Raw genomic sequence first — 57,671 nt, 5'->3', positions numbered from 1 at the left:
AATGTGCGGCCTATATTCGGTAAAACATTCATTTTTTTTCAGCAGCTCCTACATAAATACGATTACGCGTACGGGTTATCAGTGTTAGTAGTTCTGTCGTAATTGAGCCGCCGTTTTTTGCCAGCTGACGCAAAGGTACATGCTGGCCCGCAAGTTCAACCCAACTATGAGCACTTAAGGCATTCTCTGGAATGTCTGTAACATCAACAGTACATAGATCCATGCTAATGGGACCTACCACGCGCGCCTTCCTCCCTGCAATATACACTTCGGTATGATTGCTTAAACTTCGTATCCACCCATGGTAATACCCTGCGGCCAAAACTGCAACACGTCCGTTGCGTTGGAAACGATATGAGCCTCCATATCCCACAGAGTCTCCTTTTTGCACAGCATGGATATGGATCACACGCGCCCAGAAACGCAACGCAGGAACCATATCAACATTTGACGAGTTAAACCCATAAAGCCCCCCACCAGGGCGTGCACAATCAAAATGAAACTCCTGTGGAAGAAAAATACCCTCTGAGTTCACCAAACTTGCAGGAACGCCAGGAAATAGACGGCATCCCTCACGAAAACAACCAAGCTGGCTATAATTAAGGTTGTGATCTGGGCTCGGACTGCATGCCAAGTGACTCATAAGCATTTTTACATCGAGACCATCAAGAGCCCCAGAATCTGCTGCAATGCGCTGTAGGTCACACAGCGCAAACCCTGTTCTGTTCATGCCTGTATCCACATGAATGACAGCCGGCAGTTGCCTCCCCACCTGATGAGAAAACTGTTGCCAACGCAACAATCCGTCACGGTTAATCAACACAGGAATAAGGTTATGACGAACCAGTATATCCTCTGTATTGGGAAGAACCCCACTGAAGATAAATATATCAACATCGTGGGGAATACAAGAACGCAACTCTACCCCCTCATCCACATTAGCAACAAAAAAGTGCCTGCAGCCTACCGCATAAAGCTTTTGGGCCACACCCACCGCACCGACGCCATAGGCATCAGATTTCACAACAGCTGCACACACGCTCCCTGTGAATTGCTCCTTCAATCGCAAGTAATTGTAGGCAATAGCATTAAAGTTCACTTCGAGGACGCAAAGCGTTTGTGGGCTCACTCCCGATAACGCTGGAGGGGACTGGCGATAGTCTTGAATCAACTGTGCATACATCTTATCAAGGTATGATGGGATTGCATTTAAGGTATTCACATAATTCACAGTCATTTTTTGTATGCACCTTGTTCCTACAATATACATCGAATGAGATCAAAAAAACTACGTTTTTTTCCTTTTTTTCTTGAGGTAAAGCGCACACGGTGTCATCAATAATGTGAGGGGTGAAGCAAAGACAATCCCAAATACAATTGCCGTAGACAACTGCACCCACCAGTGACTCGAGGGAGCATTAAAGGTAATTTCCCTTCCCAGAAAATCAATATTAATACGCAGCATTATTGGCAAAAGACCCAAAGCCGTTGTAATCTGGGTCAAGAGTACAGGCCTCAAGCGCTGCGCACCTGTCAATAAAAGTGTCTTGCGAAGATCTTTTCCAGGTGCATACAACCCATCAAATGTATCTATCAACAGGATATTATTACTCACAATAATACCAGCAAGGGCAATAAGACCAATTCCACACATCACCACACTAAACGGCAAATTCATTACAAGAAGCCCCACAAAAACACCAACACTGGACATCATAATTGCACTAAGAATTAGTCCTGCACTAAAAAAGCTATTGAATTGGGTCACTAACACAAGCATCATTGCAAAAAGAGCTATTACAAAAGCCTTAACAAGAAAAGCTCCCGTTTCAGCTTGGTCTTCCTGATCTCCCTTAAAAGTAATTTGAACGGCCTTATGAAATGGCTGCTGAGCAATCCACACACGCAACTCATGAATCACATCACTGGCAAGAACACCAAAACGAACGTCTGCCTCGAGAGTGACAGCACGTTTGCCATCTACTCGCCGAAGCGTTGTTACTTTTGGGATGGGATTAGATGTCGTAAAATAACTGATTGGCACCAGTCCTTGGTCTGTTTTGACACGCAACCGCTCAAGCTGATCAAGATTGCGATAGATCCGAGGATAGCGAACAACAATATCAATCTCATCACGGGCACTATCAGGCCTATAACTGCTTACTTTGACGCCATTTGTGACTAACCGCACAGCACTTCCCACGGTTTGGACATCAGCCCCGTATTTGAGGGCCTCCTCACGATCAACACGTATACCCCAATCATAACCAGGAAGAGGTAAGTCATCACTATGGCTTAGCAACGAGCGCATCTCTCTCAGATGGGCTTTCACGGCATGCACAACTCCCTCCATAGCCTGAGGAATCTCGCTGGATATTTGGATTTGGACCGATTTTCCTGTTGGGGGTCCCTTTTTTTCTTTTTCAATTTCAATATCAAGCCCAGCAAAACTCTTCAAATCTCTCGCTAATGACTTGATAATATCTTCCGCTGAACGGCGATGACGCCAATCAGCAAGCTCAAGCGTAATGAGCCCAATAGTATCTTCTGTAATTTGTTGCGGTTTCCGGGAGCCTCTTTTTTTACCAGCACGTGTAAGACACGTGTTCGTGTAGATAGTATCAATATCAGGCTTATAGGCAAAAATTTTCTGCTCAACGCCGCGCACCAGTTTGTCTTTTTCACGCACAGAATAATTCCCGCGCGCTTTTACTTTCACCAGCACTTGATCGGGCTCAATCGTGGGAAAAAATTCAATCCCCTTACCAAAGCGTCCATAGAGCATCAAAACAACCACCAAACTCAGCATTCCCCATCCCAACGTTTGCCAGGGACGATCCAAGGCTTTATCTAAAACCCTGACATACCACGCTGTAAGTGTGTCAGCTTGGCTCAGGTCTCCGGCCTCTAAGGCTTTAATAGATTCAGCATTTTTGAGCCCGGGGTGAAAGCCAATTTTGTGCATTAGCGATCCAATCGTTGGCACAAAAATAATTGCCATCAGAAGCGATGCACTCAATACTGCAATCAAGGTAATTGGGAGAAATTTCATAAACTGACCCACAAACCCCGGCCAAAACATCAGGGGAAAAAAAACAATCAGCACGGTTATTGTTGAGCTTAGAACAGGCACAAACATGCGTTGTGCTGCTGCTAAGTATGCATCAGCATAACTAAGACCTTCTGATATTTTTCTATCCGCATACTCAACCACAATAATAGCTCCATCGACCAGGATGCCCACCGATAAAATGAGACTGAATAGCACAACAATGTTAAGCGTGTATCCCATCAAATAAATAACGAAAACACCCATTAAAAAAGAGCCAGGAACAGCGATACCAACCAGCAGGGAGGATTGGGGTCCCAAGGTGACAACCATGACCGCAATCACAAGAATGAGGGCAGCAATGACATTATTTTGTAAATCACTGAGAAGATTTTTTACCTGCACAGATCCATCCTGCGTAAAGCTTACACGCAGATTATCCGGCCACTTTGCGGTAACTTGCGTAACAAGAGACTTGACCTGCGCAACCGTCTCAAGAATATTTTCCCCCGTACGCTTAGAAACCTCCAGCGTTACCGCATCCTTTCCATTGCTACGGGCATAGCCGTCCAGATCTTTAAAAGAATCCCGTATTTCCGCCACATCTTTGATTCGCACAACACCTTTCGTATCATGAAGAATAGGCATATTAAGCAACTGGTCTACGCTTTCAATCAACCCTGGGACCTTGATACCAATACGCCCCTTGCCTGTGTCCATAAATCCAGCAGGAACCAGTTTATTGTTGCGCGCCAAAACATTATAGACATCAACGGGGGATATTTTGTATCCCTCCAGCGCCAGGGGATCTACCAGAATTTCAGCAACTCTTTCTTGGTCACCGCGAATGCTTGCCTCCAAGACAGCCGGAATCTCACTCTCGATTGCATCTTGAAGTTCTCTGGCCTTCTCATACAATGTCCGACGAGGAACTTCACCAAAAAGATTGACTACCAAAACAGGAAAGAGACTTATATTGATTTCACTCACTGTTGGCCTATCCGAATCCTGGGGTAAATCAGGGATGACATCCTCACTTTTATCCCGTGCCTCCCGTAATGCTTTATCAGCATCAAAGCCTGCTTTAAATTTTATAAGCACACGTCCTCCACCCTCAAAGGCGTAGCTTTTCAACTCTTGTACCCCCTCAAGACCTCGTAATTTTTGCTCAAGAGGCCGTAGCAACAATCTCTCGCTATCTTGCGGCGAAATCCCTTCATAATTTACATCCACAGAAATAAGGGGGATTTTTACATCAGGCGCTGATTCCTTAGGCATTGTCATAAAAGCATAAAAACCAAACACGATAAAAAGCGCTAACATAGATAGCACTGTGCGATAGTAGGTAAAACATGCTTTTATTACTGAACCCATGACAATTATTCCCCCTCCACCGGAATGACTTCGCTTCCTGTTTGGGCATACTCATGACCATCGGTGATGAGACGGACTTCATCCGGTAGACCTGTAACAACAGCTCCCCTATGTGTATGGCTCAAAATGGTTATTTTTTGAAAATATACCCGATTGTCCGCCCGTAAGATTTTGACACCAAGCTCACCCGCATCACTGAAAGAAAGATGGGCAGGAGATAGACGATAGGATTTCTGAGGAATTCCTTTGATATAAACCCCCACGGGCGTACCAATACGCACACAGTTATCAGCATTATTAACACCAACTTCTACACGAAATAGGCGGGTTGTTGGCTCTGCAGCACTGGCAATAAACGTAACACTGCCTGGATATTTCTTTCCATCGCGCATTCCAACGCGAACAGAATTGCCCACGTGAATTGCCTGAAGGTCCTTTTCCGTCGCATACGCCGTCACCTTAATAGGATTTGTCTCAAGAACAACTCCCAGGATTTCTCCCGGCCGCACGGAAGCCCCTACTTCAACAGAACTTTCTTCAAAAACGCAATCAAAAGGAGCAAAAATCTCCATATCTTTAATGCGATCCCGGGCTTGTTCTCGTTTGGTATTGGCTGTTTTAAGGGCTGATTTGGCTCGCGCAACATCCGTTTTAGAGCGAAACTTTTTTTTCGCAAGCTTTACTGCAGCCTGGTATTCAATTTCACACTGCAGCACTAGTGACTCTGCCTCCGCAAGCTCTTGTGCGCGCGTTTCAAGACTAAGCCGAATCAGCTTTGTTCCTTTCTCATGTCGCGTGCCTGTTTTGGCTATAATATCACGTACCTTACCTTCTATATCTGCACGAAGAGAAACTTTCCGATTCTCACCTGTCAGGCCTCGCAACGAAATGATAGGATGTATCACTTGAGCACGCATCGCATGAACCTTGACGCGCACAGGCTTTATAGGGGTTTCATTCGGACCTCCCAAACGTATCGCCCCAGACGCAAACCATACAATGACACCCGTGCAAACCCCAAAAACCGTTAGATGTCTCCGCACCCATGCACGTAAATTCGTCTGATTGTGAACGCCCGGAAAATCACGCACCAATGATATAGTCAAAAAATATTTCTGAAGCATATGCATGAATTTTTGAGAAACTGTGGATATTTTTTTTATGAATATCTTGAACAATGTAGAAGAGTCCCAACTATTTTTTTTTCAATCAACAGAGGCTACATTAGCACATTATACTTACTTAAAAGTTTAATTAAATGCGCCTCATCACACTCGCAAAAAAACCATCACGCCCTTGCTGTAGGGGAAGCAACCGCAAGTACCTATCTGAATATGTTTGCCATGGACCTGGCAGAAGGTGACGTAACCGTACGTCAACACACCTAAATTCAGGGTGTGTGTCAAGAAACCACTCCACGTTCTGGGTGTTTTCAGCTTCAAACAACGAGCAGGTTGCATAAACTAAAAGGCCACCCCGCCGAACCCGTGATGCCCCAGCGGCCAGTACTTCGCGCTGACAAATTTGGTATTTCTGAAGATCTTCAACAGTGATAAACCAGCGCATATCAGGGTTTCTATGCCAGGTTCCCGAACCTGAGCACGGTGCATCAACTAATACCCAGTCAAAATTCGTAAATGTTGTATTGGACGAAAGTTCGTGCTGATCCGCAAAGTATATATTTTTTGCTCCGGCACGCTGGGCACGCTGACGCCCTCGCATGAGGCGTTTGCGATCAATATCCGAGGCAACAATTTTACCCTTATTCTTCTGAAGAGCTCCTAGAGCAAGAGTTTTCCCCCCTGCCCCCGCACAAAAATCCAAACCATAATCATCTGGTGTAGGGTTAATAAGCGCACACAGGATTTGCGATGATAAATCCTGGACTTCAAAGTGTCCTCTCAGATATCCTGGACTTTGAGTAAAGTTCCCTCGAACCACATGAATAGCCGTTGCTACCTCATGGGACGGTTTAGCGACAACACCACAGCGCTCCATTTCTTTCATAACTCTTTCAACCGATGAGATCAGTGTGTTCACCCGCACTGTTTGCGAGGAAGGCGCCTCAAAACTACGCATCACCTCTTGACCTAGGGGATGATTAGCTAGCTTATCCTCAATCCAGAAGGGAACGTTGCACCCGGGGTATCCGCCCTTTTGCCCGTGGATGATATCACTATAAGCGGTGCATATTTTTGAGCAGTGATCTTTATATGCATTATCAGGATACATGTCACAAAACAGCTGCGTACGATCTGCACCCGTACAGGTACAAACAACAAAACAAAGGAGTTGCTGGATATCTGCATGCATCAAAAGAGCCTCATAGGAATGGCCCGGATGGAATGACACAGCTGTGATAATGTCCATGCAGCGGCGAAAATTCCGAAAAACTTGATAAACATTCTCCTTACTCGCGCGGCGTGTTTTTGATCCTATGTGACGGTTCTTAATGAAATACAAACGGCATACTTCGTCCAAGGGCATACGCCCCTGGCAGCGTTGTGCCACAATCTGACAGGAATGGAAAAGAATATCCCTAACGTTCAACATGCTCTTTACGATCACGGGCAATGACATACAACTCTGATGACTCTTTGCGACTGGCTTGTGGTTTCATGCAGCTCACATGACGAAAGTGAGATTTTAGCAAGGCAATAAAATCTCCATCACCCGCACCCATAAAAAACTTTGCTGCAAAGTGACCCCCAGGACGCAGAATTTTAAGAGCAAAATCCAAGGCTAATTCAGCAAGACCCATGATGCGCATATGATCGGTCTGCCTGTGCCCCATCGTAGGCGTAGCCATATCACTGAGAACAACATCAATACCCTTATGCAAAAGATTCTGCGCCGCCAATACATTCTCAAGATTGCCCAAGGTTTCATCTGTTGTAAAATCACCCTCTAGGACCGTCACCCCAGGAAAGCCGTCCATCGGTAAGATGTCCAATGCCACAATGGATCCTTTTTTAGGATTAACCAAAGACACTAAGACCTGTGTCCATCCACCAGGGGCTGCGCCCAAATCCACGACAACGGAACGTGACGAAAAAAGTTTATATTTCTCTTGAATTTCCAGGAGTTTGTAAGCCGCACGGGAGCGATAACCATCTACTTTTGCTTTTTTCACAAAAACATCGTCCAGCTGGCGCTGCAACCATTTTTGGGATGATGGCTTGAATCGTCTCGCATGCTTAAGCTGGACATGTGAATTGCGTATCCCCTTACTCACAGAATTCTTTCTCAACAGCAGTGACATTTATTGAATATATAGTGGTATTTTATTTAAATTACCACCCCATCCTCAAAACACCCTTAACCTGCCAAGGACTCTTTATCTATGAGCTGATTATCTTTTTGATCGGAACGAATAATTTCGTAAGGAAGTTGCAAAAGCTTGTGCTTTAGAGCAAGATCAACAATGACTCCATCGCGCACTCCCTGATCCACAACTCGTACAGATGGAACAGGGCAAGCATCACAAATCCCCAGAAGAATGGCAAGACCTGGTGGAACAAGCGTAAGATTTGATCCCTTCATTAAGGATCCTAATAAAAGCTTCCCACTGTCTAAGAGGTAATTTTCTAAACCTAATAATTGTGTGCGCCGCAAGATAGCCCCATTAACCTGTTCCCTGTCATAGACAGGTAAACCAAGAGCAAGCCCTGCCGCCGTTGTTGCCGTCCCCGAACACCCCACCAGCTGGAGCTTATGATTACGACTAATGTTTTTAAGGAAGTGCTGGCCAAAGCATGTGAGAACCTGATCCCGAACATGATGACGAATATTCTCCAAAACCCGGGGGATGTGCTGACCATAGTCATCAGTCAGGCGGACAACACCAAAAGGGAGAGAAAGTGTTTTGCATACTGTCATACGCTTGCGCTCTGTATCGTTCTCCACCAAGACTACCTCGGTGCTCCCACCACCAATATCAAAGACTATCGCATAGGATTTTCGGGGATTTATGTAAGAAAAACACCCACAAAATGACAAGTATGCCTCTTCTTCGGCTGTAATAATATCCAAATGAACATTGTGTTCCTTGCGAATAGTTTCACACAAGCGATGGCTATTATCAGCTACTCGACAAGCCTCCGTTGCGACTGCGCGCATGTGGTGTGGGTGATAGAGATTTACTATTTTCATGTACTTAGCAAAAACATGAACTGTTCGCCGCAAGGCGCTATCATCAAAAGCATTGCCCTTGGTAAGGTCTGTTCCTAAGCGTGTCGCAAAAGAATAGGCGTGCAGCACCTTCCAGATCCCGTTGCGCAAAGACTTCACAGAAAGCCGACAGGTATTAGACCCCAGGTCAATGGCCGCAAAAATTGTTTGATCACCCATAGCACAAGAGCCTCCCAACTCCCTACACTCAGTAAACCAAACTTTTCAGGGAAGCGGAAATGAAATATTTCAAGAATCACCGTCGCAAAAAAGAAAGCAACAGGATCAAAGACAAATACTCCGTCGCTGGGCGGCACCCATGATGATACAAGCGTAGATGATAAAGAGGACAATACTGGGAATGAAAACAAATAAATGCTGTGTATAAGGCAAAAAGGACATGATCCATGCGGCTCCAATTTGATGAACCATGAAAAAATAATATATGAGCACAACTTTTATGTGCGAAAAACCTATCTTAGTTAATATATGGAAAAGATAGTCACGGTGAGAATCCTGAATACGACGACGCATCACAAGACGACGTATAAACGTATTGATCACATCATTAATGCATGGCCACAACAACAAAGGAACTGTTAGGAGAGGAACCTCTCCCCCGGTCGACGAGGGAATAAGCAGGGCTAATCCACTGATGAAAAACCCCAACATTTGGCTACCGGCATCTCCCATAAACACACGGGCCTGGGGGAAGTTGAATATGTAAAACCCTCCAATACTCCCCATGAGAATAAATAATATAGGGGAGTATACGTATGATTTATCCCCTAACAGAATCAGTATACCAAATAAAAGTATAAGCATAACGCCCGAAGATAAACCATTGAGTCCGTCGATAAAATTAAAGCCATTTGTGCTACACACAATCCAAAGAACACCAAGGATGCTGCGCATATTATGTGTTTCCAGAAGACCCAAACCGGGAATATAGAGATTTTCCATAAACGGAACAGGGTTGTGGTAAATAAAAAAGGATGCCATGCAAAACTGAAAAACAAGACGCATCTTCCAGCTTAAACTGTAACAGTCATCCAACCATCCCATAACGCAAATGCCTGCGCTTAAAATTAAAAGTTCAATAAGGTTATTCACGTGAGGAATGCCAATTGCCAAGATGCGCACATCATTCGCAACCGTCAGAAAAATCAAAAGACCTACTGTCATTCCAACAAGGATAGCTAAGCCTCCACCAAGTGGAGTGGGGTAACTATGGGATGAACGCGCTTCAGGATAGGCATATACGCCACAGAAAGGAACAACAAGACAGCCCAGGAAGCTAGCACCAAACGCACCAATCAATGACACCCAACTTAGAGCGCAATAGACAGAAGGGTTCACAAGATAAGCACCCACAAGAACGATGCTCATCAGCATCAATGATGCTATCACATTTGACAAAGGAGGAAACGCACGCACACAAATACCATGTCTTTGAATGGCTGGGAGACCAGGATTCGAACCTGGGTCGCTCGGTCCAGAGCCGAGAGTTCTACCGCTAAACTATCTCCCATTCTATGCTTTTTTCTAGCACTTCTTGATAGTTTTGCAATAAAAAACGACACACTCTCCTTACATTTAAATTTAGGGATGGGCATGGATACTCCCTCACACGAAAGAGTATCGAAGAAAACTCAGAAAAATATAATCTCCGTTTACGCAGGAACATGAAGACAATAGAAAGAAGAAGCGATATTGCTCTTAGAACAAATGAGGGTTAGTGGACAAAGCACATGGCCTATCCAAGTGATTTGATTGATACACAATGGGATTTAATAAAATCTCATTGTGATACAAGAAACTATGATAAAAAGGGGCAGACATACAAAGAGAGCTTACTAATGCTGTTTTTCCATTATTAAAAACGGCTTTCATTAGCGCCTTTTGCCACATGAATATACTCGACGGAAGAGTGTTTCTAGTTTTTATATGAGAGCAAAGTAAAACGAAATTTGGCAGAAAATCATGAATCAAGGGATTGATAGGGAAAAAGGTTAAAGGGCGTAAACGCCATATGTTCAAGGACACCTAGGGACATATTTTGCATGTGAAAGTTCACGCAGCAAATACACATGATACTGTTCCAGGATACGGAGTTTTTGATGAGGCCGCCATAAAATACCCACCGCATCAACAGACACAACCCGACATCGGCATAAACTTCGCCATACCACCCTCAGTACCCGAGTATCATGGATTGGCGTGAAGCTCACAAGAAGCAGAGGAATAGAATTACCCACACCAGCCGCCGCAGCCCTGCGAAGTACTTTTCATCAAGCCAACGGAGAGGGGGTGTAATGGCACGAAACCCTGAGCAATTATCTAAGAAATTTTATGTTCCCTAGGAACTGCCCCCCGTATTTTGGATAATAAAATAAGTGAAGTAAAAGAGCCATATTCACTGGTCAATCATGAAATACACTATAGATGATGATTGTTGTTGGAATTGGAAAATTGCGTGTAACCCGATACGTTTTCCACACCCCTTCCCTTTTTATACTCTTTTAAAACCTAGACGGGGTTGGGTAATCCAAAATTTGATGCGGTCTATCCTCTGTAAGAATTGAATGATCTGTTGCCTTAGCGTGGATACCACTTCAAAGCCATGAATCATAAGCCACTCATATTTAAATGTCCGCCATAAAATACCTTGTAAAAAGCAATCCAGTTTCTCTAGAAGATCAAAGAATGAGAGACAATACCAAACATATCGATGTTTTTAGGAGCCTTACAAAACATATACTCAAAAATATGATTACTTGTTTAACTTAAATATTTTATATGGGCCTTCCTTACAAAACCTTCCACCAGTCTGTAGAGGGCATTGACTCTTTCAGTATCGTTATTAATCAATATTTCCAAATTCTTTAGACTATCATTATTTTCTTCCTACATCCGATAGTGCATGCTTCATGGTATCTATACGAAAAAGTCAGATATTGATTTAGTGATCATTCTTAAACCTACTCAGGCCATGCTGGTTGTTTGATTAGAAAAATCCGTACGCTCTATCTTCAAAGTATTATCCTAAAAAATGTGAAAACCTTTTCGAAATATTAAATTACGCTATTGATCCTACTTCGGAAAAAGAAGTTATTCTAAAAATTGTCAGCAATCATGACCAATGGTTAGAACATGCCTGGGCCAAATTTCTTGTTCTTCATGTTTAAGAGACAATATAAAAAGAAGGGGTAGCCTGGTGATCAAAAAGGGGACATCCAGCAGCACCTCAGCCCGCCTATCATGAACTAGCGCCCGATAATCAACCACAGGATCATGGCAGAAATTCCCATCATTACGGATCAGAAATCCTCCGCACCCCACTCCCAGAGATACTATGTGAGCGCCTCGTGAATGCCTTGATCGTTTATATATTGATTCACTTCTTTGCGCAAAGACTGCAGCGTCATATCATCTTTCGCCTCAATTCGAGCCACAATTTTGTCGGATGTATTCGAAGCGCGCAACAACCACCATCCATCGGGATATACAGCGCGCACACCATCAATATCAATAATCCGGGCTGTTCCCTGTTTCATGTACTGAGCAACCCTGCGTACAATTTCGTACTTCCGTTCGTAAGAACAAGCAACGGAAAGCTCCGGAGTATTGTATATTTTTGGAAGGCCATCATACCAGTGCGAAAGGGGTGTTGAAAGATTGGCGACACACCCCATGCAGCGCAATGCCGCGTAGAGAGCGTCATCAAATCCATAATAATCATCCGCAAAAAACATGTGACCACTCATTTCACCTGCGAGCAGTGCCCCACTTTCCTTGATCATTTGTTTGACAAAAGCATGACCCGTACGACACATACGTGCCTTTCCCCCAGCTGCCTCAATGGAATCAAAACACATTTGACTGGCTTTTACATCCGCCACAATAAGAGCTCCAGGGTTATTTTTGAGCACTTCTTGAGCGAGAAGCTGGAGCAACTGATCCCCATAAAACATGCGCCCCTTATCATCAACAATACCGATGCGATCACCGTCGCCATCAAAGGCTACGCCCAAATCTGCCGCCCGTGCAAGCACCTCCTCTTGAAGCTGCACCATGTTTTCCGGTCGTACAGGATCTGGGTGATGTGCTGGGAACGTGCCATCAATCACCGCATTCAGCACCGTGTGGGTTCCAGGAAGCTTGGCAACCAGGGCCTGCACAACGTCACCAGCAGCACCATTACCACAATCCCAAACGACCGTTAGGGGGCGTACATCAGCGTAACGGCTTGTATATTTCTCATACAATTGCTGCACATAGGGGTCAAAGATGGGCATAGTCGTGACCGTTCCCGCACCAACCGCAAACATTCCTGTTTTTGCTAATTGTGCAAATCGTTGAATATCGTCACCATAGAATGAGCGTTGGCCCAAGGTCATCTTAAAACCATTGTGATCAGCAGGATTATGGGAGGCAGTAATCATAATTGCTCCCCCTGCTGCGAAATGCTGTTCCGAAAAATATACAGCCGGAGTGGGAACCAAACCTACATTAAGCACATCAAGCCCGCAGGCCACTAGGCCTTGAATCAGATTCTTCTCAAGGGTTGGGGAACTTTCTCTTCCATCACGCCCCACACAGACGCGGGCCTCTCCCCTATCACGCAGGATTGTTCCAAAACACTGCCCCACAGCATAAGCATCCGCTTCACCTAAATTCTCACCGTATATCCCACGAATATCATAGGGCTTTAAAATGCGTGTATCAAAAGCATGACTCATGCAGGGGTCTTTCTGAAGGCTTTACGCCCAATGGAAATATAGTGTGCACCTGCTGCTTCCATTTCTGCCAGCGAATAAACATTACGCAAGTCAACAATGGTGGGAGAACGCATCAAGCCAACAAAGCGCTTCATATCGAGGGCACGAAACTCATTCCACTCCGTAAGAATGACAACGACATCTGCGTCTACAGCCACATCATAGGGGTTGGAACACCAAGTAACACCAGGCAAAAGTGCCTGGCCTTCTTTACGTCCTTTTGGATCAGAAACAGCTACCTCTGCTCCTTGATTGAGAAGAGCCGGAATAATAACCAAGCTCGGGCTATCCCGCATATCATCGGTGTTTGGTTTAAACGTCACCCCAAGAACGCCAATTTTTTTACCCTTTGCACCCTCGCCACAAGCATCTATCACGCGCTGAGCCATCATGGTTTTTCGTTCAGTGTTAGCGCGCGCAACGGTCTCTACAATGGACATTTCCACCCCTCTGTCTTTGGCTGTCTGTAGCAAAGCAAGAGTATCTTTAGGAAAACACGACCCCCCATAACCAGGGCCCGCATGCAAAAAATACCGGCCAATACGCTTATCAAGACCAATCCCGTGTGAGACAACCTGCACATCAGCGTCTGTGTGTTCACAAAGGTTTGCAATCTGATTAATAAAGCTAATTTTCGTGGCTAGAAATGCATTAGCAGCATACTTAATCATTTCTGATGACTCAAGTGTTGTCACCACGATGGGTGTCTCATTCAAAAACAACGGTCGATACAACTGGCGCAACAGCGTTTCTCCATGGGTTGACTCAACGCCCACAACAACGCGATCAGGGTGCATAAAATCAGTAATTGCAGCACCTTCACGCAGAAACTCTGGATTTGAAGCAATCTCAACATCTGCGTTGGGGAAACGCGCATCAATAAACCTTCGAATGTTCTGTCCTGTTCCCACCGGTACCGTGGATTTGGTCACAAGCAGGGTCTTAGGACCCACTAAAGGGACAATTTCTTCAATGGCCTGAAAGAGATAGCTTAAGTCTGCGTGACCATCGCCGCGACGCGTGGGCGTGCCCACAGCAATCAGCACCACCTGAGCCGAACGCACAGCTGTCTTCACATCTGTTACAAAGGAAAGTCTCCCACATCGCATATTTTCTGTGACCATAGTGTCAAGACCTGGCTCGTAAATAGGAATAATTCCCTTATTCAAGTCAGCAATTTTTTCTGTATTTTTATCAAGACACGTAACGTGAAATCCAAATTCAGCAAAACAGGCACCTGAAACCAGTCCCACATACCCTGTGCCAACGACCGCAATATTCATCAAAAACCTCGCTCAAAACGCTTTTGTTTTATAGTAAAAACCCCGTTCAAACACAAGCATTAGTTTGCATATACCCATCCTCATTAGGGAACAAGCTCTATTAATAGGGCACCTCTATTCGCTCTTCTGCAAAATAAAGGGCATCGATGGCGGCCATCCCAATGCCAAAAGCTCTGGCGCTATTATTTCCGGCAACGAATGAAGCCTACGGTATTGGTGTATTCTTTTTGGCTAAGACCTTTTGCATTAACCGTGAAAGAGCATAATTTTTAATGTCCTCTGCAAACACCCATACACCCTCACTTACAGTGAGCGGCGAAAGAGATTTAGGGACACTCACCACATGCAAAGTAAGACGCAAATGACTAAAGGTGTGCTCTACAGAGCCAAAGCCAGTGCCATATGTAAGAGGGGACACAAGAGAACGGACCTCTTCTTGTGAGGAAACCCAAGAATTATGGAGATCTTTTGTGTTTTTTTCTGCTTGATCCCAGCGGGGAATCGTGGGGACCTCATACAGCCCCCCAAGAAGACCCCTTGCTGGGCGTTTTTGTAAAAATATTCGCCCTTGTTCATCCGTCACAATAAGAGCTGTGCAGATGCGTCGTGGCACATTTTTTTTTAACGCGCGTTGCGGATATAACGTCACTGTTTCTGATACAAATGATGCGCACTGATCACTTACAGGGCATCGGTCACAATCAGGGTTGCGGGGGGTACAAATCATTTGGGACATATCCATCAGTGCTTGAGCAAAATCTCCTGGACGCCTGAGATCAAAGCGCTTTTCGTAAGCAGTAACAATAGCTGCACGATTTTTAGGAAAAACCCCAGGAATACTGGCCACTCGGGCCATCACCCGGACAATATTTCCATCAACAACCGCCACAGGCTCACCAAAGGCAATGGCTGCAATCGCTGCGGAAGCATAGGATCCGATTCCAGGGAGCTTCGTTAGCTCATGAGATGTACAGGGGAAAACGCCCCCGTATTGAGACACAATAATGCGGGCACATGCATGTAAGTTTCGCGCACGCGCATAATATCCCAAGCCCTGCCACATATGCAGCACATCGTCCTGAGTCGCCTGTGCTAACTCTTGCACTGTCGGCCACTTATCAATGAATCGCTCAAAGTACGATCGCACAGTCGACACCGTTGTTTGCTGCAACATAATTTCGCTTAGCCAAACGTGATAAGGATCAGGAGAACCATAGCGCCAGGGCATTGTTCGCTTATAGGCGTCATACCACCGCAATAACGTGTGGGAAAATATGTTGTTTATCATGACAGGTCATTTCGAGTAAGGTAAATGTTACAATGTACATAACAGATATTAATAAGTAAGTCCCGTGAGCAAATCTCTCGCACAACTTGTGCCCAAAATTGCACGATCATCCCTTAAAGGAAGTGACTCTAAGCAAGTCCTGATATGGCAAAATTGGGATCATATCTTAGGTCCATTTGCGGGAAAAGTGACACCACACACCATCACTAAAACGCCTGGGGGCACTCTTATCGTGCATGCTGATAGCAACACCGCTCTCCATATTCAGTATCACGAACCGCAAATTCTTGAGCGCATCACAGCTCTTGCCGGTGCTGATCAAATCGTGCGCATCAAGGTCATCAAAACGTTTATGGCTCCCGTTAGTGCCTCTGCCGTCCCGAAAGCCACAAAAACTGCCCCGCGCGCTAAAACTCTTGAGGATGCCTTAGCAAGCTTGGAGAAACATCTCGTGATAAAAAAATAGGTGAAAATTTGATCGTGATTTTTTGATCATAAACAAAAAAATTAACTTTATTTTTATAAGTACTTGAAACAATTACTAATAAAATTAAAAACTTAGAAATCAAAATATGCGAAAAATATTTTTTTATGTTCTTGTTTTTACACTGCTGCATGAGCCAGTCAACGCTCTTACCCTTCCACAAAGTACCAAAGAGCAAATTCTCAAGGATTACAAAGGAACTAGCGATAAAAAAACAGAGGAACGAGAAAGAAACCTTCCCAAGTCTCTGGTTGCGACAATCAAGCAAAAAATTATCCAGGAAACAGGAGCAAGAAGAATAGAAAAACTGAGCCATGAAAGCTTTAAAGAACTTGTGAATCCTTACCCCACATATGCACAGCCAACAACCAGCTTCCCAGTGCTTTCACACAATCAAGAAATTTCAGTTGCTGTTGCCAATCTACCTGGCAATCGATTAGCTTCTCTGGAGAAGTATGTTGCTGATAACCACGATTCTTCACAAAAGATCGATGAAGAAACACTCCGACGCTTGGTTGTTCAGTACCTACAATCCATCGACTTAGATAAGGCAGTTGTTGCCACAACAGCGACACCGCAGGGATTTTCGGTTGATATAAAGCATCTTCATGTTGAAAAAATTTTTATTACCGGCGAGCAAGAAATGTTTACTCGTGAAGCCCAGGAAATTCTGGAGAACATATTTTCACAAAATCCCCTCACGCGCGGCGATTTTGAAGAAGTCATGATTCGTTTGCGTGAATTACCCGCTTACAACAAATGTCACATAAACTTCGTGCCCCTCACAAATGAAACGAATCTTGGCGTTCTCGTCAAGCTCGTCAAAAATAAGGTAAATGTTGTTCACGCGGATGTAAGCAACAATTTGAACAAAAGAATGGGGCCATGGAACACCCGTCTTTCTTACACCCATAGCAATACATTCGTGGCACACGATAATCTCACATTGTTTGGGGGAATTGCGCGGAAAGCCCAGCAATTTTCCTACGGCGGTTTTGATTATAATCGTTTTTGGGGGGTAACCGATACGCGCGCGGGGGTTGCACTCAATATCTCAGAGATCAATCCCGGCGGTGATGCGGAGCTCAGCAATCACAACATCGACAGCCGCAATATTTCCACCTACCTTATCAAGCCGCTTATTACGACCGTCAAAGAGCGTCTTTTTATAATGCCAAAAATTTCATTTTTTGAAAATAAAAACTCCTATCACAACAACCAAGTAAAGAACAACACCTATCGCACGGAACTTCAAGTACTTACACGCTATGTGCGTCGTGATGAATGGAGTGGTACAAATATTATTAACCTTACCTACACACAAGGCTTGCATATGGGGCAGGACAAAACAAGTCTTTCTTCAGACAATAATTTAAGTGCGCGGGCGGTGAATATTGATATTTCACGCATCCATGAGCTTACAAAAGAATTTAAAGTTATCCCCGCCTTTGAAATGCAATTTGCCAATGGTCGCCCAGGCCCAGCACAAAACTACTCTTTTGGATCAAACAACACCGAAAATGCTTATAAAAACTCACCAATAAATGGCCAAAGTGGTTATAAAACATGTATTCGAGGTGTGTATCGTGACATGCTCTACGCTTACTACGCATACGGAAACATTAAGGATAAATCCGGGAAAATCCATCACAAGGAGGGCATCAGTGCAACAGGTTTTGGTATAACCTATCCAATCTTGAAAGACATTACTTTGGACATGGAGTATGCTATTCCCCTCAAACGCAAAACATTAAACGATACACATAAGAAAAAGCTGTTTGTTGCCTTAAAGGGTAAGTGGTCCTTTTAGGTAGTTACGCCCCTTTCATTTTTTAGAAAGGGGAAGCGTTTCTGGTACTTTCGTGGCCCAAATGGAAATTTTCATTCAAACGATAATTGTATCCTTGTACAAGTTGTGTGAAAGCAAATGACAGAGTCACACGCATACCTCCCGTTCTGTTTTCTTTCGCTTACGCACTTGTATTCTTGGGAGGAAAGTGTATATCAATACTCATGAAACACTACACATATGCCCCTTCCAACCGTATACTTATGGCGGAGACAGTCTCTCTTGCCAAAACATTGCCGATACTCGGTGTTGTTAATACGCTTATTCTTCCTTATGGGACTGTGTCTTTGATGCTTTATACTGATCGGGATATGCGAGTCTTTAATCGGGCACTGCGCACACGCAGCAAGCTTATAGGCATCGTACAAGAACGTTCTTCAGTCACAAGGCAGGGGTTGCGCATACACGCCACAGTACGTGGGCAAGTACGGATACCCATTTTTCAGACAGGGTGTGTAGCAACAATCCAGGGCTTTCATGATTCTGATGAAGGAGTGCTTGTGATTCTCCAAGGCGTTTGTCGTTTTCAAATTAGCACACCCTACCTTACACCCAACCGTCATTTGTATCATGTGTGCTACGATGCATTTGAAGCAGATACGTTTCATCCGAATGATCCACCATCAAGTCATGGAAACCTCCTATCAACACTAACAAAGCACCCAGAGCTTTATAATGACGACCATGAAGTTCTGGATGATTTGTTTCACGCGCCATCAAATAAAATTATCACTAGCCTTGTTCAGTCATCAAACTTTAATGCAGGGGAAAAACAGGCCTTGCTGGAGTCAAAAAGCACTGATGAGCGCTGTTCATTAGTCACCACACTGCTCGAGGTTAACCAACCAGGCACACACATTACGCGCCACTAAAAGGAACTTCCATGCCTGATCTTCACCCCTCAGAACTAACCCGGGTACTTGTTTGCCCCGTGACGCGCAAAGCTCTTGTGTATGATCCTGAAACTAACGAACTCATTAGTCAGTCGGCTAATCTTGCCTACCCCATCCGTGATGGAATTCCAGTTATGCTTCCTGAAGAAGCGCGAAAGTTGGAAACCCATCCAGAGCGCAGGAAACAAAATACCTAGAACGCATAGGATTCTTAAGAAAAACGGGAAAAAGTTTAGAAAAATTGGGATACGTGGTGCCCCCGGGGAGACTCGAACTCCCACATCCGAAGATAACAGATTTTGAGTCTGCCGCGTCTACCGATTCCGCCACAGGGGCACGTATCCAGTGCATATTAGTCGGATCTTCTTTTTCGTCAAGAAAAAAGACAAGCTGCAGACACACACCTTACAGCGTAAGGGCTATTTTCTCTGGATCATTAGCGCGTAATCCTTCGTTGTGTGTGCAGACAAAAATATCCCGCGCAAGAGCCCTATAGCCAGGATGCCACGCATATTCTTGTATGCTATCAATCCACGCATAAATCGTATGTTCGCAAGTGAGTATTATCGGCAACGTGGGAAACACAACATTCGTCAGGATGGGTAAACTGACATAATGGTGTACGGTTTTTGCATTGGTTATGGGGAGACGCTTCGCACGCATAAGAAAAAACCCCCAACAGCTCTATCAAGGAGCACTCTTTTCTTTCTTGGTAAGGAACAAATAAGATGCTACCAATCACTATTCACAAAAAAAGTGTGCATGAAACTAAGCCATACCAAAAATACACCCCAGCATACCCTTCTTCATCGGGGATACCACTGGATGATGTCCAAGGCAAACCATCCGCATGCGGTATGGTACTTGGGTGTAATATCATTTGTTGAAAGTTCGTTTTTTCCCTTTCCTCCTGATCCTCTTCTCATAGTCATGACCCTCCAGCGCCCCAACTGTGCTTGGTGGTATGCTTGTGTATGCACAGTCACTTCCGTACTTGGTGGGTTCCTGGGATACCTGATTGGATATCTTCTTTACACCTCTGTAGGGGAATCAATTATCACCTTTTATGGACTCGAAGAATCATTCACCAATGCCACAGACAAACTTAATGAGTGGGCCTTTTGGGCAATTGCTGTCAAAGGTATAACCCCCATTCCCTATAAACTTGTAACCATCGCCAGTGGTGTTGCAAAGGTAGACTTACTCACGTTTACGGTGGCGTCAGTTATCGCGCGAGGGGTGCGATTCACTTATGTCACCGTAGGGCTATACTACTTTGGTGACTATGTACGAACAATTCTCGATAGACACCTTGTTGCAATCACGACTATAATGGTTGCGAGTTTATTTCTTGGTTTTGTTATTATCAAATGGCTATTTTAGGAAAAATCCGCACGTACATCCCCTTGTGGATGCGACAAAATTCTTTGAGTGTGGCTGTTCTTACAGGGTTTGCATGGATCATGTTTGTAGGATCAATGCTATCAGAATACCTGTTTAATCTTTTGCCCTGTGAGCTATGTCTCTATCAACGCTATGTGCACTTTGGGATTGGAATTGCAGGGCTACTGTTGGTTCGTCGCAAGGATGCAGGGGCTTTGCTGTTGCTATGTCTTTTGTATATTACGAGCGGGGCTTTGGCAGGCTATCACGTTGGTGTGCAAGAAAAAATATTTTCTATGCCAGCACAGTGTTCGCGCCCCTTACGTGCCCCATCACTAGAAGTCTTGCGCACAAAAATTCTCGATCGCCCCGCTGTGCGCTGTGACCGGCCATCGGTTCTGATTTTTGGGCTTTCATTTGCAGCATACAATGCACTGATCAGTATTGGTTTGGCTTTTTTTGCAGGGATACGATACAGATTTAATGGCTCTTGATTGCATTACCACAGCTCTACAAGAAAAAGAGATGTTGACCCTCATAACACAGTCCCTGGGTATTGTTTTATCCTTTGGATACACTAACGTGCAGACGCAAACACTAGGGAGAAAAATCCATGATGCATAAGAACATTAGACATGCTTATCTTCGAGTGAATCATGCAGGAGAACTTGGTGCTATTCATATCTACAAAGGGCAGCTGGCTGTTCTAAAAGATACGCCTCTACGTGCAATACTTGATGAAATGCATGACCACGAACAAGCACACCTTGACGCTTTCAATGTAATTTTACCTGACGAAGCCGTGCGGCCTTCGGCTCTCACGCCACTATGGAAGTGGGGCGGCTTTGCCTTAGGGATTTGCACTGGTTTTCTGGGAGAAAAAGCAGCGATGGCCTGCACCGTGGCAGTTGAGGAGGTTATCGTGGAGCACTATCAAGAACAGATCGCTCAATTGGATGAATGCGATCCTCTGAGGGAAAAAATTACTGCATTTTGCGCTGAAGAAGAGCAACACCGCCAGGAGGGTATCACGTATGGTGCAGAAACATGGATGGGATTTTACCCCCTCACAGCAATTATCAAAACAGTAACAAGAACGTGCGTCGGAATAGCAAAGCGCCTTTAGCACCCTTCATTTTTTGCATATATAGTACCATTTGATTGCAAGGAACACTCTTGATATTCACTTATATAGTGACAAAATAACACAGGAGAAACTGTTTTTTAAGTAAAAATTCTTAAAATTTAAATTACAATTGACTGAATTTTTTCTAAAAATCACTATAGGTGGATATTATTATGTGTCTAAAAAATGAAAAGTACTATAATCAATAACTTAATCAAAAAGAACAAAGGATTGCTCATGTGTGCCTTGTTTTTATCCGCGGCTTCTGGGGTATTTTCTTCTGATGCTTCTGAAACAAAAATTTTTTACGATGAAACACTTCCTGTACGCCTTAGTTCGGGGCTTGGCGAAAAGGATTGCATATTGCCAGCTGTTGATGGCACATATGAACAAGTGCGAACACTTCGCCTATCAGAAATTATCAAAGATGAGGTCTCCTATAAAGTTGGACGGGCATTTATCATTCCCTATCGCGGAAAATCTGAAGAAATCCATGAACTACGCGTGTCAGATTCAACAATTAACATACTCTATGTTTTGGGTACGAAACCTCTCGTAGCGGAGGATTTTTGCCTTTCTCTTTGGCTTCCAGAAGCAGAGAAAAGCACATCGATATACAACAATCATCGCATTGTTTTTGGGTGGTGTGGCGATAAGGATGCAACGGGAAAGCAAAGAATTCACACCGCTGCTCAGTCGCCTGAAGTGGCTGATTCTGCTCTGGGAAATTTAGTTACCCTCACTGCAATCATTCCTGACTAAGCTGTGTACTTTTCATGTGTGCATAAGAGGAGAGCGCCTGCAAGCGTCCTTGATGCAAATCAATCACCGGTAAGGGGTAGTTATCTCCTAAAGTTACCCCTTTTTTGCGGAGCATTTCAGGAGAAATCTGATGAGGCGTGTGAATTTCTGTGGCACTCAACGATGCTAATTCTGGAACAAATTCCCGAATATAATCCCCCTGGGGATCAAATTTCTGGCTTTGCAGAACAGGATTAAAAACCCGAAAATACGGCGCGGCATCTGCTCCGGATCCTGCCACCCACTGCCATCCTGAGGCGTTACTGGCAGGATCAGCATCCACAAGTGTATCCCAAAACCATTCTTCGCCACACCGCCAATGAATTCTCATGTGCTTTGTCAAGAATGAGGCAACAACCATACGCACCCTGTTGTGCATCCATCCCGTTTGCCACAGTTGCCGCATGCCGGCATCGATGAAAGGTATTCCCGTACGTCCTTGTTGCCAGCACGCAAGCTGTGGGTCTGATGTTTTCCAAGGGAAGTGATCGAAGTGTGGATTGACATTTTTCCAGGAAAGATCAGGCATATGATACAGCAAATGATAGCTAAATTCCCGCCAACCAAGCTCTGCTAAAAATCGCTCCAATGATAAACCACGGCCCTGCTGTGATGCCATCCACCAGCACTGTCGAGGGCTGATAAGCCCAAACCTTAAGTACGGAGAAAGACGCGATGTTCCACGTGGAACATGCGGGAAATTCCGCGCCTGTGCATAATCATTGAGCCCTTGCAAACAAAACTGTTCAAGTTTTGTTTGGGCCGCCTTTTCGCTAACATCCCAGTTTTTAGCGAGTGTGTGAGTCCACGTAGCCTTCATCGGAACGAGACTCAGGTCATCTACAGAGCCTGTGGGAATTTCCCCAAGCCCATCCTGATTGCCCCCCCTTTCACAATCAAAAGGCTGCACACAGGAATCCACGCTTGATAAGCAGGTGCGCCAAAAAGGAGTAAATACTTTAAAGGGACCTGAGGACTTGTTTTTTATTGCCCACGGCTCATACAGCAAAAACCCAGAACGACTGGCAACAGTTATTCCACGCTTGTTGAGTTGCGCTTTAATGGCAATATCCTGTTGAATATCTTTCGGACTATAGCGTCTCCCCCAGAACACTGATGAGATCTGATAATCTTCACATATCTCCGCTAATACCATCTCAGGATTCCCACGTTTGCAAATCAGAGGAATGCGCCGAGTCTGCAACTCATCTTTGAAACTCCGCAGGGCCTTATCGAGAAACCAGGACGCCGCCCCCCCAAGCTTACGCGGAGAAAGACTCTGCGGGCAACTATCATGCGTATCATGGATATAAATACCAATAACTGGCTTTCCTGAGAGAATTGCATCATTCAACGCTTTATTGTCGTTGATACGCAAGTCATTACGAAACCAAACAAGTGCGCGCATGGGACTATCACATAGGTAAAGATACCAACCTTAGTAACGCAAGATCTAGACGTTCTCAATAGATATATCTAGAATATACTGCAAAGAGTGATATAAAAAACCCCCATGGATCAACGCAAACACCCTCTTTCCTATCACCTGATAGAACTTCGTCAGCGATTATTGCGCGTAGGCGGTGTTTTTTGTGTGTCAGCAGCCACTGGATGGTATTTTGCTCCTCAGTTTTTTTATATCTTGCTGTTACCTTTTGCACACACTGTACACCCCAATCAGCTTATCTATACCCACATTACTGAAGCCTTTACAACCTACATGCGTATCGGGATAAACATCGGCGCACTGATTACAACACCCTATGCACTGAATAGTTTATGGGGATTTATGGCCCCAGGATTGCGAATCCATGAGGCACGAACCTTGAAGCCACTGTTCTGGCTTACACCTCTTTTGTTCACTATCGGCATGTGTTCTGCCTATTTTATTGTTCTTCCCCAAGCCTTTTCTTTTTTTGCAGGGTTCCAAGAAACACTGCAGATTAGTCAAAGCCCTATTCGTCTTGAACTCATCGCCCGCATGGAAAGCTATCTTGATATTACACTTCAAATTATGTTTGCTTTTGGTTTGGCGTTTCAAATTCCAGTAGTAATGTATGTAGTGGTAATATTAGGAATTATAACCCCTCAACACTTTCGTATATACCGGCGTTTGGCTGCTCTTATAATTTTGATTCTTTCAGCAGCACTCACACCACCTGATGTAATGAGTATGGTTGTCCTTGCCATTCCTGTCTACGCCCTGTACGAAGGAACTATTATTATCATTGCACGTCAAATAAAACGGAAACAGAAACATGCATGACATTCGCACCATTCGTGAAAACCCAGGAACTTTCGACGCGGAAATGGAACGCAGGGGGATAGCACCCGTCGCAGCGGATATTCTTTCCCACGATCAAAAACATCGGGCATTATTAACGCATGCCCAAGATCTTCAAGCCGAGCGTAATACTATCGCCAAAGAAATTGGCCGGCGTAAAGCTGCCGGAGATGAGGCTGATGCGCTCGTTGCCCGCGCCAATGTCATCAAGGACACATTGCCTGCCATCCAACAAGAGAGTGAAAAACAAGCAGCAGTACTCCACGACATGCTTGCCCGCCTACCAAATGTCCTGAGCGATACCGTGCCCGCTGGAAACTCTGATACGGATAATGTCTGTATCCGCACATGGGGAGAGCCCAAGAAATTTACTTTTACTCCTCGGTCACATGTCGTCCTGGGTGAGGCAAGCGGCGCAATAGATTTCTCTTCTGCGCGCGCAATGTCTGGAGCACGCTTTGTGATACTGCGGGGTGACCTCGCCCTTCTCGAGCGTGCTTTGATCAATTTTATGATTGATCACCATATTTATGAATATGGGTATACAGAAATTAGCCCTCCTTATCTGGTCCGCCCAGAGGCCTTGTTCGGCACCGGACAGTTACCCAAATTTGCTGATGATCAGTTTCTAACGACAACAGGCCATTACCTGATTCCCACAGGAGAAGTTCCTTTGACAAACTTACTGAGAGACCAAATCGTTGACGAGAGCACATTACCCCAGCGGTATGTTGCTCATACGCCCTGTTTTCGTCAGGAGGCAGGCTCTGCGGGAAAAGACACCCATGGCATGATTCGTCAGCACCAGTTTCATAAAGTTGAGCTTGTTTCCCTTGTAACCCCGGAAGAAAGCATCAATGAACACGAACGCATGACCCAATCGGCGGAAACACTGTTGCAGCAACTTGGTCTTTCCTACCGCGTGATGATTCTTTGTGCGGGGGATACAGGAGGCACCGCACACAAAACGTATGACCTTGAGGTATGGCTTCCAAGTGAAAACCGCTACCGAGAGATATCAAGTTGTTCCATATGCACGGACTATCAAGCCCGTCGGATGAACGCACGCTACAAAACCTTTGAAGGAAAGAATGCTTTTGTACACACACTCAATGGCTCAGGCTTGGCGGTAGGCCGTACGCTTGTCGCCATTCTTGAGAACTTTCAAGACGAGGAGGGCAATATCCACCTCCCAGAAATTTTACACCCCTACACACGGAAGCCTATTTTATATGCGAAAAAGAATCATGCCGATCGTTAGAATCTTTTCTTTTTGTTTGTATTTTTTTTGTATACCCATGTTCTGTGGGGGGTGTGCCCGTGACGATGGAGGGGCTCCGGTAGAAATCTGCCCTGGGCGGGCCAAACACCAAATGACCCACTCCGTGAATGAGCCCACACACAACGAAGATGCACAGATGAGAGTATCTTCAGATATTTCTAAGAGTACCACATCTCCTGCGGACGCATTAAAATCACACACAGAAACCCCTGTAATATCTGCAAAATTTGCCTATCCTCTTGAAAAATCCATCTACGCAGGAGCGTCCAAAGTTTTTACTACTGATGGTGTTCTGATTACTATACCTAAAGGAACACCTTTTATCGCCATTGAAAGTGGGGCTGTCATTTACGCAGGATCAGATCCCGAGCTTGGGAATACTGTTATTATTCGACACGCCAATGAATGGATCAGTGTCTATTCTCATGCATCCACAGTCAGTGTATCAACTGGGAGTCTTGTGAAAAAAGGACAGATTCTTGGAAAATCAGGGCAAACAGGGAAAGCCAAACGCCCGCAACTACATTTGGAGATTCGCCATAACAATCACATTATTTCGCCTAAAAACATTTATAGAGAATGAGTATATTTATACTGTATTATAAATTTATTATTTATATTTACTTATAATTATATATGTGGTATATTATTCTGAGGTATTTTGGAAAAATGTCAATATGGAATGGGATAAGCTTAAAACATTTTATCATGTCACGCGATCAAACAGCTTCACAAAAGCTGCAGAGCTGATCAACCTCACGCAATCTGCCGTCAGCCGTCAAATAATTACGCTTGAAGAGCAGGCCGGCGTCAGTCTTTTTGTTCGCACAAAACGTGGACTAGTATTGACAAAAGAAGGAGAGATACTCTTTGGCTGTGTACAGCGCATGTATAACCAAGCAGAGCGTGCCCGATCAACTATTCACCAAAGCAATGAACCAAAAGGTCAGTTGCGCGTAGCTATTACAACAGGATTTTTCACTGGGTACTTTGCTCCGCTTCTGGATGGATTCTTAAAGCAATATCCTGATATTCACCTTTCAATTGAGTCGCGTAACAATTCTCCCGATTGGAATATCCTTGAATTTGATCTGTCAATTAGCCCACTTGTTCAGGATCGTTACAATTTGGTCCACCACCATCTTTTGGCTAATGAAGTTACACTGTATGCATCCCCAGAATATCTTCAAAAGAAAGGAACACCCCGCACCATTCAGGAGTTAGATGGCCATAGTCTGATTTCTTTTGGTATCGAAGGAAATCATCCCTTTCACAAGATGAATTGGCATTTGTATGCAGGTCTGCGCGAAGGAGACAAACGTCAGCCCTACTTTGAGGCAAATAACCCCGAAATTCGAGTGATGATGGCACGCCAACACCATGGTATTGCAACAATATCAGAAGAGCACCCCGATTTACACAACGGAACGCTTGTGCGCGTTCTGCCTGATGTGCAAATGCCCATCGTGCAAACCTATATGATGTACCCTCTTCACATGCAGACATCTGCTTGTGTTCGGGTGTTTCGCGATTACTTTATTGGCAAATTTCGTGAAAAATATGGCAGAAAGTGCTACTCAAATATCGTTAATGAAAAAATTGTTCAAACACAAGAGGAATAGACATTGATTTTTTCCACTGTGCTTTATACAAGTAGAATATAGATTTTATCCTTTTTCATACAGTTGATACTCCAACAAGATTGTTCTGATCTACCTATTGATTCAAATGGAATGATTCCTACGCTGAATGCCATGGGTCACATGTTTGCTCACACTGATCCATTTACCCAGGATTTCATTACTTATGCTATTGCCCACTGCCAGCGCGTTGCTGATATCGGCCCCGCTTTTGGTATCGCAAGCCTGCCTGTTGTAAATGCTGGTGTAGAAACGACCGTGATCGATCTCGATCAGGGACACCTTGATTACATCCAATCACACACAGCCCCTGACATGCGCAAGTTTCTACACAGCTATGTTGGTCATTTCCCACAAACCGTTACTCTGCCACTCAATACATTTGGAGCAATCATTGTTTCTCGTATTCTGCATTTTTTTGACGTGGATAGTATGGTCTTTGCGCTTGCACATCTTTATGATGCGCTTTTACCGGGGGGGCGGCTATATTTTATTTCCACGACCCCCTTTATTAAAATCTATGAAAGCTTTATCCCTGTTTATCTAGCGCGACGCTCAAACCAAGTACAATGGCCTGGGGTGATGAATAATATTCACGAATATGCCCCCCACAGAGCCCATCAGCTTCCTTCATATATTAATCTCATGGACCTTCCTGAAGCAAAATCACTGCTTACACGGCTTGATTTTAAGATTATTCGCTCTGGATACATCCCCTCACCTCACGGGCAATTTGATATTAGCCTTGATGGGCGCGAACATATTGGGATCGTTGCTGAAAAACCTCGTATACAACAGAAAAATAACTTTTAGTAACGCATAAAATACCCTGATGAGGTTGCAATTTTTGGGGTATCTTTATGACGTATTCAAGGAGGAAGCCTCACAGTGATTTTTTTTATACTTTTCTTGACTGACGCGCTTTTATTCTCCCTCTGTGCATCAGCACTTAGTTATGATGACAAAAAAACAGAGGAGGTTGCACAGCTTTTTCAAAAGCGCTCACCCGATTACATCTTGAGAACTGTTCTCCACAGCACCACAAATGCTACACTTGCAAAACGGTACAATCGCTATGCACGCATTTTGCGAGGGACAAGCTATGAAACACTTCTTGATGCGGTGGCGATAAATATTTTCATAGACAAAACACAAGACCCCCAACCACTTGCGTATCAATTAGCCAGCCTTTGCACCTGGGGAGGTTTTTCATTCACTCGTGTTCCAAAGCATAAGGAGAACCCAGATCTCCAAACACTTACGCTATCTGGGATTATGTCGCGCTTAGAAGAAAAAAAAGAACATTATACGGAGATAATACGGCGACTAAAGCCTAAAACAGTCCCCAGAAACAACCTTCTGCGATTTTCTCCGCGTCGCAAAGGAATCGCAAGTGGGGACTTTGCTACAAAATTTTGTGGGGAATTGGCAAACGAAAAACGGTTACCTAAGCGCCTCCGCGATGGAGGGGTAAAACCCCCCAAAAGCGTACACTCTCGTTACGCCGGGAGAAAATTTGATGTTGCACTGGATCGTTATGTGGGCATCCTTGCCCAAGCGCATATGTCGCCCTTCGATGAGTAGAACACCTTATTCATCAAAAGAATCTGCTTCTTGATCTAATGAAGGACGCATACCAAGCGCTGCTTTATAAAGCTCAAGCAGGTGTTCCTGCTCATCGCGCTCATCTTTGTCCATTTTGCGGAGCTTTAAAATCTGACGCAAGGTTTTGACATCAAAACCGTTGTGTTTTGCCTCTGCAAAAACTTCTCGGATGTGCTCAGCCAGCTGGGCTTTTTCCTGTTCAAGTGTTTCAACACGGGCAATCAATTGATTTAAATGATCAGCCGCAATACCGCCGACTTTTGTCATGTACATAATCCTTTTCTTGTGGATAACAACCTAGTAACAAACCACTGTGAGCACAAGAAAAATCTAAGCCTATTTATATTTTACCGCCAAGGATATGGACATGGAAATGCGCAACTTCTTGTCCACCATCGTCGCCATGGTTCATTACTAAACGGTACCCAGACTCCTGCAGCCCCAAGTGATGGGCAACGGTGCGTACAGCGGTAAAAAAGGCAATCACATCAGATGGTGGTTTCGTTACAAAATCATCAAAGGAAATGGCCTCACATTTAGGAATTACCAAAACATGCACGGGGGCTTGGGGGGCAATATCTAGAAAAGCCAGTACATGTTCATCCTCATACACGGGCGTACAAGGGATTTCTCCACGTAAAATTTTTCCAAAAACGTTCTGGGTATCATAGGGCATGCGGTCGCCTATGCCGCATGATCGCGGTCAATGATCTTCTTGTAAAGAATACTCAAACGCTTCACGGCCCACATCCATATAAAAATGCTTCCAATGATCATAATCGCCATAAAGGGCGCGATGATCATTAGGTCTGTGATTGCGAAGATTGCAAGCATAATCCCCGTTAAATATCCTGCAAAAGCCTTGCTAAAACTCATACCGAACACATCGACAGCTGCTTTTCCTTTCGATTTAAGCTCGTCATCCAAGGGAATATAAGCCATTTCTTTCGTCGGGTCAAAAAGCGCGTATTTACAACTTTTACTAAGAAGTTGTTGAATGGCACCAATAATAACAGCTACATATACAGGTGTTAAACCAAAATCATCAATCATATCAGCAACTAAATGCCCCTGAAAAACAAAGAAAAAGAATAAAATCCCCGTACCTAAGAGCACTAGAGGTGTCATAATTGCAGCAACATACCAACTCATGCGCTCCACGATACTTTTCACAAAAGGGATGGTCAGTACTGTTACCAGACCCACAACCGACTGATATTGGCCCATAAAATTGTTGAGGGCTAGAACATCAGGAAACTGGAGCTTCAACTGCGTTTTCCACACCAGCCCAATCAGATTCATCGAAAAGTTATATGAAAAGACCAACACACCAATAAGGCCCAAATATTTAGAGCGCATAATTTCTTTTAAACTTTGACGCACCGAAAGCTTAGGACGCTTTTTGACGACCACTACACTGTCTGCATAAACACGCTCGTGCACAACAAAATGATTGAGAAACCAATATAAAGCATTCGCAGCCAATGCAAAAAAGATAACTGCTGTAAAAATGAAGGTGAAGTGCGCATCACAATCCGCCCCCACCTGCGCTTGCACAGCATAACCGCCAATAATAAGGGCAAAATGTCCTAGAAAAGCAAACATCGCATAAAAACGTTTGGCCTCCTCAATATGCGTCACCTCATTAGCAAACTGCCAAAAAAGGAGTCCAAGAGATACAGATCCCCATAGCTCCGCAAAAACATAGAAAGCCGTATATGTCCAGTTTTCATACAAACTCCATACGTGCTGCAGGTGGGGATACGCCAACTTGAGAGCGTCAATAGTGGCAGCATCTGGCTGAACAAGATTTCTGTTCGGATAAAGGTACGTACTGTAGAGAAAGAAAAAAACAATAAAAACACCCGTAAAAGTATGGAAAAGAGCACCACGCGAAAGGGTATTACAAAGCTTTGAGTAAAGAACTACAAATAACATCGAGACAGGAAGAACAACAAATCCCTTAATGAAGGGAATTACAGACGTCCCCATCGAAGAAATCACTAATGAGTCCTTTGTGTTGCGTAAAACGGTATAATTAAACAGTATGCAAAACATCATTCCAGCCATAGGCAGAAACTTTATAAGCTCATGCCGGCGAATTGGCCATAAAAACTGCCTAATACGGGAAAAAACCTGCTGCAGATCGCGCACGTAATTTACTCTATCGTTATGTTTCACAAAAGCGTGCTTTCGCTTGGAGTGAACATGCAGGATTGCGCCACACTGGTCAAGGAAAAACAGAGCTTCACAAGGATTTTGTCAAATCAGACACGCATACGGGAAACAACATATTTGCCATTGCTTCATTATGTTGTATGTTTCAGCACAGTATGACACACACGCAAGGAAATACTATGGAGTGGCACGGCACAACTATCTTATCCGTACGCAAGGGCAATCAGGTTGTTTTAGCCAGTGATGGTCAGGTTTCGATGGGTAATATGAAAGTCAAATCCAATGCATGCAAGGTACGGCTTCTTTCTGATGGTCACGTAATTGCTGGTTTCGCAGGGGCAACAGCTGATGCTCTGGCTCTTTTTGAAAAGTTAGAAGCAAAGCTTGAGCAGTATCCTCATCAACTCCAACGTGCCTGTGTGGAAATGACCAAAGATTGGCGCACGGATAAATACCTGCGAAAACTTGAGGCCATGATGGCTGTTGCAAACAAAGATGTGTCTCTGATTCTTACTGGAAATGGCGATGTTTTAGAGCCAGATGATGACATAATAGGTATTGGATCAGGAGGACCTTATGCCCTTGCTGCCGCTCGCGCCCTCTATCCCATTGAATCATTGACAGCCGAAGATATCGTTACCCGAGCCATGAAAATAGCTGCTGATATTTGTGTTTTCACAAACAATAACCTTAGCCTTGAAAAGATTTAAACCATGAAAACTGCTCTTACTCCTCAAGAAATTGTTCGTGAGCTTGATCGCCACATTGTTGCTCAAAAAGAAGCAAAGCGGGCAGTGGCTGTTGCCCTCAGAAATCGCTGGCGCCGACAACATGTCGAAACAAGCCTCCAAGAAGAAATTGTTCCTAAAAATATTCTCATGTTGGGCCCTACAGGTGTAGGAAAAACAGAAATTGCGCGGCGCCTTGCAAAACTTGTTAACGCCCCTTTTATTAAGGTTGAAGCCACAAAGTTTACCGAAGTTGGTTACGTTGGCCGTGATGTTGAGCAGATTATTCGTGATCTTTTAGAAACGGCAATTACTATGGTACGCGCTGAGCGCATGGCTGCGGTATCACAGGTAGCCAAAGAAAAAGCCGAGAGTGAGATCCTGAAGGCACTTGTTGGGGTAACGAGTGCTGAAATCACACAAGACGCCTTCCGTAAGGGGCTGGCGGATGGTGGCTTTGAAGATAAAGAGATTGATATTCAGGTCAGTGAAACTCCTAAAAGCCCCCTGGGTATGATGGACCTTCCAGGCGTGCCAGGAGCCCAGATGGGAATGATGAACCTAGGGGATATTCTCAAAGGAATGGGCACACCGCCGAAGAAAAAACGACGCGTAACCGTTGCGCAAGGACGGCGCATTTTGATCGATCAAATCACCGAGGAAATGCTTGATGGGGATGCCATTATCCATGATGCACGCATCCGCGTTGAACAACATGGGATTGTTTTTATCGACGAAATAGACAAAATAACAACGCGCGCTGAGCGTTCCGGCGGAGATGTCAGTCGCGAAGGAGTTCAGCGCGATTTGTTGCCTCTAATTGAGGGAACAGCTGTATCAACAAAACATGGCGTTGTGCGCACAGATCATGTTTTATTTATTACCTCCGGGGCTTTTCACCTCACAAAACCTTCAGATCTTCTTCCTGAATTACAAGGAAGGCTTCCCATTCGCGTAGAATTATCACCATTAAGTGTCGATGACTTTGTTCGCATTTTAACAGAAACGGAGTCCAGTCTTATTGAGCAGTATACAGCCCTCTTGAAAACCGAAAATGTTGCTCTGGAGTTTTCCAAGGATGCTATTCATGAAATTGCAATGATTTCCGTTGAGCTGAACCAACACGTTGAAAATATTGGCGCACGACGTCTCCACACAGTATTGGAGAAACTTCTTGAAGAAATTAATTTCACCGCCAGTGACGTGCAGGGATCAACATACACCATTGATGCAGCATTGGTGCGCACACGGGTAGGTTCTCTAGTCAAGCAAATTGATTTGTCAAAGTTCATTCTCTAAGGGGTCATTTCTTAATGGCATTGCGCATTACTACAGGAAAATGGCGTAACCGTTCGTTGATCATACCTCCTGCAACAATCACACGACCAGCATCCAACCGGGTGCGTGAAGCAATCATCAATATATTGAAGCATACTCCTCGTGTATGTTTTGAAACTCTTGAGGGACTTTTTGTTCTTGATGCCTATGCAGGGTCAGGAGCCGTGGGTTTTGAAATGTTATCTAATGGGGCCTCTCACGTTACATTTTGTGAGAATCATCCCGAGGTTGTGACAATCTTACAGCAGAACACTAAGAACCTTCGCGTAGAAAATAGCACAACTATCTTGGCTGTTGCGTGTCAAATGCTTTGTGTCACACAAACACCTATGGATGTTGTTTTTATTGACCCACCCTACCATCAGGATCAACTTACATCCGCATTGACTCATCTTGTCGCACACGGTTGGATTGGGACGCATACGCGCGTAGTCATTGAACACACGCACGATGAAGAGATCACCTGGACAGACGGGATGCATACCGTATTTAAGCGTTCTTATGGAAAACCCGTGATTCATATCGGGCGGTATCTCGGTTAATAGTCCTGATTGATATACTTTTTATGCATAAGAAAGTTTTGGGAAACAGAGGATTTTTTTCAGAACTACGTGCATAAAAAAAGGGATCCAAAGATCCCTTTTTTACACGCCTTTGTCCGGATTAGAAGTAGATTCCAATACCCACAAGGAACGTATGTGCCTGATTTTTGCGCACAGCCGTAGCGTAATTTTGCTCTTGAGCAAGGTGGAAGTTTTCCTCACTTGTCCGTGAACGGAAATTACCATACTCAAAGAATGTAGCCAAACCATCAGTAATCACATGCTGAAACTGTGCTGTAACGGTATCAGCATGGGATTTCCCAAGATATTGATTATTGCGCAGAGCCGCTGGGCGCCCACCTGGGATCTTTACTGCCGGCGTATACCGTAACGGAGTTGTTCCATTCTTACGTACAAAATGGTGGTAGCCAACGCCAATTTTGTTAGCACCAAAGTTATACCCTAAACCACCAGCATATCCACGCCCGGCGTTACGTCCAGTGAATTCTTTGGCTTCGCCTGATTTACCATTTTCGATGTACTGAACACCTGCCTCAATACCCTTATAGTCAAAACCCGCAGCAAAAACATAAGATTGTATCTTGTGACGGTTAATTAAACCAGGGTTGTATTGGTATGTCCCGGTCTTTATTTGGTTTACTTTCGAGTAGTATGTTCGTGCGGCCCCATTAATCACCGTCGCACCAAGACTAACCTTAGCCCCACTGCTAAGGGTTCTACCCCATGTCAATGATGTTGCCAGGACACTTTTGGACATATTGTTATGATCGGGGTGAATAGGGTCTCTGTGAATATTAGCTGTTGAACTAGAAGTGGGCGCATTACTGTTCATCGTGCCAAATCCCTTTACCGTACTATTCGGGGTATAGGAAAGACCAAGCTGGAAACCGCTTAACACGGGGGAGTTCCACATGATTTTTAGGGCACGACCCACAGAACCTCTTGCATCAAGCTGTACATTATTCACACCGGATGCCAAATTGAACAAAGCATTTTGGTAATCAGAGTTGTCTAAAGGACCCCCTGTACCTGTTTGCGTATCCTTCACTTGATTCGTCGCGCGATACTCCACACCTTTAAAGTTACCAATCTGGAAGTTACCCCATTTCTCCATGTTCCTCAGATAAATGTAGCTATCTTTGACAACGTTATCGCTGTATTTGTCCATGGTTAAGGAAACATTTGCTCCCCATTCCATGCCACCAAACTTTGCTGTGTCGCCTTGCATTTTGAGACCAAAGGCTGTCTCATCCATAGCAACACCAAGATTAGATTTCTTGCCATTGTTTTGAAGCTTTGCATCCTTAGCGTTTTTGGCATGATACATAATTCCTGTAGCCTTACCATAAAGGCGAATGTCCATACCACCATCTTTTTCAGGCTTTGGGGCACCTTGCTTCAACACGTCATTGCTTTTGTTTTTTTGCTTACTTTCGACAGCTTTCTCAGAACCCTGAGGATCAGTTCCCACAAAACCCGGATCCGCATACACGCTTTCAAGCGCCAGTCCTAGTGCAGCTACCTGCATTATCATTTTTTTAAACACATTAATCTCCTTTACGTATTTCATTTACACATAATACATATTATTTTTGGTAGCAAGACTAAGGCGTCTTTTGCATTTATAACATGCGCCTTAATGTGATAAAATTACACCTTAGACACTCCAGGAGACATACAAACTCATGAAAACACCTATTATTGGCATAAGTTTAGACATTGAGACAAATCCAACCTACTCACGGTATCCCTGGTATGCTCTACGGGAAAACTACACAACTTCCTTTATCACGGCAGGTGGGACGACCGTTGCGCTTCCCCATGATATCGCTGCTGTTCCTCATTATTTGGATATATTGTCAGGCATTGTTGTAACGGGTGGAGCATTTGATGTGAACCCAGAGCTTTATGGCGAGCCTTTAACCCCTGCGATTCAAGCACGTCTCAAACCCCTGCGAACAAATTTTGAAATGGCTCTTTTAGAGGGCGCCTTAAAACGGGATATGCCCATTTTGGGTATATGTGGCGGAGAACAGATTCTCAATGTAGTCTTAGGAGGCTCGCTCATTCAACACATCCCGGACCAAGTACCCGACGCTCTTGAGCACTTACAAAACTATGATGCCGCCCATACCGCCCATAAAATCCATATTGCCCCCAATACATTGCTCCATCGTTTGGTTGGGCAAACAACAATTGATGTCAACACCAGTCACCACCAAGCAGTTAAAGGAGTAAGCAACCACACAATTATTTCCGCAAGAGCCCCTGACGGCATTATCGAAGCCATTGAATATCCCAGCCATCCTTTTTGTCTTGGCGTTCAATGGCATCCTGAATTTCACGCAACACCCTACGACAAGCATATTATCGCCGGATTTGTAGCGGCTACACGTGTGTATGCGGGCAACCAATGAAAAAAGAGGCACGAATAGCGAAACTTATTGCGAATGCAGGCATATGCTCACGCAGAGATGCCGAAAAACTCATCCACGCAGGACGCGTTACGCACAACGATGAGACCGTGCGCACCCCCGCATACAACGTCAGTGATGAGAGTGGAATAAAGGTAGATGGGCAGTCTCTCACGCCCCAGACCAAAACTTACCTTTGGAAATACCACAAACCGCGCGGTGTCGTTTCTACCCACAAAGACACCCACGGACGAAAAACAATCCATCAGGATATCCCCCCTGATCTAGGACACATAATGAACGTTGGACGTTTGGATTTAGAGTCGGAGGGCTTAATTCTTTTTACAAACAATGGCGATCTTGCTAAAGAACTCATGCACCCATCAAGCGCAATTGAACGAATATATGATGTAACAGTTCAGGGAGAAATTCCCAAACACATGTGTGAGCACATTCACAAAGGAGTGTGTGTGAAAGGAATGAACTACAAGCCTGCTGTATGCAATATACTCGCCAGCACATCTAACACTCAGAGGATTGTACGGTTTACCTTGACGGAGGGTAAAAACCGTGAAATACGAAATATTCTCAGTTTTTTTAAGCTTCGCGTTCTGAAACTAAAACGCATCAGCTATGGTGGCATAACACTTGCACCCCTCAAACCCCGTGGGTTTATTAGGGTAGGTCCTCAAGAGGGCAACACGCAATTCTATAAAATTTTTCAGAAATACCAAAATAATTTAGCGGAATATTAATATATTTATTATATCGTAACAAATATATATTTTCTAAGAAGGATTTTCTATGAAGAAGAATTTCAGATTTTTTGTAATTTTGTCTATTTGTGCTTACTACAGCACAGATATTTGTGCAGACTGGCTTGAAAGCCTAGCAGCACGCAGTGGTAGGGTCGTTGGTGCCTTTAAAGGGTCATCCTCTGCAGAAAGCACAAACAACGAGCCAGAGGCTGCACCCAAAAATGATATTTTGGGACTCGATAGTGACCTTCTGGGACTCGATAGTGACTTTATGACAGACACAACAAACAAATCATCCGAAAAAATGCAGCAACAGAACGCCTGTAAGCAAAACATGGCACAAACCCAGAAAAGTGCCGACGGATCAAGGCAAGCTGCACAAAACCACATAGCAGCGGCACGCAAGGCCCAGCAAGCCCTCAAGGTTCACACAGTGGCTCATCAGAAGGCTCAACTTATGACAAAAAAACTCGTAGCAGCAGCGCGCAAAGCCCAGAGTGACGAAAAAGCTCTCGCAGAAACCGTTCAGAAGGTACAACTTGTGGTAAATGAACGAATAAAAGCGGCGCGCACGGCCCAGGCTTTAGCAAAGGCACACGCAGACAGAGCCCAAAAAACAAAAGATCTGTGCATAGAAAAGGGATTTGGTGGCACAGCAGTCTCTGAGGACGGAATTGATGATGACATCCTTGCCCTTCTCTCTGGTGACGCCGATGCCAGCGACACTGATGAAAGTGCACTTCTTAGTCCAGACACTGAAGATGAGGTCGCTGAGGAACTTTAACGAAATCTACCAAACAAAAGAGAACAGACAAGAAGCCTCCTTACCTTAAGGAGGCTTCTTGTCTGTTCTCTTTCAGGAAATTCTGGGCCATTTTTTACACGTTGGATCTATTTGTCACCTCCATTGCACCTATCAAGGACTCGATATTCTTATTTTTTATATTAAGGATGATAGTATATTTTATTGAAAAACTAAAAAAATATACTATTATATTTTAATATTTAAATAGAAAGAAACACACATGAAAAAACAAATTTTTTTACTCTTAACGATTACACTCCCCTTGTGGTCCTCTGAATCGGTGGATATAAAGGATAACAAAAAACCAGAAGTGACAACACTGGTTTCCTCATCATCCACAAATTCTTTTGTAAGAACTGGCTCGGGTGTAGGGGATGAATCTTCGGTGCCCCCCTCAAGAATGATCAGGCGTTTTACAGACAACAGCTGGTACATTGATACGTATCTGGGTATGCCAGATCCATTCCTCAACCTTCGCTTTGATGGTATCCCCCGCCCGGATTCAAATCATGCTATTGCACATGCCTTTCACCTTGCAAACGGGCGCCCATTCATTGTTGTGGGAACACAGCATGATCTTCCTTTAGGTCACTTCATGGCACGTACTGAGGCATTAGGCCTAACGGGTATTGCTGGTATTGTTTTGACTGAAGTTAATGCCCCTCCCCTCTGCAAAGAAATAGATTATTTAGAAGAAACTCCTTTATCGGATGCTGAAAATGAGAGACGCTTCAGTCCACTAATCGTTGGGCAACATACTGTTGATAAGTACATTGCGGATCTCACAAATCCTGAAAAGAGTCGCCCATTGTCTACGGAATATGCACGTGACTATATTGAAAGAAACACTCTCTTAAGTCTTGATGGTCGTTGGTACGAGAAAGCACAAATCCCACTTTCATCAACTATATTCGACGCGCTCTCAGAACACACAAGGCTACCTCGTAAGTTTTTTGAAAATAATGAATTTCACCCCTACGCAATCAGTCATATACTATATCATCTAAAATTGTTTACCCTATATGATAATTCATCCAAAGCACCCTATTTTACATTGGATTTTGCGCCGGATGATGTTTTGAGAAAACTTGCCCAGCGTCAGGGAAAAGGGGTATTTTCACTTGAAACAAGATCAGATCGGGACGATACAGAGCGCAAGACTCTTGAATCTCATCAAAACAAAATTCTGTCTGATATAATCACATCGTGTCAGGAAGATTCCAAGTCGCTATGGTTCTTCCCGACTTTAGTTGCGCATGTCAAGAAAGAGATCTCGGAACTCGAGGTGGTGCTTGCAGAGGAGGAAGAGGTACCCTCGACCGCTCCAAGGGTAGTACCCCGAGGCATGTATAATGAAATTCGTAATACCCGAACCCTTTTAGCGGAACAACTGTGTGCACTTTCACAGCCCGTGACGCGGTCAATTACCGATGTGTCAGATATCGCCCGAGGCGATGTGTCAGATATCGACCGAGCCGATGTGTCAGATATCGACCGATCTGATCCGGTTATTGTTGATGCAGTGGCCCGTGATGATCTTTGGGCCGAACGTATTCAGATGTCTTTATGTACAACTAATCATTCCCCAGTTGTTTGTGTGGTTGGACAGTTTCATACTTTCGATCTCGTGCGTGCATTAGCAGAACGTGGAGCCATTCATCCAGATAGTGCTTTCCATCCAATTACCAGTGTTACCCTACCCGGTGTCATTGAGACTCTTGAGCTTCATCAGGCAGGCCTCACTCGTTTTGTAGAGGAAACCCATGCATGGGTTCTTCCACGTGCGCCGCACAGCGTTGTCGGTTCAGACTCTATGGGTGAAGCAGGTGGCATTCCTCATGATCACCTCTAAGTTTCGTAGTACGATTCAGCTAAAATCCAAGAGCTTATTCCGTGTGAAATTATCGAGTCTGATTCACTGATAATTCGTGACTAGTATTAGTTAGGGGTGGTATTCCACCCCTTTTGTGTCTTGGAAACAAACGATGTTTGTATCCTTTTGAATCTTTAAAAAATCCAGGGATTTTATGGATATGAAGGCCGATAGGTGCATATCATGACGCCTCACCATGAACTCTTAATATGGTCAAAATTAATTTCTTCTATTGTTTGTGGAACAGGAATGCTATCCTGTTCAAAATGATCATGTAGTTTTTGTTTTTTACCTCCATGAATGGTGAAGGTGCCGTCCTTGTGCTATAAGTCTCGTATGGGGCTCTAATTGGAGAGAATGCTCGCATAAGTGCCTTTTCTGCTTATGAGCGATTTAAATCGGCCCTTTAGATCTAATTCATAAAAAATATTTTAAATGTTTACCTTATTAATTCCAAAAATCCACTTAGAATTATTGACAAAAATTTCCACACAGCTACATTTTTAAGCAGTTACATTGTTAGGTAATATGAATTTAGGTAATTTCGCGATTGTTTTGCTTGCTAGCGTATTGAGTTCTTCACTGTATTCCACAAACCTTAAAAACAGTTTAGGTATTCATGTATACGAAAGCGACGACAACGATTTGATTTGTCATGCATATGTTGATTGGTTTCAAGGAAAACACGATCTCAAAATGAAGGGCTATTGTTCAGACAATAACCTTGAATGCCGTGCAAAAGAAGGAGGAGAAAAAGTTTGCTACAATGGAGATTTTAGTGAAGCGTTGACAAATTTTTATACTGATCGTGGGAAAGTAGCGACTACTATTTCTAAAGATCACTTATTGAAAAATAGACCTACCCGCTCTCCAACAAAAGTAGATCTTAGTGTTCAGCGTGAAATACAACAAGATGGTTTTCAATATGAGATTACCTACATTTATGAAAAAGTTGATAACTCCAAAAAAATCAAAGAGCTCTCAAAAGATCTTGAACGCTTAAAGAGAGGCAAAAATTCAATGAACAGAAACGATTACAACAAGAGATCGTATGCATTAGATCAGCAATTGGAAGAAGCCAAGAGCGTCCCGCAGAAACCCACGTTAGATGTTAGTTTTCACTGTTACCCCCCTCGAAACTAACTTAGGGCGTAAACTATTGAGACCAAATAATGCATAAGAACTTTGAATAAATTTATCTATTGTGATATTAAGCTAATATTTTTTGTGGATCTTTAGTTAATACAATTTTTGCCTTTGTATGTATTATTTTTTAAGACTAATTCTCACTGGCTTATAATGGTAATATAATCAAATATTTGGGTTAAAGCTTGGGTCAATTTCCAAAAATATCTATTTCTCTGTCCCGTTACGAACTTCAGCTATTGGGTGCAGTTCTTCATGGGAAAAAAAACATGTGGATTGCACAGAAATTCTGTAAAACAACCCAGGCTATCGAAAATAAATTAAGCGCTCTTCGAAATAGAATTTTCCCCGAGATCCGATATAGCAAGTATCGAGACCAATTGGTTAACTTTGTCCGCAATGGATTAAAAGACGGTGAATACATTCTTCAAAGAGCATTTGAGGAAATGTGTCATGAATATGAAAAAAATATTTTACTGCAAGACATCAGATCTCTTGTCAAAAAAAAGCATCTGTCATGTGATTTCTACAAAGGAAGCCTTGTCAACCTGAATGTAGATATAAGGGAAGATCTTCGAGACATAGGTCTTGGTGTTAGAAAAAAAATAGATCTATCTACAAACTCTTTAGAAAACAACATTGAGATTTTATTCAATCAAACTAAAACATCTAAAAACATACCTCTTGCTAAGATCTCCATTGACCCAGATCAACTGTGCCATCGTGATCTCAAGGTTTATATTGCAAATGAAATATTAAAACAGGGACCGAAAAATGGTTTTACTAATCAGCTATTAAGCCGCTTAAAATACTACTTGGAGCAATCCAAATTAATGGCGGATACTTTTAATGCCATACCAAATGATGTCACTATTCTTCCCCTTAACACGGTTTCATCTGAAACACAAAAAGATGAGACTAGCAAAACTATTAGCAATCCGGTTGTCACAAAGAATTATCAACTTGAATTAAAGATAGCTATATTTGCACTAACCACAATATTTATCCTACTTTTCTCAATCTGGTTTGGCCAAAACCATGAAAACTCAATCCAAGTATCTAACATTGAGGATATAATCACTGATAAATACTATATCAATCAGAGGTATCATCAAAAAATTCATCATGTTTTTTCCCAACCACATAGCAATGAACAAAATAAGGTTATCTCAATAACCGGGAATGATGGCATGGGGAAAACGACACTTGCTCAATTATATGCGAAACTTCAACCAGCCTCTATTAAATGGACGTTTAATTGCGAATCAAATGATCATTTTTTAATATCATTACACTCTATAGCAAAAGAATTAGTATTAGAAGACCCAAGCTTAAGTGATAAGTTATCTAAAATTGAGAAAAGTATTGATAACGATAAATTTAGATTATTCTTAAATTTTTTGCGGAGACATACTCCCAAAAATGCAAAAAAAATATTCATTTTTGATAATTTAAATTTTAATACTGCTCATATTATGAAACTGCTACCTCGACAAAAAGCTAAGTGGGGCAGCGTTGATATTCTAATAACCTCAGATGATTCTGATTTAAAAAACTCTAACTGCGTTTATGATAATATCCACCTAGATAAAATTGATAAAAAAGACTTTTTAGAAATTATTCGAATTTCGATTAATATCGACCAGCCAGACATAAAGGCTGATCTAGAGGAGGCCATAAAACACTGTCAACTCACACCTTTGTTAGCCTATATGCTGGTTAAATCCAAGCTAGAAGAGCCAGAAAAAAGTTTTAAAGACATTGTGAATAACGTCTTTTACACAAAAGATAGCAATCCTTATGAATCCAACAAATCTGATCGTTCGATACAAGATATTCTTGTCAAACGCATAGAAAGTAAAATTATTGAAGATTACCAGCTAAAAAAACTCTTAATCTGTTTAAGTTACCTAAACCCACAAAACATACCATTATATCTTCTTGAAGGTTTTTTCTCCCATATACCCAGTAAGGTATTACGATCAAAATTAAAAAGTATCATGGGCTCTTTTTCCAAAGAAGGAAGTTATGAAATGATTAACTTTCACCCTTGCTTGCATAAAATTCTTGTTTCTTATGTCCAAAAACTGCCTCCTGATCATGAGGCTATTGTGGATTTTATGGGGTTTTTAATTGCCAAAACCAATGATGATAATAAATCATTGAATGACGAGAAATTAAGACTTTCTCTCATTCATCTCAAACAAATCGTTAAAAAAAGTACGTTTAAAAGCCCAGCAAGTCTGTCGGAAATATACTTCACAATTGGAAAGGCAAGGAGATATTTTGGTCAGAGAGAAAAAGCCTTAAAAGATTTTTCCCAGGCGCTAAACTTCGTATCTAAGACAAGAAACTCTGTGCAGTACTCTCAAATTCTCAGCGAATACTGTCTCACAAACAGATATCTGGGAGAATATAAAAAAGCTATTTCCTTACTGGAAGCAAGATGTAATGAGAATGTTTCTGCAAATGAAAAGCTTGGATGTTACAAAATCCTTGCCCTATTATATAGAGATATTGGGGATTATAACCGATCGATTAATTGCTATAAGCTCTGCTTGGAAACAGACCCAGCTGACCTTCCTACCAAAACAGAACTAGGAATAATATATCACAAGATTGGCTTACCGGCTGAAGGACTTAAACTTTATCAAGAAATCCAAGCCTCTTTGCCAAAAAAACTTCAAGAGTGCCGTTTAAAGAACAGATTTAAACTATTACATGCCTTACATCTTGAGGATGATAAAAGCAGTGAAAATTCTTTGATAGAATTAAAAGATCTTCTTGATGATATGATCAAACGCCATGGTGAGAAATATCTTCTAACTGGACTACTGTATTGTGATGTAGGGGAAATTTATATTAAGAATAAAAAATTTTCACAAGGGTTTCACTATTTGGAAAAAGGTCTTTTTATCATTATGAAACGTGTTGGTATTGCTCATCCAATATTTATGCGTAAAAAGCTAAAAACCATCCACTTAATGATTAAGAATAATTTCAAGAACCCTCGCTCTGAATTAAAAAAAATCCGTAATTATATTACACAAAACAATCCTAATTTCATTCCATATTTATATTCCTTAGAAAAAGAGCTTGGTATTGATAAACCAGAAAACTTAAAGACTGAATCTATCAAAAAGCAAATCGAATCTCTGTATCCCAAAAAATCCAAACTTTATAACTCATTATATAAATCAGTGATGCAACAAGTTAACTTGTAAGATTTTTGAAAGTTAATCTCACGAATAAGTATTAATAAAAATAGGAAAACATCAAATACCCGCCCCCTGACAATACCCCTACAAGGACACAGTAAGGAAGCTGTGTTACAACATGAGACATATGATCGCACTTGGCCCCCGTCGAAGAAAGTATTGATGTATCTGAAATTGGAGAACTGTGATCACCCATCACGGCACCACCTAACGTAGCTCCTAATGATATATAAAGGAGGTTTTGATTTGTGGCCATCACAAGATCAAATACAATTGGCACCAATATGGAAAACGTTGCCCAGCTAGTACCAGATGAAAACGAAAGAATTCCTGCTACAATAAATACTGACAATGGAATAAATGCTGGGTTTAGGCCTGATTCTATAAGGAAATCTGATAAAACATGCCCTATGTTTAAATCTTGAATCACTGAAGATAATGCCCACGCAAGCATCAATATCTTCATAGCAGGGGCCATAGATTTATAGCCCTCAACAAATGAGTTTTTAATTACAGGTACTGATGGGTTTAGATAAACGCTAACTAACGCTAGAGATCCAACAGCACCCAAAATGAGTGATATACCGACATCAATATGATTGAGAAGTTTCATGAGATTTGTCTGATAATTCGAAAGTATATAGCCTGATAAAAGCATGATAATGATCGTTCCAACCAATAAAAATGATAAACTGGTTGTCGCAGCAAAAAATAGATTTCTTTCTTCAGGAACATTGCGCTTCACCCTTAATTGATGACTTTGATCCACGTGTAAAGGATCTTCTGGTGATTTGGTTTTCAAACTATCTTGGGATTTTTTGTCAAGGGCACGCATTAAAGGAAAATCAAAGGTAGTAAACGCTACTACTAACGTTAAAACAAGGGCACCGATAGCATAAAAGTTATATGCGGCTGATTTGATAAAGACCTCAAAAGAAAATAAACCTATGAGATTGTGCTTCTGCAAATTTCTTTCAATGATAGCCATAATCGTCACACCCCAACTTGAAAATGGTATCAAAATACATGCGGGGCCTGCTGTTGAATCCAAATAATACGCGAGTTTTTCTCGTGACACACCTAACTTCTGCACCATGGGAAGAGCTATCGCCCCAACTATTAAGCTATTGAAATAGTCATCAATAAAAACTATCAACGCAATAACTATAATGGCCATTTCGCACTTACGCGGTGTATTAATAAATTTCATTAATCTACCCGTCATAGTTCCAAGAGCCCCACTTTTATCAAGTAACGATGTATATGAACCAAGCAGCCACAAGAAAATGAATAATGAGATGTTATTGGCAACTAAAGTATTGTCTTTGTAGAATATTTCCCTGAAATATTTTACAAATTCAAAAACGTACTGATGATCAAGTACTCCAACCTTAATAAAGACACCAAGGAATATTCCACAGATAATTGAAAAACCTGGCCTTTTACTTATCATTGCTAAAGCTATGGTCAGGAAAGGTGGCAGAAAGATTGGCCAACTAGTGAGAAGCTTTGCGTACACGAGAACCTCCTATTACAATATTGGTTTGTGAGATAAATACACCTAAAAGAATCATGCTCCCCCCGAGGATGCTGTGAATACCTATTGGTTGTTGGAGAAACAGGCTACAGAATAATAATGAAAAAAATGGATCACTCATTTCAATCACCTGTGCTTTTCCGGCTTCTATGTACTCAACTGATTTTGCTGTAAAATAAAAACCCATTAGGGTCGGCACGATAGCCATAAAAAGTATATGTTTATTATGAGATACAGGAATCGCGTATGATTCACCCGTGATAGCAGCAAAGCTGACAAGCATTGCACTTCCTAAACCACAAAGCCACCATAAAAGACCAAAACTTGAGGGAGTACGGAAATACCTGGCAAAGAAAATAAACCCTGAGTACCCAGCACCTCCAATAAATGCATATAGTATGCCTTGCATGCTTTTAGCGTCAATTAGGTTTACATCTCCCAACAGCACGTACTCACCAATCAAAATTAACAATATACCCAAGATAAGTCCTATTGTGAGAGGCTCTTTTAAAAACAAGACACCAACTAAAACGGTAAGAATTCCTGTGCCGTAAACAGTAAATGAAACATTTGCAATGGACGTTAGAGCAAATGCTTTTGTTTCAAATACGTATAACAACAAAACGCCACAAAAAGCCAAAAGGGAAATTTCTTTAGACCTATTTCGAAGAGAGTATATTTGACTTCTGACCATTGGAGAAAAAGTAGCGATTAGCGATATCAAGAAAAAGGCATACACACAGCGGTAAAGCGCTATTTGAATTGGCAACAAAGCATCACTAAAGCAGAACTTTGAAAAGATACCCAATGTTCCATTTGATATTGCGGCACCCAGTGCCAAAATGATTCCTTTAGACTTCATTTTATCTAACAATCATATGGGTGTTACGGCCTGTTCTATGGGAAACTGTTTTACGTAAGTCTTCCAGAACAAGAATACGCTCCATCCATCTGTCACGGCCATCGTAGTTTGCCTTGAATTTACCACGACCATGTGCAAGCAGATGATTATTAATGATAAGGATCTCACCTTGGTTTAAAGCCAGTCCGGTACGAGATTCTTCAATCTTCTCACAGATATAATCAAATGCAGCTTTCGCTTCGGTAGTAAGATTTTCAGTTGGCATGATCTCTGGATCAAGTTGCAAGTATGGGTTATTCCATTGCCCACGAAGAATACTTATTTTTCGGATCTTATTGAATGTTTCAAAGGTTTTTTGCAAATCCGTGTTCTCTTTATACTGTTTTTCTGTGTACGTAACCTCTGTGTGGGAATCATCAGGATAGATTTCATACTGTTCTTTAAACAACTCTCTTTTATATTCATCTGGAATCGCATCTAACTGAATAGGAAATAGTGTAGTTGGCGTTCTAGAATCATTTCTCATACACATAAGCGTTAAAAAGTCAGCCCGAGCAATATGGAAAGAGTCTTCTGTATGAAATCTTAGATTCACATTAGATCCATATCCCTGTTGATGTTCTTCAAAACCCTGAATTGGCAGAACATCAGATACAAAACTGCCGCCGTTTTGTGTTTTCCAGCTATAGGGATAACCAAATTGAGCAGCTATGAAAAAGTTAATGAATTGCAGTTTTCGGGCATAATCAGACTTAGGAACATTCCAATGAGGGGGCGTACTCCCTAACAGCTTATCGTCAAAGGGATATCCCCTTATGACTAATACGTCAGACGCCTCCTTTTTAAACTCACTAACTGTCAAACGAATTTGTTGTGGTAGTTTTGTGATAAATATATTTTTTGCCTCATAAAAATCTGGGTTATCTACGTTATCAAAACGAGAGAGAGCTTCATCAGAGCACTCGTTAAGTAAGCTTATGTCACTTAAGTTTAAATTATATTCCATCACCTTAAGTTGACGTGATAGAGTATTTGATCTCTTAACGTTTAAATTTTGTGCAAACATTTTAAATTACCGTTTAATTTCATCTGAACTTAGAACTAGAAATCTTTTTATTCCATAAAGGTGATTAACTTTTACCCAAGTGGGTCTAGGAAAACTTGTTTTAATGCGAATAATGAGATCATAAGCTTAAATGAAAAGAATTTTCAGCAATCATAAGCAATGAGGTTTCAGGGAGTTTGATAAATATCTAATTAAGCTAGATATTGTCACTATCTTGGGTGGATATTTGGGTTATCGCCGCGAAAACTTATTCGTATTTCTCCCAGAATAGAATAATAATTCAGATATAATATAATGTGAAAACATTGTGGGGTGTAAATTTTATGTCACGATAAGCCACGCCTAAACGGCTAATATTTGTTTTTCGTCTTTGCATGACAATATAATGTTGTTTCACTCAAACCACTCACCTTTTGTCCCTGTTGGAAATTTGGCGTTCAGATATCGTCATTTTTATTATCAAATCATCATCTGGGCGGTAAGATGGTATTGTAAGTATGGAATCAGCTATCCCGACTGAGAGAAAATGGCCTGTGAAAGAGGCATCCAGGTTAACCCTACAACGCTCTATCATTGGGTCATCTATTATGCCTCTAAAATTCTGGATAGACTTAAGTGGTACTGAAAAATAACCAGTGGATAGTCTTGGCGCGTGGATGAGACCTGCATCAAAGTGAAAAGAAAATGGCCATACCTTTATAGAACCTTGAATAAGCAAGGCTATACCATTGATTTTATTTGTCCCCAATACGCAATACAGGAGCTGCACAAAAGAGTGGCAACATCTACAGGTAAAATACCTGAATAATTTGATCGAATCAGATAATGGCAAAATCAAACCCCTCACAAAACCAACCCTGGGATTCAAGTCACGCACAGCCGCTTATGCTACATTAAAAGGACTTGAACTGATGAGAATATCTAAAAAGGATCAATGAGATACCTGGAAGTTCGCACAAGACCTTCAAGGAGAAGTCAGAACCATCACTCAAGGTCTGCTCGGATATTAAGCCCCAAGAACCTTTCAGAGGCTGTTGGTTCCTCAACATTCAAATTTGCAACACGGCCGTAGAAGTTATGGGGGTATTAATGGACAAGGCGCTTACGAATGCCGGTACGGTCTTTTCTTAAAAGAGGAACTTTTTCAGCATATGCGGGACCTTCTGCGCGAAAGGTAACGTCATCAACTCTTACGCCATCTTCAGAAGAAATATCAGAATCTGTTGCATACGTAGGCGGAGGTGTCTGCCTGTGCGTTGCATCATAATCTTTCAAGACCTTCAACAATGTTCCTTCCGGTAAGTAGCCAAGCCTAAGCGGTTTCCTATCCTTAATACGTGTGCGGTTTGATTCATATCTTCTGCTAAGGCGCTGGCCAAAATGCAGCCTATGCGATGCATCCAGTGCGTCGAGCGATTCCTTGGTGATCGGACATCCTGCTATTTCCTCCTCAGGAAACAGACCTTTAAATCCGTTTTCAAAATAACGTCCTATCAATGATGCTGCTCGCGGAGCCCCAAAATAATGGGCTTGTGCAAGGAGTTTCAGGGCACGGCTAGGGTCTTTTTCCCACGCACACGGTTCTTCCCCACATATCTCGTTTAAACGTTCCCACTAACAGCTTTTCCGCAGCGGTAACACATGACTCAGCAAAATGAATTTCATCTTCATTCGGATAATGGTCTGTCGTGCGCCGTGCCTTAAAATTCACAGTATCACCAGTGTCAGCACTGATATAAGATAAATCAAGCAGTTTAAGTGTGTGCGCATCAGGGTGCATGTGTATCCCTGTACGAACAGGTGACCTTTCAGCGTCACTAACTTCAGTAAAACTTGCGAGAAGTGGGGGACATAACAATATTGTAAGAATGGAAAGTATATAGTGCATAAAGATTATCCTTATGTACATAAATACTCTATATGAATATCCTTGTTTGTCAATTAATTCTATAGGTGATCAACGAGTATCTTTGATAGTGTTGACCCAGAAACAGGGGGGTGCGTATTTAATGCACTGCGAACAGCTACACCCATTTCACGCACAAGAGTGGGGATATCACCCTCACTTTGCACACGATCTGTATACTTCATCATCCATAATAAGGAAAGAAGGCGGGCTTCTTTAACAAAGGTTGTGGGAGGCACAATGCCACCGCGATTCCACGAGCCAAAATCACGGGGACGGAGGCAAGGGATGCAGGCACACGCATCAACGCCATAAGATAACAACACTTGATTAGTGAGCCTGACAAGGGTGACACTCCCTATCACGAGGAAAGAAAGCCCCTCTCCCCACACGGCAGGGTCATAAAAGCTTGGTGATTGTGTATAAGCAATACCGCCAATGATTGCCGCACTGCCAATAATAAAGTCAGGAAGCTGATCCTTACGATTAACGGGGGCAGGCATTGCACCACGTGTGGCCGAAAGATCGCCTGTTGCTTCTTCCCAGAGGCGAAAATACCTCTCTGTATTACCAGGGAGACTTTGCACCATAGACCTCAAAAGATGATTTTCGGGTTCAGTTAAGACCCCATGTGCTGCTCGTGTAGTGATCACTCTTTTTAGTAGTCTTTCGCGGGTGTCAGAGGTGTCCGTAATCATTTTATAGAGATCGATATCCGCGGGAAAATCTACACCAACCATAATTGGCTGGCTTTTCCCATCTGAAAGTAAATCTGCCGCCAGAGCGTTTAATTTACGCATTTAAAACGTTAGGGATTCTATTCCCTCATCCAACCTGAGGTTCTCACGATTCAGGTTACGCAGCTTTACAACCCCGTCGAAATATGCGGCAATGGCATTTGTTTTTGCATGAGCATGCAAAAAGGTTGCGATGCGATGGGGTAGTTGCCGAATGCCCTCTACGGGAGCTGCGGTTCCATCAGGCATGAGATAGCCCTCATCATATATAATGTCATCAGGAATGGGGGTCGTAAAACTTTGACAATCATAGTAAGCCGCAGGATAATCTACACAAGGACGCCCCCACCCATTTTCACATACTTGTGCATCAATAAATCGCATCACCGGGGTATCAAGGGGGTTGACGACATGTTCGCCTAGGAGTGGAGATGTTAAGTGATCAACAATTGTCCCATCATCGCCAATATCAGTTATAGCCTTATCAGGGTTTCTTCCATTAATTTCCGCACACACACGGACGAACTCGTCATAAAAAACGCGGGCATCTTTGCGTAACGGTTGGGAAAGATGATTAGTTTTTGGATCATCAGTCATTACTGCCTCTAATAATACTGGTGGGACGGGGACAACAGCACTTGCATAGTGTCGCAATTCTGAAAATCAAGGTAGAATGATGAAAATACCTTAAGTGACTGATCTTTCTCCCCATACGATATCTTTGAAAGCAAGCTCGTGGATCATCGACAAACTCTAATTCCTCGAGAATAACAGATTCAGGAGCAACACCTCCTGATGTCATCATTGGCAACGAAACAGAGGAAAAGAGAATAAAAGCTCTCAGAAGATTTTTAGTAAACGTGATGGTGCGCGATGTTTCATACTAAGGGCTAATGTATTACCTATATGTCATTATTGAAGGGGATAATTTTACAGAAAGGGGAAAAATTGACTTTCTGCCCATTAATAAACACCGGCCAGCGTACTATGTTATTTTTTTATCATCAGAATTAATAGCCTTTATCCCTCGGTCTTTCCAAAAACCACGGCTGTAGCCACCCTGTGCCTTTGGGGATGGCCTGATCAAAGAATCTCGGGTATTCGTACGAGTCACTCCTTTTTCAGAGGACACAGATTAGTCGACTGTTCCAGTGCGGCGGTGCCTCACCGTGCCCAATAGAGCACGTCTCTCCTCGTCTCCTTCTTCTTTGCTTTCTTCAAGCACAACTACTACATCGCCAACCCCTACACCAAGGGTTTCGGGAGCATCCTCGGCCCTAAAAATATCTCTCAATACGAGTCCTAACTTATCGTCAAGATCTCCTGTTGTCGGGGTTTTTCCTGCAGCTAATGCACGCGCATTAAATCCATAGGCAACGACAGGGGTTCTTGTTCCACCGAACCCTCTTCTTGTTCGTCCGACAGCGTTATAGAATCGAAAATCAGGCTTACCTGGACACCGAACGTTTTCAGTGTATCCTCCACCTAGAGGAATATACGCTATTTTATAACCATAGTAGTTCATCATAAGTGAGCCAGCCTCACTGTGACCGTAATAGAGCGCTGCTCGTGCATAATGGAGAGCTGCAGTAATTAGCCCACTCTTGCCCTCTTTTTGATAACGCAAGAAAAAGGAACACGCCGTTTTAAAACACTGCTGTGCAAACTCTATTTCTTCCTTTGTTTGCCAGGTAGATGTGACTGGTAAATACTCCGCACGCTTCACACGGGGTCTTCCGGAAGGATACGGGTGAGGATCAACGACCTCCATGGGTTCCAGTGAATCAATTGAGGGATGAGGATCGAGTCGCATGGCGCGCGCAATAGTTAAGGGTGATGGAAAAGTTTCCCCCGTACCATCCGCGCACGCACGAGTTGTTGAGGCTTGTGCCACAACAACAGAGAAAACCAACAATGTGCGTAAAACTTTAACCATAATCAATGCTCCTATCACCTGAGAATATTTGCAGATTCTTGGCTATTTGTCAATTTTACTTCTATCTGAGGTAATCAACCACTGTTCTTGATATATTTGACCCTCGAGTTACTGGATGGAGCCTGAGTGTTTGCTTGATCTCACTTGTAAGTGTGCGCACGTGCCCATTAACGTCTCCCGCTCTAGCTGTCTCCATTCTCTTTAATATCCAAAAGATGCTTGCAAGTTTAGCTTCTTTCGAGAAGGTTTCCGCCGGGTAGGCAATAGGAATGCCTAATGAATCCCGCCGAACAACACGTCCACATGTCATGGTAGCAACCAGGTCTCTTCCACAGGCCCACGCAATTTCATCAACAACCTCGATCCAGCTAACGAGGGCATTTGCCGCAAAGTAGAATACAGTCACGTTGGATCGTGTTGTCTCTCGTGACTCATGCCCAGCGTGCAATACCTTGAACACCTCTGGACCTTGGACACCTCTGATCTCAGACATTTTAGAATTAATCACAACACACTTTTTGCGGATAAGAAGGATCACATCAAGGGCATCGAAAATTTTTGGAATGATTAATGTGGTAGTGGCCAAATTCAGTCGTATCCAAAACATTATAGGCTGGCCAAGAGTCTGTATAAACAAGGCTATCAGGTTACTCCCTTGCTCCGAATAATCGGAACCAGCGGGGTTCTCTTGGCATCTGGAATCACCTGAGTATGTACCTTGCATCCCCGCTTCAATAGACCAAATACAGGAACCTTACCTACAGATCCCCTTTCTCGTTGACCTTTACGGGCACCTCCAAAATAACTTTCATCAACCTCTATCTCTCCATCAAAAACAGACAAAACTTCACGTTCTTGATGCTGGGCAATCAATACTCTGGGCCTCTGATAATAGTAAGCTGCTGTTTTATGATTGATACCAATCAATCAAGACACACATCTTGCTATGGTGCCGGCCACAAAAGGCTCAACTAGCTTTTCGTGTTTCATTCTGCTTAAACGACTCTTTCTCATGCCTACCTTTATAACACTTTTTATGTATTATCTGGGACAACCTCCTAAAAGTTATCTCAGCGTGCGGGGGCTGGACGTGGAGCAGAGCGGGCTTTGGCACGCGGGGGTCTTCCTTCTGGGCGACTACCAGAACGAAAATTAGGACGTTTTGGAGAACCATTTGGCGACAGACGACGCTCTGATGCATCACGTCCACGGCTTTGTCCCCCAAAGGTCCGTGCTGGACGACGCTCGTGAGAATCTGCACTGCCATCGGCAGAGGAAGATTTTGCACGGAATGGCCTCAGCGCTTTTGGTGCCCCGGGACGTGCGGATGATCGCTCACCTCTCCGGTCGGGACCTTTTCCCTGTAAAAATCCGGGGCGACCCTTGCGAGAACCTGGTTTCACGGGCTTGGTGTCCTTTAAAGAAGGATCAAGTAAGCGTTCAATCGCACGCCATTGTACTGTTTCAGCAGAGCTTAAAAAGTTTACGGCCTCACCACTTGCACCTGCACGGGCCGTGCGTCCGATACGGTGAATATAATCCTCTGGATTTTGAGGAAGATTGTAGTTAATAACATGTGAAATGTGCGGAATATCAAGACCGCGTGCCGCAACATCTGTAGCAACAAGAACACGTGAGGTTTGTTTGCGAAAATCAGCGATAACACGGTTACGCTTATTCTGGCGCAAGTCACCATGAAGGGCATCCGCTTTATGACCATTTTTCTTAAGCTTAACCATCATTGCATCTGCCGAACGCTTCGTTTTCACAAAAACGATCACAGATCCTTGACGCACTTCAAGCTCTTCAAGAAGCAAGTTATACTTATCCGGATCTTCGACCTTCAAACGGGTTTGCTTAATATTGGCCGCAGGCGTATGAACTGACCCCACCGTAATACGGGCAGGATCTGTCAAATATTTTGCCGATAATTTCTGAATGCCAGAAGGAAGGGTTGCGGAGAACATCAGTGTTTGGCGGACTTCAGGAAGAAATTTCGCAATAGCATCCAACTGAATGGAGAATCCCATATCAAGCATCCGGTCAACTTCATCAAGAACAAGGATACGCGTATTCGCAAGGGAAAGCGTTTTACGATTGAGATGATCATTAATGCGGCCTGGTGTACCGATAACAATGCGCGGATTTGCGCGCAATTGGTTTCCCTGACGGGTATAACACTCACCACCAACAAGCAGGGCCATAGGAACTTTCGCCTTACCGATAAAAGACTGGAAGGCCTGATACACTTGAAGGGCAAGTTCACGGGTTGGCAAGAGCACTAGACCGTGGCTCTGTGTGTCAGAAAGAACTTTTGTAACCAGGGGGATACCAAACGCAGCCGTTTTTCCTGTTCCCGTTTGAGCCGTAGCCAAAACATCTCTACCCGCAAGAGCAAGAGGTATTGTTTCACGTTGCACAGGTGTCGGTTCTGTAAACCTTAAGCGTGTTAACGAAACCTTAAGTTCGCTTGGTATTCCTGGGAAATTGAAATCTTGCATAATTAATCCTTATGTTGTTTGTTTTAAACGGTGCTAGTGCATGTCAGTTAACGAAACGAACACAAGTCAAATTAATGAAATGCAAGCCTTAGCGTGGCGCGAGGTTAGTCGCTCAAACTAATATTTACGGCGGATTGCTTTCCACGGTTTTCCGCTAGCTCATAGGACACTCTCTGTCCATCTGGAAGATGTTGGATTCCTGCTTTTTGGACTTCACTGATGTGAACAAAAATATCAGCGCCACCCTGCTCAGGAGCAATGAAACCATAACCTTTTGTAGTATTGAACCACTTTACTGTACCTTGTGCCATTTATTCTTCCTTTTAGATAGTTACTGTTAATAGATTTTTCAACGGCAATTGAAAAATATCTGAGTTTCCGAACCAAAATCCAATAAAGGGGCAAAGGGTTAGCCTCACTACCTATATAAATTCGCATAATCAATCATGATCATGACATAGGAAAACAAAAACTCTCACTACACTTATATCAAAAGCGTTCAGTGAGCAAGGTAATATTTATGATACTAAAACCTTGTGTCAAAAAATAGATACATGAATAAAAGAGATTTTTTGTAATAAATATGAAAAGGTGAATTAATGACGATATGTAAACCCTATAAGGGCAATTAAACACATCAAGTGTTGGAGCGATTAGTACGGGTTAGCTTAATACATTACTGCACTTACACATCCCGCCTATCAACGTGGTGGTCTTCCACGGCTCTCTTAAGGATAACTTATCTTGAGGAGAGTTTCCCGCTTAGATGCTTTCAGCGGTTATCTCGTCCGTACTTAGCTACCCAGCAATGCAGCTGGCGCTACAACTGGTACACCATAGGTACGTCCATCCCGGTCCTCTCGTACTAGGGACAGGTCCTCTCAATTATCCGGCGCCCACGGCAGATAGGAGCCGAACTGTCTCACGACGTTCTGAACCCAACTCACGTACCACTTTAATTGGCGAACAGCCAAACCCTTGGGACCGACTTCAGCCCCAGGATGTGATGAGTCGACATCGAGGTGCCAAACCTCCCCGTCGATAAGAGCTCTTGGGGGAGATCAGCCTGTTATCCCCGGCGTACCTTTTATCCGTTGAGCGATGGCCCATCCACGAGGGACCACCGGATCACTATGACCGACTTTCGTCTCTGCTCGACATGTACGTCTCGCAGTCAGGCAGGCTTTTGCCATTACACTCTACAGCTGATTTCCGACCAGCTTGAGCCTACCATTGCGCGCCTCCGTTACTCTTTAGGAGGCGACCGCCCCAGTCAAACTACCCACCATGCAGGGTCCCGGACGTGGATAACACGACGCGGTTAGGTATCAAAAACGTTAAGGGTGGTATTTCAAGGATGCCTCCACGCCAACTGGCGCCAACGCTTCATAGGCTCCCACCTATCCTACACATAACGATCCTAACACCACTGCAAAGCTGTAGTAAAGGTGCACGGGGTCTTTCCGTCTGACCGCGGGTACCCCGCATCTTCACGGGGAATTCAATTTCACTGAGTCGATGTTGGAGACAGCGGGGATGTCGTTACGCCATTCGTGCGGGTCGGAACTTACCCGACAAGGAATTTCGCTACCTTAGGACCGTTATAGTTACGGCCGCCGTTTACTGGGGCTTCGATTCCAAGCTTGCACCCGTCCTCTTAACCTTCCAGCACCGGGCAGGCGTCAGACCCTATACGTCGTCTTTCGACTTCGCAGAGCCCTGTGTTTTTGGTAAACAGTCGCAACCCCCTATTCTGTGCCACCCTCACACGGTTGCCCGCGCAAGGGCCTCCTTTATCCCGAAGTTACAGGAGCATTTTGCCGAGTTCCTTCAACATCGTTCTCTCAAGCGCCTTAGTATACTCAACTCGTCCACCAGTGTCGGTTTGCGGTACGATCAATATGTTGGAGCTATTTCCTGGAACATTTTCGAAGCCAACCCAATCCAATAAGGGTAGACAACTTACAATATTCGTCACTTCCAACTGGTTCAGGAATATTAACCTGATTCCCATCGACTACGGCTTTCGCCCTCGCCTTAGGGGTCGACTAACCCGACGCGGATTAACCTGGCGTCGGAAACCTTGGACTTTCGGCGAGCATGTTTTTTACATGCTTTAACGTTACTCATGTCAGCATTCTCACTTCTGATACCTCCAACAACGTTTACACGCTATCTTCAACGGCCTACAGAACGCTCCGCTACCGCTTGCAAAAGTATCTCTCTTTTGCAAACCCACAGCTTCGGTAGATGGTTTAAGCCCCGTTACATTTTCGGCGCAGGACGGCTTGTCTAGACCAGTGAGCTATTACGCTTTCTTTAAAGGATGGCTGCTTCTAAGCCAACCTCCTGGCTGTCTTGGCCTTCCCACTTCCTTTTACACTTAACCATCATTTGGGGACCTTAGCTGGCGGTTAGGGCTGTTTCCCTTTTGACCACGGACCTTAGCACCCATGGTCTGTCTGCTGTGCTGAACTTGCTGGTATTCGGAGTTTGGTTAGGTTTGGTAAGCCTCGCGGCCCCCTAGCCCATCCAGTGCTCTACCCCCAGCAGTTATACACAACGCACTACCTAAATAGTTTTCGCGGAGAACCAGCTATTTCCGGGTTTGATTGGCCTTTCACCCCTAGCCACAAGTCATCCCCTGATTTTGCAACATCAGTGGGTTCGGCCCTCCAGTACGTGTTACCGCACCTTCAGCCTGCTCATGGCTAGATCACCCGGTTTCGGGTCTCATCCCTGGAACTAAATCGCCCTATTAAGACTCGCTTTCGCTACGCCTACACCTATCGGCTTAAGCTTGCTCCCGAGAC

Annotated in this window: 52 protein-coding genes, 2 tRNA genes, 1 rRNA gene and 2 pseudogenes (2 of these 57 only partly in view); 25 read left to right on the top strand and 32 right to left on the bottom strand. The window is 43.4% G+C overall.

Features of this window, described 5'->3' with window-relative positions:
* The 12 genes from H6849_02785 to mutY form a co-directional block, all read right to left on the bottom strand.
* Nucleotides 1–32, bottom strand: partial view of an ABC transporter permease gene (locus H6849_02785; GenBank protein USO01010.1) — the start only. Its footprint begins 748 nt before the window's first position; the window shows 32 of its 780 coding nt (coding positions 1–32); the start codon lies at nucleotides 30–32; its stop codon lies off the left edge, out of view.
* Nucleotides 29–1,237, bottom strand: a complete 1,209-nt coding sequence (gene alr / locus H6849_02780) for an alanine racemase (protein ID USO01009.1) — start codon at nucleotides 1,235–1,237, stop codon at nucleotides 29–31. Before alr ends, H6849_02785 begins: the two co-directional genes overlap by 4 nt.
* 51 nt (nucleotides 1,238–1,288) lie before the next feature.
* Complete coding sequence (locus H6849_02775) at nucleotides 1,289–4,423, bottom strand: efflux RND transporter permease subunit (GenBank protein ID USO01008.1); 3,135 nt, start codon at nucleotides 4,421–4,423, stop codon at nucleotides 1,289–1,291.
* Nucleotides 4,424–4,428: 5 nt separating this feature from the next.
* Nucleotides 4,429–5,547 carry an efflux RND transporter periplasmic adaptor subunit gene (locus tag H6849_02770; protein ID USO01007.1) on the bottom strand — a complete coding sequence of 373 codons (1,119 nt, stop codon included), beginning with the start codon at nucleotides 5,545–5,547 and terminating at the stop codon, nucleotides 4,429–4,431.
* Between the two features lie 130 nt (nucleotides 5,548–5,677).
* On the bottom strand, nucleotides 5,678–6,976 hold the full coding sequence (locus H6849_02765; protein USO01006.1) for an RsmB/NOP family class I SAM-dependent RNA methyltransferase: 1,299 nt from the start codon (nucleotides 6,974–6,976) through the stop codon (nucleotides 5,678–5,680).
* A complete protein-coding gene (locus H6849_02760) occupies nucleotides 6,963–7,658 on the bottom strand; it encodes an RlmE family RNA methyltransferase (protein ID USO01910.1) in 696 nt (231 codons plus the stop codon). Before H6849_02760 ends, H6849_02765 begins: the two co-directional genes overlap by 14 nt.
* An 83-nt stretch (nucleotides 7,659–7,741) precedes the next feature.
* Complete coding sequence (locus H6849_02755; protein USO01005.1) at nucleotides 7,742–8,773, bottom strand: hypothetical protein; 1,032 nt, start codon at nucleotides 8,771–8,773, stop codon at nucleotides 7,742–7,744.
* Nucleotides 8,774–8,878: 105 nt separating this feature from the next.
* Nucleotides 8,879–9,988 (bottom strand): undecaprenyl/decaprenyl-phosphate alpha-N-acetylglucosaminyl 1-phosphate transferase, encoded by a 1,110-nt coding sequence (locus H6849_02750; GenBank protein ID USO01004.1) that lies wholly within the window; start codon nucleotides 9,986–9,988, stop codon nucleotides 8,879–8,881.
* Nucleotides 9,989–10,050: 62 nt separating this feature from the next.
* Nucleotides 10,051–10,124: transfer RNA gene (locus tag H6849_02745), tRNA-Gln, on the bottom strand.
* A gap of 1,822 nt (nucleotides 10,125–11,946) precedes the next feature.
* The gene (locus H6849_02740) at nucleotides 11,947–13,335 is read right to left on the bottom strand and encodes a phosphomannomutase/phosphoglucomutase (GenBank protein USO01003.1); all 1,389 of its coding nucleotides are present in this window, start codon (nucleotides 13,333–13,335) and stop codon (nucleotides 11,947–11,949) included.
* On the bottom strand, nucleotides 13,332–14,657 hold the full coding sequence (locus H6849_02735; protein ID USO01002.1) for a UDP-glucose/GDP-mannose dehydrogenase family protein: 1,326 nt from the start codon (nucleotides 14,655–14,657) through the stop codon (nucleotides 13,332–13,334). The genes H6849_02740 and H6849_02735 overlap by 4 nt, the downstream gene beginning before the upstream one ends.
* A gap of 205 nt (nucleotides 14,658–14,862) precedes the next feature.
* Nucleotides 14,863–15,945: an A/G-specific adenine glycosylase gene (gene mutY / locus H6849_02730; protein ID USO01001.1), complete on the bottom strand. Its 1,083-nt coding sequence runs from the start codon at nucleotides 15,943–15,945 to the stop codon at nucleotides 14,863–14,865.
* 64 nt (nucleotides 15,946–16,009) lie between these two features.
* Between mutY and H6849_02725 the strand changes: the two genes are divergently transcribed.
* The 4 genes from H6849_02725 to H6849_02710 all read left to right on the top strand — a co-directional run bounded on the left by H6849_02725 (nucleotide 16,010) and on the right by H6849_02710 (nucleotide 19,368).
* Nucleotides 16,010–16,411 (top strand): DUF721 domain-containing protein, encoded by a 402-nt coding sequence (locus H6849_02725; GenBank protein USO01000.1) that lies wholly within the window; start codon nucleotides 16,010–16,012, stop codon nucleotides 16,409–16,411.
* 106 nt (nucleotides 16,412–16,517) lie between these two features.
* Complete coding sequence (locus H6849_02720; GenBank protein USO00999.1) at nucleotides 16,518–18,239, top strand: hypothetical protein; 1,722 nt, start codon at nucleotides 16,518–16,520, stop codon at nucleotides 18,237–18,239.
* Nucleotides 18,240–18,442: 203 nt separating this feature from the next.
* The gene (locus H6849_02715) at nucleotides 18,443–19,150 is read left to right on the top strand and encodes an LON peptidase substrate-binding domain-containing protein (protein ID USO00998.1); all 708 of its coding nucleotides are present in this window, start codon (nucleotides 18,443–18,445) and stop codon (nucleotides 19,148–19,150) included.
* Nucleotides 19,151–19,161: 11 nt separating this feature from the next.
* On the top strand, nucleotides 19,162–19,368 hold the full coding sequence (locus H6849_02710; GenBank protein ID USO00997.1) for a Trm112 family protein: 207 nt from the start codon (nucleotides 19,162–19,164) through the stop codon (nucleotides 19,366–19,368).
* A gap of 54 nt (nucleotides 19,369–19,422) precedes the next feature.
* Here the strand turns inward: H6849_02710 and H6849_02705 are convergent.
* Nucleotides 19,423–19,507, bottom strand: a tRNA-Leu gene (locus tag H6849_02705).
* A 69-nt stretch (nucleotides 19,508–19,576) separates the two neighbouring features.
* Nucleotides 19,577–19,834 carry a hypothetical protein gene (locus H6849_02700; protein ID USO00996.1) on the bottom strand — a complete coding sequence of 86 codons (258 nt, stop codon included), beginning with the start codon at nucleotides 19,832–19,834 and terminating at the stop codon, nucleotides 19,577–19,579.
* Between the two features lie 99 nt (nucleotides 19,835–19,933).
* On the opposite strand from H6849_02700, the gene H6849_02695 reads away from it, so the two are divergent.
* The 4 genes from H6849_02695 (at nucleotide 19,934) to H6849_02680 (ending at nucleotide 22,442) form a co-directional block, all read left to right on the top strand.
* The gene (locus H6849_02695) at nucleotides 19,934–20,554 is read left to right on the top strand and encodes a DedA family protein (GenBank protein USO00995.1); all 621 of its coding nucleotides are present in this window, start codon (nucleotides 19,934–19,936) and stop codon (nucleotides 20,552–20,554) included.
* Nucleotides 20,542–21,048 (top strand): disulfide bond formation protein B, encoded by a 507-nt coding sequence (locus H6849_02690; GenBank protein ID USO00994.1) that lies wholly within the window; start codon nucleotides 20,542–20,544, stop codon nucleotides 21,046–21,048. Before H6849_02695 ends, H6849_02690 begins: the two co-directional genes overlap by 13 nt.
* A gap of 119 nt (nucleotides 21,049–21,167) precedes the next feature.
* Nucleotides 21,168–21,680, top strand: coding sequence for a demethoxyubiquinone hydroxylase family protein (locus H6849_02685; protein ID USO00993.1), 513 nt, complete (start codon nucleotides 21,168–21,170; stop codon nucleotides 21,678–21,680).
* A 186-nt stretch (nucleotides 21,681–21,866) separates the two neighbouring features.
* A complete protein-coding gene (locus tag H6849_02680; GenBank protein ID USO00992.1) occupies nucleotides 21,867–22,442 on the top strand; it encodes a hypothetical protein in 576 nt (191 codons plus the stop codon).
* Here H6849_02680 and H6849_02675 read toward each other — a convergent pair.
* Nucleotides 22,429–23,889, bottom strand: a complete 1,461-nt coding sequence (locus H6849_02675; protein ID USO00991.1) for a deoxyribodipyrimidine photo-lyase — start codon at nucleotides 23,887–23,889, stop codon at nucleotides 22,429–22,431. The genes H6849_02680 and H6849_02675 overlap by 14 nt on opposite strands.
* A gap of 105 nt (nucleotides 23,890–23,994) precedes the next feature.
* Here H6849_02675 and tatC point away from each other — a divergent pair, with 105 nt between their 5' ends.
* From tatC to H6849_02645, 6 genes are all read left to right on the top strand, one after another.
* Entirely contained in the window at nucleotides 23,995–24,747 is a 753-nt protein-coding gene (gene tatC, locus H6849_02670) for a twin-arginine translocase subunit TatC (protein USO00990.1), read from the top strand.
* Nucleotides 24,740–26,026, top strand: a complete 1,287-nt coding sequence (gene serS, locus H6849_02665; protein USO00989.1) for a serine--tRNA ligase — start codon at nucleotides 24,740–24,742, stop codon at nucleotides 26,024–26,026. The genes tatC and serS overlap by 8 nt, the downstream gene beginning before the upstream one ends.
* A 112-nt stretch (nucleotides 26,027–26,138) precedes the next feature.
* Nucleotides 26,139–26,630 carry a M23 family metallopeptidase gene (locus tag H6849_02660; GenBank protein USO00988.1) on the top strand — a complete coding sequence of 164 codons (492 nt, stop codon included), beginning with the start codon at nucleotides 26,139–26,141 and terminating at the stop codon, nucleotides 26,628–26,630.
* A 94-nt stretch (nucleotides 26,631–26,724) separates the two neighbouring features.
* Nucleotides 26,725–27,669: a LysR family transcriptional regulator gene (locus H6849_02655; GenBank protein USO00987.1), complete on the top strand. Its 945-nt coding sequence runs from the start codon at nucleotides 26,725–26,727 to the stop codon at nucleotides 27,667–27,669.
* A 111-nt stretch (nucleotides 27,670–27,780) separates the two neighbouring features.
* A complete protein-coding gene (locus H6849_02650; GenBank protein ID USO00986.1) occupies nucleotides 27,781–28,500 on the top strand; it encodes a class I SAM-dependent methyltransferase in 720 nt (239 codons plus the stop codon).
* 75 nt (nucleotides 28,501–28,575) lie between these two features.
* Nucleotides 28,576–29,271 (top strand): hypothetical protein, encoded by a 696-nt coding sequence (locus H6849_02645; protein ID USO00985.1) that lies wholly within the window; start codon nucleotides 28,576–28,578, stop codon nucleotides 29,269–29,271.
* A 6-nt stretch (nucleotides 29,272–29,277) separates the two neighbouring features.
* Here H6849_02645 and H6849_02640 read toward each other — a convergent pair whose 3' ends face one another.
* The 3 genes from H6849_02640 to H6849_02630 all read right to left on the bottom strand — a co-directional run bounded on the left by H6849_02640 (nucleotide 29,278) and on the right by H6849_02630 (nucleotide 31,446).
* Entirely contained in the window at nucleotides 29,278–29,559 is a 282-nt protein-coding gene (locus tag H6849_02640; protein USO00984.1) for a DUF2312 domain-containing protein, read from the bottom strand.
* 73 nt (nucleotides 29,560–29,632) lie between these two features.
* Nucleotides 29,633–29,968, bottom strand: coding sequence for a histidine triad nucleotide-binding protein (locus H6849_02635; GenBank protein ID USO00983.1), 336 nt, complete (start codon nucleotides 29,966–29,968; stop codon nucleotides 29,633–29,635).
* A gap of 8 nt (nucleotides 29,969–29,976) precedes the next feature.
* Nucleotides 29,977–31,446, bottom strand: coding sequence for an NTP/NDP exchange transporter (locus tag H6849_02630; GenBank protein USO00982.1), 1,470 nt, complete (start codon nucleotides 31,444–31,446; stop codon nucleotides 29,977–29,979).
* A gap of 179 nt (nucleotides 31,447–31,625) precedes the next feature.
* Between H6849_02630 and hslV the strand changes: the two genes are divergently transcribed.
* From hslV to rsmD, 3 genes are read left to right on the top strand one after another with little or no spacing between them, the layout of a single operon-like run.
* Nucleotides 31,626–32,180: an ATP-dependent protease subunit HslV gene (gene hslV / locus H6849_02625; GenBank protein ID USO01909.1), complete on the top strand. Its 555-nt coding sequence runs from the start codon at nucleotides 31,626–31,628 to the stop codon at nucleotides 32,178–32,180.
* Nucleotides 32,181–32,183: 3 nt separating this feature from the next.
* Nucleotides 32,184–33,497, top strand: a complete 1,314-nt coding sequence (gene hslU / locus H6849_02620; protein ID USO00981.1) for an ATP-dependent protease ATPase subunit HslU — start codon at nucleotides 32,184–32,186, stop codon at nucleotides 33,495–33,497.
* A gap of 14 nt (nucleotides 33,498–33,511) precedes the next feature.
* The gene (gene rsmD / locus H6849_02615; GenBank protein USO00980.1) at nucleotides 33,512–34,078 is read left to right on the top strand and encodes a 16S rRNA (guanine(966)-N(2))-methyltransferase RsmD; all 567 of its coding nucleotides are present in this window, start codon (nucleotides 33,512–33,514) and stop codon (nucleotides 34,076–34,078) included.
* 121 nt (nucleotides 34,079–34,199) lie between these two features.
* Here rsmD and H6849_02610 read toward each other — a convergent pair whose 3' ends face one another.
* Nucleotides 34,200–35,669, bottom strand: a complete 1,470-nt coding sequence (locus tag H6849_02610) for a hypothetical protein (GenBank protein ID USO00979.1) — start codon at nucleotides 35,667–35,669, stop codon at nucleotides 34,200–34,202.
* A 115-nt stretch (nucleotides 35,670–35,784) separates the two neighbouring features.
* Here H6849_02610 and H6849_02605 point away from each other — a divergent pair, with 115 nt between their 5' ends.
* The 6 genes from H6849_02605 (at nucleotide 35,785) to H6849_02580 (ending at nucleotide 44,319) form a co-directional block, all read left to right on the top strand.
* Nucleotides 35,785–36,516 carry a gamma-glutamyl-gamma-aminobutyrate hydrolase family protein gene (locus H6849_02605; protein USO00978.1) on the top strand — a complete coding sequence of 244 codons (732 nt, stop codon included), beginning with the start codon at nucleotides 35,785–35,787 and terminating at the stop codon, nucleotides 36,514–36,516.
* Nucleotides 36,513–37,268, top strand: coding sequence for an rRNA pseudouridine synthase (locus tag H6849_02600; protein USO00977.1), 756 nt, complete (start codon nucleotides 36,513–36,515; stop codon nucleotides 37,266–37,268). Before H6849_02605 ends, H6849_02600 begins: the two co-directional genes overlap by 4 nt.
* Before the next feature lie 49 nt (nucleotides 37,269–37,317).
* Nucleotides 37,318–38,055 carry a hypothetical protein gene (locus tag H6849_02595; protein ID USO00976.1) on the top strand — a complete coding sequence of 246 codons (738 nt, stop codon included), beginning with the start codon at nucleotides 37,318–37,320 and terminating at the stop codon, nucleotides 38,053–38,055.
* A 241-nt stretch (nucleotides 38,056–38,296) separates the two neighbouring features.
* On the top strand, nucleotides 38,297–39,928 hold the full coding sequence (locus tag H6849_02590; GenBank protein USO00975.1) for a hypothetical protein: 1,632 nt from the start codon (nucleotides 38,297–38,299) through the stop codon (nucleotides 39,926–39,928).
* 549 nt (nucleotides 39,929–40,477) lie between these two features.
* Complete coding sequence (locus H6849_02585) at nucleotides 40,478–41,092, top strand: hypothetical protein (protein ID USO00974.1); 615 nt, start codon at nucleotides 40,478–40,480, stop codon at nucleotides 41,090–41,092.
* 272 nt (nucleotides 41,093–41,364) lie between these two features.
* Nucleotides 41,365–44,319 (top strand): tetratricopeptide repeat protein, encoded by a 2,955-nt coding sequence (locus H6849_02580; GenBank protein ID USO00973.1) that lies wholly within the window; start codon nucleotides 41,365–41,367, stop codon nucleotides 44,317–44,319.
* A 31-nt stretch (nucleotides 44,320–44,350) separates the two neighbouring features.
* Here the strand turns inward: H6849_02580 and H6849_02575 are convergent, their stop codons facing one another.
* The 3 genes from H6849_02575 to H6849_02565 are packed head-to-tail and all read right to left on the bottom strand — an operon-like array spanning nucleotide 44,351 to nucleotide 47,778.
* Nucleotides 44,351–45,832 carry a hypothetical protein gene (locus H6849_02575; GenBank protein USO00972.1) on the bottom strand — a complete coding sequence of 494 codons (1,482 nt, stop codon included), beginning with the start codon at nucleotides 45,830–45,832 and terminating at the stop codon, nucleotides 44,351–44,353.
* The gene (locus H6849_02570; GenBank protein USO00971.1) at nucleotides 45,810–46,712 is read right to left on the bottom strand and encodes a DMT family transporter; all 903 of its coding nucleotides are present in this window, start codon (nucleotides 46,710–46,712) and stop codon (nucleotides 45,810–45,812) included. Before H6849_02570 ends, H6849_02575 begins: the two co-directional genes overlap by 23 nt.
* A 1-nt stretch (nucleotide 46,713) precedes the next feature.
* A complete protein-coding gene (locus H6849_02565; protein ID USO00970.1) occupies nucleotides 46,714–47,778 on the bottom strand; it encodes a TauD/TfdA family dioxygenase in 1,065 nt (354 codons plus the stop codon).
* 385 nt (nucleotides 47,779–48,163) lie between these two features.
* On the opposite strand from H6849_02565, the pseudogene H6849_02560 reads away from it, so the two are divergent.
* Nucleotides 48,164–48,788, top strand: a pseudogene (locus H6849_02560) (IS6 family transposase).
* A gap of 76 nt (nucleotides 48,789–48,864) precedes the next feature.
* Here the strand turns inward: H6849_02560 and H6849_02555 are convergent.
* The 6 genes from H6849_02555 to H6849_02530 form a co-directional block, all read right to left on the bottom strand.
* Complete coding sequence (locus tag H6849_02555; GenBank protein USO00969.1) at nucleotides 48,865–49,275, bottom strand: hypothetical protein; 411 nt, start codon at nucleotides 49,273–49,275, stop codon at nucleotides 48,865–48,867.
* A 58-nt stretch (nucleotides 49,276–49,333) separates the two neighbouring features.
* Complete coding sequence (locus tag H6849_02550) at nucleotides 49,334–49,666, bottom strand: hypothetical protein (GenBank protein ID USO00968.1); 333 nt, start codon at nucleotides 49,664–49,666, stop codon at nucleotides 49,334–49,336.
* 59 nt (nucleotides 49,667–49,725) lie between these two features.
* Nucleotides 49,726–50,484 carry a hypothetical protein gene (locus tag H6849_02545; GenBank protein USO00967.1) on the bottom strand — a complete coding sequence of 253 codons (759 nt, stop codon included), beginning with the start codon at nucleotides 50,482–50,484 and terminating at the stop codon, nucleotides 49,726–49,728.
* Complete coding sequence (locus tag H6849_02540; GenBank protein USO00966.1) at nucleotides 50,485–51,018, bottom strand: hypothetical protein; 534 nt, start codon at nucleotides 51,016–51,018, stop codon at nucleotides 50,485–50,487.
* A gap of 538 nt (nucleotides 51,019–51,556) precedes the next feature.
* Nucleotides 51,557–52,357, bottom strand: a complete 801-nt coding sequence (locus H6849_02535) for a hypothetical protein (protein USO00965.1) — start codon at nucleotides 52,355–52,357, stop codon at nucleotides 51,557–51,559.
* Nucleotides 52,358–52,418: 61 nt separating this feature from the next.
* A complete protein-coding gene (locus H6849_02530) occupies nucleotides 52,419–52,763 on the bottom strand; it encodes a hypothetical protein (GenBank protein ID USO00964.1) in 345 nt (114 codons plus the stop codon).
* A gap of 63 nt (nucleotides 52,764–52,826) precedes the next feature.
* Here H6849_02530 and H6849_02525 point away from each other — a divergent pair.
* A pseudogene (locus H6849_02525) lies at nucleotides 52,827–52,922 on the top strand (IS1595 family transposase).
* Between the two features lie 77 nt (nucleotides 52,923–52,999).
* Here the strand turns inward: H6849_02525 and H6849_02520 are convergent.
* The 4 genes from H6849_02520 to H6849_02505 all read right to left on the bottom strand — a co-directional run.
* Nucleotides 53,000–53,230 carry a transposase gene (locus tag H6849_02520; GenBank protein ID USO00963.1) on the bottom strand — a complete coding sequence of 77 codons (231 nt, stop codon included), beginning with the start codon at nucleotides 53,228–53,230 and terminating at the stop codon, nucleotides 53,000–53,002.
* Between the two features lie 197 nt (nucleotides 53,231–53,427).
* Nucleotides 53,428–54,858, bottom strand: a complete 1,431-nt coding sequence (locus H6849_02515) for a DEAD/DEAH box helicase (protein ID USO00962.1) — start codon at nucleotides 54,856–54,858, stop codon at nucleotides 53,428–53,430.
* 104 nt (nucleotides 54,859–54,962) lie between these two features.
* Nucleotides 54,963–55,169, bottom strand: coding sequence for a cold-shock protein (locus H6849_02510; protein USO00961.1), 207 nt, complete (start codon nucleotides 55,167–55,169; stop codon nucleotides 54,963–54,965).
* A gap of 322 nt (nucleotides 55,170–55,491) precedes the next feature.
* A 23S ribosomal RNA gene (locus H6849_02505) occupies nucleotides 55,492–57,671 on the bottom strand; it runs 574 nt beyond the window's last position.

The organism is Alphaproteobacteria bacterium (assembly GCA_023898725.1).
Lineage (GTDB): Bacteria > Pseudomonadota > Alphaproteobacteria > JAUHZC01 > JAUHZC01.
The sequence above is the reverse complement of the archived record's forward strand: the minus strand, read 5'-3'. Positions and strand labels throughout refer to the sequence as shown.

What these genes read in the sequence shown, in the direction of transcription:
- H6849_02570 (USO00971.1), bottom strand. Translation starts at nt 46,712, where the DNA reads ATGAAGTCTAAAGGAATCATTTTGGCACTGGGTGCCGCAATATCAAAT.
- H6849_02755 (USO01005.1), bottom strand. Translation starts at nt 8,773, where the DNA reads ATGGGTGATCAAACAATTTTTGCGGCCATTGACCTGGGGTCTAATACC.
- H6849_02770 (USO01007.1), bottom strand. Translation starts at nt 5,547, where the DNA reads ATGCTTCAGAAATATTTTTTGACTATATCATTGGTGCGTGATTTTCCG.
- H6849_02700 (USO00996.1), bottom strand. Translation starts at nt 19,834, where the DNA reads ATGCGTGCGAAGCGTCTCCCCATAACCAATGCAAAAACCGTACACCAT.
- H6849_02695 (USO00995.1), top strand. Translation starts at nt 19,934, where the DNA reads ATGAAACTAAGCCATACCAAAAATACACCCCAGCATACCCTTCTTCAT.
- hslU (USO00981.1), top strand. Translation starts at nt 32,184, where the DNA reads ATGAAAACTGCTCTTACTCCTCAAGAAATTGTTCGTGAGCTTGATCGC.
- H6849_02765 (USO01006.1), bottom strand. Translation starts at nt 6,976, where the DNA reads ATGTTGAACGTTAGGGATATTCTTTTCCATTCCTGTCAGATTGTGGCA.
- hslV (USO01909.1), top strand. Translation starts at nt 31,626, where the DNA reads ATGACACACACGCAAGGAAATACTATGGAGTGGCACGGCACAACTATC.
- H6849_02720 (USO00999.1), top strand. Translation starts at nt 16,518, where the DNA reads ATGCGAAAAATATTTTTTTATGTTCTTGTTTTTACACTGCTGCATGAG.
- H6849_02635 (USO00983.1), bottom strand. Translation starts at nt 29,968, where the DNA reads ATGCCCTATGATACCCAGAACGTTTTTGGAAAAATTTTACGTGGAGAA.
- H6849_02675 (USO00991.1), bottom strand. Translation starts at nt 23,889, where the DNA reads ATGCGCGCACTTGTTTGGTTTCGTAATGACTTGCGTATCAACGACAAT.
- H6849_02690 (USO00994.1), top strand. Translation starts at nt 20,542, where the DNA reads ATGGCTATTTTAGGAAAAATCCGCACGTACATCCCCTTGTGGATGCGA.
- H6849_02535 (USO00965.1), bottom strand. Translation starts at nt 52,357, where the DNA reads ATGGTTAAAGTTTTACGCACATTGTTGGTTTTCTCTGTTGTTGTGGCA.
- H6849_02610 (USO00979.1), bottom strand. Translation starts at nt 35,669, where the DNA reads ATGAAATACGTAAAGGAGATTAATGTGTTTAAAAAAATGATAATGCAG.
- H6849_02715 (USO00998.1), top strand. Translation starts at nt 18,443, where the DNA reads ATGAAACACTACACATATGCCCCTTCCAACCGTATACTTATGGCGGAG.
- H6849_02545 (USO00967.1), bottom strand. Translation starts at nt 50,484, where the DNA reads ATGCGTAAATTAAACGCTCTGGCGGCAGATTTACTTTCAGATGGGAAA.
- H6849_02740 (USO01003.1), bottom strand. Translation starts at nt 13,335, where the DNA reads ATGAGTCATGCTTTTGATACACGCATTTTAAAGCCCTATGATATTCGT.
- H6849_02510 (USO00961.1), bottom strand. Translation starts at nt 55,169, where the DNA reads ATGGCACAAGGTACAGTAAAGTGGTTCAATACTACAAAAGGTTATGGT.
- H6849_02585 (USO00974.1), top strand. Translation starts at nt 40,478, where the DNA reads ATGAATTTAGGTAATTTCGCGATTGTTTTGCTTGCTAGCGTATTGAGT.
- H6849_02540 (USO00966.1), bottom strand. Translation starts at nt 51,018, where the DNA reads ATGACTGATGATCCAAAAACTAATCATCTTTCCCAACCGTTACGCAAA.
- alr (USO01009.1), bottom strand. Translation starts at nt 1,237, where the DNA reads ATGACTGTGAATTATGTGAATACCTTAAATGCAATCCCATCATACCTT.
- rsmD (USO00980.1), top strand. Translation starts at nt 33,512, where the DNA reads ATGGCATTGCGCATTACTACAGGAAAATGGCGTAACCGTTCGTTGATC.
- H6849_02660 (USO00988.1), top strand. Translation starts at nt 26,139, where the DNA reads ATGACCCACTCCGTGAATGAGCCCACACACAACGAAGATGCACAGATG.
- mutY (USO01001.1), bottom strand. Translation starts at nt 15,945, where the DNA reads ATGATAAACAACATATTTTCCCACACGTTATTGCGGTGGTATGACGCC.
- serS (USO00989.1), top strand. Translation starts at nt 24,740, where the DNA reads ATGCATGACATTCGCACCATTCGTGAAAACCCAGGAACTTTCGACGCG.
- H6849_02640 (USO00984.1), bottom strand. Translation starts at nt 29,559, where the DNA reads ATGACAAAAGTCGGCGGTATTGCGGCTGATCATTTAAATCAATTGATT.
- H6849_02565 (USO00970.1), bottom strand. Translation starts at nt 47,778, where the DNA reads ATGTTTGCACAAAATTTAAACGTTAAGAGATCAAATACTCTATCACGT.
- H6849_02650 (USO00986.1), top strand. Translation starts at nt 27,781, where the DNA reads ATGATTCCTACGCTGAATGCCATGGGTCACATGTTTGCTCACACTGAT.
- H6849_02595 (USO00976.1), top strand. Translation starts at nt 37,318, where the DNA reads ATGAAGAAGAATTTCAGATTTTTTGTAATTTTGTCTATTTGTGCTTAC.
- H6849_02655 (USO00987.1), top strand. Translation starts at nt 26,725, where the DNA reads ATGGAATGGGATAAGCTTAAAACATTTTATCATGTCACGCGATCAAAC.
- H6849_02710 (USO00997.1), top strand. Translation starts at nt 19,162, where the DNA reads ATGCCTGATCTTCACCCCTCAGAACTAACCCGGGTACTTGTTTGCCCC.
- tatC (USO00990.1), top strand. Translation starts at nt 23,995, where the DNA reads ATGGATCAACGCAAACACCCTCTTTCCTATCACCTGATAGAACTTCGT.
- H6849_02735 (USO01002.1), bottom strand. Translation starts at nt 14,657, where the DNA reads ATGAATATTGCGGTCGTTGGCACAGGGTATGTGGGACTGGTTTCAGGT.
- H6849_02550 (USO00968.1), bottom strand. Translation starts at nt 49,666, where the DNA reads ATGCACTATATACTTTCCATTCTTACAATATTGTTATGTCCCCCACTT.
- H6849_02750 (USO01004.1), bottom strand. Translation starts at nt 9,988, where the DNA reads ATGCTGATGAGCATCGTTCTTGTGGGTGCTTATCTTGTGAACCCTTCT.
- H6849_02515 (USO00962.1), bottom strand. Translation starts at nt 54,858, where the DNA reads ATGCAAGATTTCAATTTCCCAGGAATACCAAGCGAACTTAAGGTTTCG.
- H6849_02590 (USO00975.1), top strand. Translation starts at nt 38,297, where the DNA reads ATGAAAAAACAAATTTTTTTACTCTTAACGATTACACTCCCCTTGTGG.
- H6849_02775 (USO01008.1), bottom strand. Translation starts at nt 4,423, where the DNA reads ATGGGTTCAGTAATAAAAGCATGTTTTACCTACTATCGCACAGTGCTA.
- H6849_02685 (USO00993.1), top strand. Translation starts at nt 21,168, where the DNA reads ATGATGCATAAGAACATTAGACATGCTTATCTTCGAGTGAATCATGCA.
- H6849_02580 (USO00973.1), top strand. Translation starts at nt 41,365, where the DNA reads ATGTGGATTGCACAGAAATTCTGTAAAACAACCCAGGCTATCGAAAAT.
- H6849_02605 (USO00978.1), top strand. Translation starts at nt 35,785, where the DNA reads ATGAAAACACCTATTATTGGCATAAGTTTAGACATTGAGACAAATCCA.
- H6849_02680 (USO00992.1), top strand. Translation starts at nt 21,867, where the DNA reads ATGAAAAGTACTATAATCAATAACTTAATCAAAAAGAACAAAGGATTG.
- H6849_02600 (USO00977.1), top strand. Translation starts at nt 36,513, where the DNA reads ATGAAAAAAGAGGCACGAATAGCGAAACTTATTGCGAATGCAGGCATA.